The organism is Alteromonas sp. 5NS40-0096 (assembly GCF_057544385.1).
Genome location: NZ_BAAJLQ010000004.1, coordinates 403701 through 461371 on the forward strand (window position 1 = coordinate 403701; position 57671 = coordinate 461371).

58 protein-coding genes (2 of these 58 cut by a window edge) are annotated in these 57671 nt (G+C 46.2%); 35 read left to right on the forward strand and 23 right to left on the reverse strand.

Going from position 1 to position 57671, the window contains the following annotated elements:
• Positions 1-263, forward strand: partial view of a helix-turn-helix domain-containing protein gene (locus AC27G9_RS14455; protein WP_487075141.1) — the final stretch only. 3571 nt of this gene lie to the left of the window's left edge; only the last 263 of its 3834 coding nucleotides appear in the window; the start codon falls outside the window, past its left edge; the stop codon is at positions 261-263.
• Between the two features lie 103 nt (positions 264-366).
• A complete protein-coding gene (locus tag AC27G9_RS14460) occupies positions 367-633 on the forward strand; it encodes a hypothetical protein (protein ID WP_487075142.1) in 267 nt (88 codons plus the stop codon).
• 56 nt (positions 634-689) lie between these two features.
• Here the strand turns inward: AC27G9_RS14460 and AC27G9_RS14465 are convergent, their stop codons facing one another.
• From AC27G9_RS14465 to AC27G9_RS14490, 6 genes are all read right to left on the reverse strand, one after another.
• A complete protein-coding gene (locus tag AC27G9_RS14465) occupies positions 690-1271 on the reverse strand; it encodes an outer membrane beta-barrel protein (RefSeq protein ID WP_487075143.1) in 582 nt (193 codons plus the stop codon).
• 145 nt (positions 1272-1416) lie between these two features.
• Positions 1417-2793 carry a sensor histidine kinase gene (locus tag AC27G9_RS14470; protein ID WP_487075144.1) on the reverse strand — a complete coding sequence of 459 codons (1377 nt, stop codon included), beginning with the start codon at positions 2791-2793 and terminating at the stop codon, positions 1417-1419.
• A gap of 5 nt (positions 2794-2798) precedes the next feature.
• Positions 2799-4178: a sigma-54-dependent transcriptional regulator gene (locus tag AC27G9_RS14475; RefSeq protein ID WP_487075145.1), complete on the reverse strand. Its 1380-nt coding sequence runs from the start codon at positions 4176-4178 to the stop codon at positions 2799-2801.
• Between the two features lie 96 nt (positions 4179-4274).
• A complete protein-coding gene (locus AC27G9_RS14480; protein WP_487075146.1) occupies positions 4275-6758 on the reverse strand; it encodes an ABC transporter permease in 2484 nt (827 codons plus the stop codon).
• 21 nt (positions 6759-6779) lie between these two features.
• Positions 6780-7496, reverse strand: coding sequence for an ABC transporter ATP-binding protein (locus AC27G9_RS14485; protein ID WP_487075147.1), 717 nt, complete (start codon positions 7494-7496; stop codon positions 6780-6782).
• Between the two features lie 15 nt (positions 7497-7511).
• Complete coding sequence (locus AC27G9_RS14490; RefSeq protein ID WP_487075148.1) at positions 7512-8768, reverse strand: efflux RND transporter periplasmic adaptor subunit; 1257 nt, start codon at positions 8766-8768, stop codon at positions 7512-7514.
• 304 nt (positions 8769-9072) lie between these two features.
• On the opposite strand from AC27G9_RS14490, the gene AC27G9_RS14495 reads away from it, so the two are divergent.
• A complete protein-coding gene (locus AC27G9_RS14495; protein ID WP_487075149.1) occupies positions 9073-10239 on the forward strand; it encodes an AAA family ATPase in 1167 nt (388 codons plus the stop codon).
• A 126-nt stretch (positions 10240-10365) separates the two neighbouring features.
• The gene (locus tag AC27G9_RS14500) at positions 10366-10749 is read left to right on the forward strand and encodes a hypothetical protein (RefSeq protein ID WP_487075150.1); all 384 of its coding nucleotides are present in this window, start codon (positions 10366-10368) and stop codon (positions 10747-10749) included.
• Here AC27G9_RS14500 and AC27G9_RS14505 read toward each other — a convergent pair.
• Entirely contained in the window at positions 10746-12047 is a 1302-nt protein-coding gene (locus AC27G9_RS14505; RefSeq protein WP_487075151.1) for an aminotransferase class I/II-fold pyridoxal phosphate-dependent enzyme, read from the reverse strand. The two genes, AC27G9_RS14500 and AC27G9_RS14505, sit on opposite strands and share 4 nt — an antisense overlap.
• A 104-nt stretch (positions 12048-12151) precedes the next feature.
• Here AC27G9_RS14505 and AC27G9_RS14510 point away from each other — a divergent pair, with 104 nt between their 5' ends.
• Positions 12152-13045 (forward strand): dihydrodipicolinate synthase family protein, encoded by an 894-nt coding sequence (locus AC27G9_RS14510; protein ID WP_487075152.1) that lies wholly within the window; start codon positions 12152-12154, stop codon positions 13043-13045.
• A 31-nt stretch (positions 13046-13076) separates the two neighbouring features.
• Positions 13077-14273: an MFS transporter gene (locus tag AC27G9_RS14515; protein WP_487075153.1), complete on the forward strand. Its 1197-nt coding sequence runs from the start codon at positions 13077-13079 to the stop codon at positions 14271-14273.
• Here the strand turns inward: AC27G9_RS14515 and AC27G9_RS14520 are convergent.
• The 3 genes from AC27G9_RS14520 to AC27G9_RS14530 all read right to left on the reverse strand — a co-directional run bounded on the left by AC27G9_RS14520 (position 14250) and on the right by AC27G9_RS14530 (position 15925).
• Positions 14250-14387: a hypothetical protein gene (locus AC27G9_RS14520; protein WP_487075154.1), complete on the reverse strand. Its 138-nt coding sequence runs from the start codon at positions 14385-14387 to the stop codon at positions 14250-14252. The genes AC27G9_RS14515 and AC27G9_RS14520 overlap by 24 nt on opposite strands.
• Positions 14388-14568: 181 nt before the next feature.
• Positions 14569-15000, reverse strand: a complete 432-nt coding sequence (locus AC27G9_RS14525; protein ID WP_487075155.1) for a GAF domain-containing protein — start codon at positions 14998-15000, stop codon at positions 14569-14571.
• Positions 15001-15112: 112 nt separating this feature from the next.
• Positions 15113-15925: an MBL fold metallo-hydrolase gene (locus tag AC27G9_RS14530; RefSeq protein WP_487075156.1), complete on the reverse strand. Its 813-nt coding sequence runs from the start codon at positions 15923-15925 to the stop codon at positions 15113-15115.
• Between the two features lie 356 nt (positions 15926-16281).
• On the opposite strand from AC27G9_RS14530, the gene AC27G9_RS14535 reads away from it, so the two are divergent.
• Positions 16282-16464: a hypothetical protein gene (locus AC27G9_RS14535; RefSeq protein WP_487075157.1), complete on the forward strand. Its 183-nt coding sequence runs from the start codon at positions 16282-16284 to the stop codon at positions 16462-16464.
• Here the strand turns inward: AC27G9_RS14535 and AC27G9_RS14540 are convergent.
• Together AC27G9_RS14540 and AC27G9_RS14545 are read right to left on the reverse strand one after the other, a co-directional pair.
• Positions 16461-16880: a hypothetical protein gene (locus AC27G9_RS14540; RefSeq protein WP_487075158.1), complete on the reverse strand. Its 420-nt coding sequence runs from the start codon at positions 16878-16880 to the stop codon at positions 16461-16463. The two genes, AC27G9_RS14535 and AC27G9_RS14540, sit on opposite strands and share 4 nt — an antisense overlap.
• Positions 16871-17281 (reverse strand): hypothetical protein, encoded by a 411-nt coding sequence (locus AC27G9_RS14545; protein ID WP_487075159.1) that lies wholly within the window; start codon positions 17279-17281, stop codon positions 16871-16873. Before AC27G9_RS14545 ends, AC27G9_RS14540 begins: the two co-directional genes overlap by 10 nt.
• Before the next feature lie 122 nt (positions 17282-17403).
• Between AC27G9_RS14545 and AC27G9_RS14550 the strand changes: the two genes are divergently transcribed.
• Positions 17404-19611, forward strand: coding sequence for a fasciclin domain-containing protein (locus AC27G9_RS14550; protein ID WP_487075160.1), 2208 nt, complete (start codon positions 17404-17406; stop codon positions 19609-19611).
• Between the two features lie 46 nt (positions 19612-19657).
• Here the strand turns inward: AC27G9_RS14550 and AC27G9_RS14555 are convergent, their stop codons facing one another.
• Positions 19658-20149 (reverse strand): aspartyl protease family protein, encoded by a 492-nt coding sequence (locus tag AC27G9_RS14555; protein WP_487075161.1) that lies wholly within the window; start codon positions 20147-20149, stop codon positions 19658-19660.
• A 275-nt stretch (positions 20150-20424) separates the two neighbouring features.
• Between AC27G9_RS14555 and AC27G9_RS14560 the strand changes: the two genes are divergently transcribed.
• Positions 20425-20748, forward strand: a complete 324-nt coding sequence (locus AC27G9_RS14560; RefSeq protein ID WP_487075162.1) for a hypothetical protein — start codon at positions 20425-20427, stop codon at positions 20746-20748.
• 184 nt (positions 20749-20932) lie between these two features.
• Here AC27G9_RS14560 and AC27G9_RS14565 read toward each other — a convergent pair whose 3' ends face one another.
• On the reverse strand, positions 20933-22507 hold the full coding sequence (locus tag AC27G9_RS14565; protein WP_487075163.1) for a sensor domain-containing diguanylate cyclase: 1575 nt from the start codon (positions 22505-22507) through the stop codon (positions 20933-20935).
• The gene (locus AC27G9_RS14570) at positions 22437-24659 is read right to left on the reverse strand and encodes an ATPase, T2SS/T4P/T4SS family (RefSeq protein ID WP_487075164.1); all 2223 of its coding nucleotides are present in this window, start codon (positions 24657-24659) and stop codon (positions 22437-22439) included. The genes AC27G9_RS14565 and AC27G9_RS14570 overlap by 71 nt, the downstream gene beginning before the upstream one ends.
• Before the next feature lie 393 nt (positions 24660-25052).
• Here AC27G9_RS14570 and rpsJ point away from each other — a divergent pair, with 393 nt between their 5' ends.
• From rpsJ to AC27G9_RS14630, 12 genes are all read left to right on the forward strand, one after another.
• Positions 25053-25364 (forward strand): 30S ribosomal protein S10, encoded by a 312-nt coding sequence (rpsJ, locus tag AC27G9_RS14575; protein WP_010179497.1) that lies wholly within the window; start codon positions 25053-25055, stop codon positions 25362-25364.
• A gap of 18 nt (positions 25365-25382) precedes the next feature.
• Entirely contained in the window at positions 25383-26021 is a 639-nt protein-coding gene (rplC, locus tag AC27G9_RS14580; RefSeq protein ID WP_487075165.1) for a 50S ribosomal protein L3, read from the forward strand.
• An 18-nt stretch (positions 26022-26039) separates the two neighbouring features.
• Positions 26040-26645: a 50S ribosomal protein L4 gene (gene rplD, locus AC27G9_RS14585; RefSeq protein WP_487075166.1), complete on the forward strand. Its 606-nt coding sequence runs from the start codon at positions 26040-26042 to the stop codon at positions 26643-26645.
• Entirely contained in the window at positions 26642-26941 is a 300-nt protein-coding gene (gene rplW / locus AC27G9_RS14590) for a 50S ribosomal protein L23 (RefSeq protein ID WP_487075167.1), read from the forward strand. Before rplD ends, rplW begins: the two co-directional genes overlap by 4 nt.
• A gap of 11 nt (positions 26942-26952) precedes the next feature.
• Positions 26953-27777 (forward strand): 50S ribosomal protein L2, encoded by an 825-nt coding sequence (gene rplB, locus AC27G9_RS14595; protein WP_487075168.1) that lies wholly within the window; start codon positions 26953-26955, stop codon positions 27775-27777.
• Positions 27778-27792: 15 nt separating this feature from the next.
• Complete coding sequence (gene rpsS / locus AC27G9_RS14600) at positions 27793-28068, forward strand: 30S ribosomal protein S19 (protein ID WP_013785731.1); 276 nt, start codon at positions 27793-27795, stop codon at positions 28066-28068.
• 11 nt (positions 28069-28079) lie between these two features.
• Entirely contained in the window at positions 28080-28412 is a 333-nt protein-coding gene (rplV, locus tag AC27G9_RS14605) for a 50S ribosomal protein L22 (RefSeq protein WP_487075169.1), read from the forward strand.
• A 9-nt stretch (positions 28413-28421) separates the two neighbouring features.
• A complete protein-coding gene (gene rpsC / locus AC27G9_RS14610; RefSeq protein ID WP_487075170.1) occupies positions 28422-29123 on the forward strand; it encodes a 30S ribosomal protein S3 in 702 nt (233 codons plus the stop codon).
• A gap of 2 nt (positions 29124-29125) precedes the next feature.
• Positions 29126-29536, forward strand: a complete 411-nt coding sequence (gene rplP / locus AC27G9_RS14615; protein ID WP_487075171.1) for a 50S ribosomal protein L16 — start codon at positions 29126-29128, stop codon at positions 29534-29536.
• The gene (gene rpmC / locus AC27G9_RS14620; protein WP_487075172.1) at positions 29536-29727 is read left to right on the forward strand and encodes a 50S ribosomal protein L29; all 192 of its coding nucleotides are present in this window, start codon (positions 29536-29538) and stop codon (positions 29725-29727) included. The genes rplP and rpmC overlap by 1 nt, the downstream gene beginning before the upstream one ends.
• Positions 29727-29984: a 30S ribosomal protein S17 gene (gene rpsQ / locus AC27G9_RS14625; RefSeq protein ID WP_487075173.1), complete on the forward strand. Its 258-nt coding sequence runs from the start codon at positions 29727-29729 to the stop codon at positions 29982-29984. The genes rpmC and rpsQ overlap by 1 nt, the downstream gene beginning before the upstream one ends.
• A 176-nt stretch (positions 29985-30160) precedes the next feature.
• Positions 30161-31471 carry a 3-deoxy-D-manno-octulosonic acid transferase gene (locus AC27G9_RS14630; protein WP_487075174.1) on the forward strand — a complete coding sequence of 437 codons (1311 nt, stop codon included), beginning with the start codon at positions 30161-30163 and terminating at the stop codon, positions 31469-31471.
• A 278-nt stretch (positions 31472-31749) separates the two neighbouring features.
• On the opposite strand, the gene AC27G9_RS14635 is transcribed toward AC27G9_RS14630, so the two are convergent.
• A complete protein-coding gene (locus AC27G9_RS14635) occupies positions 31750-33537 on the reverse strand; it encodes a cation:proton antiporter (protein WP_487075175.1) in 1788 nt (595 codons plus the stop codon).
• A 228-nt stretch (positions 33538-33765) separates the two neighbouring features.
• On the opposite strand from AC27G9_RS14635, the gene AC27G9_RS14640 reads away from it, so the two are divergent.
• The 4 genes from AC27G9_RS14640 to AC27G9_RS14655 all read left to right on the forward strand — a co-directional run bounded on the left by AC27G9_RS14640 (position 33766) and on the right by AC27G9_RS14655 (position 36163).
• Positions 33766-34527: a hypothetical protein gene (locus AC27G9_RS14640; RefSeq protein ID WP_487075176.1), complete on the forward strand. Its 762-nt coding sequence runs from the start codon at positions 33766-33768 to the stop codon at positions 34525-34527.
• Between the two features lie 205 nt (positions 34528-34732).
• Entirely contained in the window at positions 34733-35311 is a 579-nt protein-coding gene (locus tag AC27G9_RS14645; RefSeq protein WP_487075177.1) for a hypothetical protein, read from the forward strand.
• Between the two features lie 33 nt (positions 35312-35344).
• Complete coding sequence (locus AC27G9_RS14650; RefSeq protein WP_487075178.1) at positions 35345-35533, forward strand: hypothetical protein; 189 nt, start codon at positions 35345-35347, stop codon at positions 35531-35533.
• Positions 35534-35668: 135 nt separating this feature from the next.
• Positions 35669-36163: a GNAT family N-acetyltransferase gene (locus tag AC27G9_RS14655; RefSeq protein WP_487075179.1), complete on the forward strand. Its 495-nt coding sequence runs from the start codon at positions 35669-35671 to the stop codon at positions 36161-36163.
• A gap of 25 nt (positions 36164-36188) precedes the next feature.
• Here the strand turns inward: AC27G9_RS14655 and AC27G9_RS14660 are convergent, their stop codons facing one another.
• From AC27G9_RS14660 to ubiD, 5 genes are all read right to left on the reverse strand, one after another.
• A complete protein-coding gene (locus AC27G9_RS14660) occupies positions 36189-37850 on the reverse strand; it encodes an ABC transporter ATP-binding protein (protein WP_487075180.1) in 1662 nt (553 codons plus the stop codon).
• Positions 37851-37895: 45 nt separating this feature from the next.
• The gene (locus tag AC27G9_RS14665) at positions 37896-38687 is read right to left on the reverse strand and encodes a substrate-binding periplasmic protein (RefSeq protein ID WP_487075181.1); all 792 of its coding nucleotides are present in this window, start codon (positions 38685-38687) and stop codon (positions 37896-37898) included.
• 126 nt (positions 38688-38813) lie between these two features.
• Positions 38814-40178, reverse strand: coding sequence for a M28 family metallopeptidase (locus tag AC27G9_RS14670; RefSeq protein ID WP_487075182.1), 1365 nt, complete (start codon positions 40176-40178; stop codon positions 38814-38816).
• Between the two features lie 15 nt (positions 40179-40193).
• Positions 40194-40889: an NAD(P)H-flavin reductase gene (fre, locus tag AC27G9_RS14675; protein ID WP_487075183.1), complete on the reverse strand. Its 696-nt coding sequence runs from the start codon at positions 40887-40889 to the stop codon at positions 40194-40196.
• Between the two features lie 64 nt (positions 40890-40953).
• Positions 40954-42423: a 4-hydroxy-3-polyprenylbenzoate decarboxylase gene (gene ubiD, locus AC27G9_RS14680; protein WP_487075184.1), complete on the reverse strand. Its 1470-nt coding sequence runs from the start codon at positions 42421-42423 to the stop codon at positions 40954-40956.
• 150 nt (positions 42424-42573) lie between these two features.
• Between ubiD and AC27G9_RS14685 the strand changes: the two genes are divergently transcribed.
• Both AC27G9_RS14685 and AC27G9_RS14690 read left to right on the forward strand, forming a co-directional pair.
• Positions 42574-42816: a TIGR02647 family protein gene (locus tag AC27G9_RS14685; protein ID WP_487075185.1), complete on the forward strand. Its 243-nt coding sequence runs from the start codon at positions 42574-42576 to the stop codon at positions 42814-42816.
• A gap of 78 nt (positions 42817-42894) precedes the next feature.
• A complete protein-coding gene (locus tag AC27G9_RS14690; RefSeq protein WP_487075186.1) occupies positions 42895-43521 on the forward strand; it encodes a tetratricopeptide repeat protein in 627 nt (208 codons plus the stop codon).
• A 111-nt stretch (positions 43522-43632) separates the two neighbouring features.
• Here the strand turns inward: AC27G9_RS14690 and AC27G9_RS14695 are convergent, their stop codons facing one another.
• A complete protein-coding gene (locus AC27G9_RS14695; RefSeq protein WP_487075187.1) occupies positions 43633-44664 on the reverse strand; it encodes an AraC family transcriptional regulator in 1032 nt (343 codons plus the stop codon).
• A 175-nt stretch (positions 44665-44839) separates the two neighbouring features.
• On the opposite strand from AC27G9_RS14695, the gene AC27G9_RS14700 reads away from it, so the two are divergent.
• A complete protein-coding gene (locus AC27G9_RS14700) occupies positions 44840-45112 on the forward strand; it encodes a 2Fe-2S iron-sulfur cluster-binding protein (protein ID WP_487075188.1) in 273 nt (90 codons plus the stop codon).
• 3 nt (positions 45113-45115) lie between these two features.
• Positions 45116-46246 carry an alkane 1-monooxygenase gene (locus tag AC27G9_RS14705; RefSeq protein ID WP_487075189.1) on the forward strand — a complete coding sequence of 377 codons (1131 nt, stop codon included), beginning with the start codon at positions 45116-45118 and terminating at the stop codon, positions 46244-46246.
• Here AC27G9_RS14705 and AC27G9_RS14710 read toward each other — a convergent pair.
• Positions 46243-47928 carry an alkaline phosphatase D family protein gene (locus AC27G9_RS14710; protein WP_487075190.1) on the reverse strand — a complete coding sequence of 562 codons (1686 nt, stop codon included), beginning with the start codon at positions 47926-47928 and terminating at the stop codon, positions 46243-46245. The genes AC27G9_RS14705 and AC27G9_RS14710 overlap by 4 nt on opposite strands.
• Positions 47929-48101: 173 nt before the next feature.
• Here AC27G9_RS14710 and rnr point away from each other — a divergent pair, with 173 nt between their 5' ends.
• The 6 genes from rnr to rplN form a co-directional block, all read left to right on the forward strand.
• Positions 48102-50468, forward strand: coding sequence for a ribonuclease R (gene rnr, locus AC27G9_RS14715; RefSeq protein WP_487075191.1), 2367 nt, complete (start codon positions 48102-48104; stop codon positions 50466-50468).
• On the forward strand, positions 50468-51208 hold the full coding sequence (gene rlmB / locus AC27G9_RS14720) for a 23S rRNA (guanosine(2251)-2'-O)-methyltransferase RlmB (protein ID WP_487075192.1): 741 nt from the start codon (positions 50468-50470) through the stop codon (positions 51206-51208). Before rnr ends, rlmB begins: the two co-directional genes overlap by 1 nt.
• A 292-nt stretch (positions 51209-51500) precedes the next feature.
• Positions 51501-53618 (forward strand): TonB-dependent receptor, encoded by a 2118-nt coding sequence (locus AC27G9_RS14725; protein WP_487075193.1) that lies wholly within the window; start codon positions 51501-51503, stop codon positions 53616-53618.
• A gap of 214 nt (positions 53619-53832) precedes the next feature.
• Entirely contained in the window at positions 53833-55188 is a 1356-nt protein-coding gene (locus tag AC27G9_RS14730; protein ID WP_487075194.1) for a DUF4397 domain-containing protein, read from the forward strand.
• A 192-nt stretch (positions 55189-55380) separates the two neighbouring features.
• The gene (locus tag AC27G9_RS14735) at positions 55381-57453 is read left to right on the forward strand and encodes a GAF domain-containing hybrid sensor histidine kinase/response regulator (protein WP_487075195.1); all 2073 of its coding nucleotides are present in this window, start codon (positions 55381-55383) and stop codon (positions 57451-57453) included.
• A 208-nt stretch (positions 57454-57661) separates the two neighbouring features.
• Positions 57662-57671, forward strand: partial view of a 50S ribosomal protein L14 gene (rplN, locus tag AC27G9_RS14740; protein WP_487075196.1) — the start only. It continues 359 nt past the right edge of the window; the window shows 10 of its 369 coding nt (coding positions 1-10); its start codon is at positions 57662-57664; its stop codon lies off the right edge, out of view.

Sequence of the window (57671 nt, forward strand, 5' to 3'; positions counted from 1 at the left end):
GAGCAGCTGAATTGTTGTACATCAGTGAAAGACAACTGAATAGGAAACTTAAATCGCTTGATGTGGAAAACTTCAGTGAATACTTAAAACGTTTTCGTCTAGAACAAGCCAAGCGACTACTGGTAAAAGGTAAGGGGGTGAGTGATGTGGCTTATACCGTTGGTTTTTCGACACCGTCATATTTTACCTCGTGTTTTAAGCAAAACGTAGGTAAAACACCCAGCCAATATAGAAACGAGCATTATGGCGTGGAGTCATTGTAGCGCCTGAATAATTGGCTATCGTTATGCCAATTTTGTATTGGAGGGCTGACGATAAATTGTGTTATTGTGAGCTTGAGTCGTCAGTTTTTAAATGGAGTTAATTGTGGCCACTAATCCTACTGTAGTTACCGATCCCAGTGACGTTTTTTTCACGCTTTTTTATGTAGGCTTCGTTATTGCTCTTGCGTTTATTCACATTAATGTTGCTGTGAATTTGTATAAATTTGGTCGCAAGTACTCCAAAAGTGCTGGGCATAATCTTTTGTTCGTTCACCCGGTTTTACTGGCAATTGTGGGGTTGATATTCGGCCTCTTTGCAGCGGGTTTTGTCAATATTATCTCGAGTTTAGACCGGGCGGGGGAACGCTAACCAAGCCCACAAAAAAACGCGGCCGAAGCCGCGTTTTGTCGTTTGCCTGTTAGTGCTTAAAAGCTGTAACGCACCGTTGCACTGAATAAATCAATGTCGTCAAGTTTACGGTAGTCTGCACCCACAGATAAATTATCGGTGAAGTAGTAATTGGCACCAGCACGTAAACTCAGGTCGCTGATATCAGCGTCATCGATGTCGGCGTAGCCCAATTCACCAAACAGTTCGACTTGCTCGGCAATACGGCTTTTCACACCAGCATGCACACTGTAGCCAGTATCAGAATCACCGCCGGCATTGGTATCAACCTTTAGATACTCTAGTGCGACTACACCGTACACATCGGTTGTGCTATTAACACCATGAATGTAACCCAAGCCCACTTCACCCCAGTCGGTATCAATGTCTACACCCGCGATACTCTCGTCGACTATGGTGTAACGCCCACGGGCGAAAAAGTCCTCGTTGAAACGGTACGAGCCACCAAAATTGAAGCCTTTTTGGTCATCCCTTAGACCATCGACATCCATTTGGGTGTAACCGCCTTCAACGAAGTTCCAATCTGGAGACGCCGCGAAAACACCAGCGGAAAGCGTACAACCTAGTGCTGCGGTAAGAATCATTTTTGTAAATTTCATATTGTGTGTCCTTTAGTTAAAAAACATTCCAGTTGACGGAAATGAGAATACGCCGTCAAAACTGAACATGGTATTAACGATAATGAATTCAATATGATAGGTTATTTTGTGTACAGGTTGGTTTGTAAGAAATTATGTAAATTGACTACTGTACTTGAGTGATGAGAGGTAAGTGAAGAGACGCTCTAGCACCGCCTGCTTTGTGGTTAGACAAGGTGAAATCGCCGCCGTGATTCAGCGCAATCTGTCGGCTGAGGATAAGGCCAATTCCGCTGCCTTGTTGCTTGGTTGTGTAAAAAGGCACAAACAAATTCTCTGGGTTATGAATACCCTGACCTTGGTCGGTAATATGGATAGTGATACTGTTACGACTTGTCACCCACTCTACGTCAATTTTTGATTCAGTACATTGAGCTGCGATGTTGGCTTCGTGTGCATTTTTAAACACGTTGATTAGCACCTGTTGCAATTGGTCGCGGTCGGCATAAATACTGAGTTCAGTTTCAGGTACGCTGATGCTACATCCCTCAAACAAATGGCAAATTTGCTGCACCAGTGTCCCGAGTTCAAAAACCGTTTTGGCAGGTGGCGGTAAGCGACTTAGCTGTTGATAATCCTGAATAAAATGATTCAATGCATGGGCGCGTTCAGAGATAACTGATAGGCCCTCTTGCATACTGACTTGCAGCTGCGAGGTATCTGCACCCTCTGATGACTCGCGGGTATCAACCAATTGATTTAAGGTCTCTGCAATCGAGGCAATGGGCGTTAAGGAATTATTAATTTCGTGGCTCAATACCCTCAACAAACGCTGCCAAGCAAGACGCTCTTCATCTCGCAAAATATGTTGGATATCGGTAATGAAAATCAGGTAATGAGGAATGCCTAATTCAAAATAAGTATCGGTACGCACGTACACTTTGCGCTTGTTTTCTCCAATCTCAAACTCGCTGACTTTATTTAAGTTTTCTTGTTGTGTAGCGTCGACTAAGTTTTGCAATCCTAACGACGCTATTGGCCAGCCCTGACGGTCTTCAAAACGCTGCTGGAACAGGCGTTCGGCAGCGGGATTCATCAGTGTAATGTGCCGATTGTCATCAACGGCAACGACGGCTACGTCAATTTGATCGGTGATCTTACTCAAGAGAATTTGTTTTTCTCGGGTAATCAAGCTTTGCTCAGACAATCGAGCGGCGAGTTGATTTAACAGATTGTTGAAATCCGCGAGCGCGCCTTTAATATTTTTATTGTTCGCTCGTAAGCTGTAATCACCTGAGGTCATGGCTTCGACTAGGTTGGTTGACGTTCTGAGCTGAAACGTCACTAGCTGCCTTACTGCTAGCAGCGTGAAGCTGACGCTCGCCAACATCAATATACTGAGTAGCCATTTAAAATATGCTGAGACATCGGCGTGATACAACAACACCAGCACGACAACAATGGGCAGTGTTAACCCTTTCAGCGTCAGCCGGACAAGTTTGTCTTCAAAGGCGATTTTGGTTTGTTGAAGTCTGGCGCGCATGAGCTCTAGTTAAGGTTGTATTTGTCTAGCCTACGATAATACGCACTGCGACTTAACCCAAGTGATTCCGCGGTTTTTTGTGGATTGTGATCAAACTGCGCCAAGCGTTGCTCAATGACGTGTTTCTCAAGCTCATCTAACGTTTGTGTCATCCAAGTGGGTTGAGATTCGGCTACAGAGGCTTGCCCATGTTCAAGGGCTAAGTCCGCCGCTTCAATATCCTCTTTAGTGCTCAAGAACATCGCACGTTCGATAGTGTGGCCTAATTCTCTGACGTTACCTGGCCAATGATAGGTTTTGAGCTTTTGCTGTGCACCTGCGCTCAAAATTTTTACGGGGAGGCGGTATTTCTGGGCAAAGTGGCCAATATATTGATTCGCTAACGGCAGTATATCATCGCTGCGTTCGCGCAAAGCCGGTACATGAATAACAATGGTATTCAGCCGATAAAGGAGGTCTTGGCGAAAACTGCCGGAGCCGACTAGTGAGTCTAAATCGGCATTAGTCGCGGAGATAAGCCTGACATCAATATTCTGCGTTTTACTACTGCCGACGCGCTCAAACTGCCTTTCTTCCAACACTCGCAGTAATTTGGCCTGTTGAGCCAGTTCGATGTTGGCAATTTCATCGAGAAATATGGTGCCAGACTGGGCCAGCTCAAAGCGGCCAATGCGATTAGTACTGGCATCCGTAAACGCGCCTTTCACATGACCGAACATTTCACTTTCAAACAGTGTGTCTGAGATCGCGCCCATGTTTACAGCGATAAAAACATTGTTCTTCCGAGCAGAGTGCTGGTGCACATACTCGGCCAATAAGCTTTTGCCCGTGCCATTCTCGCCAGTAAGCAATATGCTCATGTCGCTTTGCGCTAGTTTCTTCAGTTGGTCCAGAAGCGTTACCATGGATTCAGACTTCGCCACAATGCCCGTGCGCTCGTTGTCCATCTGCTGCTTGAGCAATGCATTTTCTTGCGCCAACTTGTCGCCTGCTTGGCGAACTTGATTCAATGTGATCTGCGTATTGAGGGTATGCAGTAGACGTTCATTAGACCAAGGCTTCTGGACAAAGTCTGCAGCTCCCAACTTCATCGCTTCCACGGCAATTTCAATGCTGCTATAGCCAGTCATCGCTATGATAGGAAGGTGTTCGTCACGCTTTCGGATTTGCTCGATCAGTGCCAGACCCTCTTGTCCCGAAGTAGTGTCTTTCTGATAGTTCAGGTCAATTAGTGCGGCGGTAAATTCTCGTTTAGCGAGTTGCTCGAGTAGCGCCTGTGGTGTTGTCACCGCCACTACCTCAAACCGATGGGTTTGAAGCAAGAGCTTCAGTGCTGCGATAACACTGGTATCGTCATCAGCAACCAGTATAGAGTGTCCGTTCATGCAAAGCTTAATTCAGTTGGAGAGTTGTTGTATCAACAAACGCTATAGTGACATAAAAAAAGCACGGCATCGAACTTGAGTCCGATGCCAGAGCGATTAATTGTGATGGAGTGCGTCGCTGGGTTCCATCTGGATAACTTTTTTCGTTGGAAGAAACGTCGCCAATAGGACCATCACACTGATGAGTATCGGCATGACGGCCATCCCCAATATATAACTCATACTGCTAAATATCATCGTTTGGGACATCAAGCTGAGTAGCCACAAGGCAATACCTACACCAAAAGCAATACCAATTAGCAGCTGCCAGCTTGCTTGGCCCATAAAGAGCCCAACGATGCCTTTATCTGTGCAACCGAGTGCGCGTCGTACGCCAATTTCTTGGGTGCGTTGTTGTACGCTGTTAGCGGCAACGGCATAAATACCGGATGCTGCAAGGAAAGCTGCAACCAAACCACACAGTAAGAAGATCTCGCTCACCGCTTCAATTAACAACAATGGTTTCTTGATTAACGCGTCATAGCTTTGTACGTGATACAAGCCGACATTGGGATTCACGGCGTTCACGGCATTGGCTAACGTTTCTCTCGCCCGACCTTCAGTGCCAGTGTAATGAATCGCTATTTGCATTCTAAAGGGGCCCCAGTTATCGATGGGGTGATAACTGTTATACGATGCACTGGAGAAATCCATATAGGTGCCGTGGTAGGTGTCAGAGACAACACCAACAATAGTCGACCACTGCGCATCTGGACGACCTGCTCGGCGCACGCGTTGACCAATAGGGCTTTCATTTGGGAAGAAGTCTCGGGCGATGGATTCATTAATGATCATGCTGTCCGCTTCTTCTGTGGCGTCTCGATAATCAAAATCTCGGCCTTCTATGATTTCCATCCCCAACGTTGACCAACCATTTTTCGTTGCACCTTCGTTATTGCTGTACGGGTTTTCGCTGACAACAGGATTTTCGCGACCCTCTATCTCAAAGAAACTGGTGCCACCGCCGGTTCCTGGCAATTGGGTCATTAACACGGTGCCGAGGACATTGGGCTGTGAACGAAGTTCTGCTTCTAAATCAAAATAGAACTGTGAGCGAGCGAGGCGGTCGGTATATTCAAATTCGGTGTCTTGGCGAATGGGGTAGTCAGAAGGCGAGATCTGGATGCGAGCCGTAAGCCTGTTCTCTGTGTCTACACCATAGTCAGCGACGCCTGCGCCATAGCTGGAAACCAATAAAACGGTCGCCATGATTAGCACGACACAAGATAACAAAATCTCAGAAATAACTAAGGCTTTAGTGGTGCGCGCTGCACCCTTGCCCAGTGCTCCTCGTGTACCATCGCGAAGGACGGCGTTAAAGTCGCCATTGAGTGAACGCCAAGCTGGAATAAAGCCGGTAATCACAATCATAGAGACGATGGCGACGATTAATACGGTAAGCGAGTCAGAATCCAGTGTGGCGTGCCACCAATATGGTTTGAGGTTATCTATTTCATAGGCGCCGTCAAAAACCGCATTGGTGACGTCAAGGCCCCAACCAGCCAGCAAGATAGCCAGAATGCCGCCGATGGAGCAAACAAAAATACTTTCCCATAACATCTGTAGAATGAGGCGCTTTTGCGGCACACCTAACGCGACTCGAATTGCCACTTCCTTCACGCGTTCATTTACACTGGCTAATAGCAAGTTGCCCACGTTGATACACGCTAGCATTAATATGAGGAACACCACGATGAGTAGCGCCATAAACATGCCGTAATACTGGGTCAAAGCCGCTTTCTTGAAAGGTTCGATAGACAGATATTTGTCGTTATCGCGAATCAACCAAGGAATGGTGTCGCCAATCTCTTCCTTGATTTCTAGGGTGCGAGCATCCAATTGTGAGCGGGCGGCTTCAAGTGTTACGCCATCGGCTAATTTTGCAAAAGCATAGACAAAATAAAACTCGCGTTCAGTTGGTTTTACGGCGTTAAACGGCAAGGGCTGCCAAACTTCTGCCATGCTCGGGAAGGCAAAACCTTCGGGCATCACACCTACAACGCGAGCGGGTTCTGCGCCATCGATAGGGACTATTTTATCAATAATGTTTGGGTCGCCGTTAAAATAGCCTTGCCAAATGTCGTAACCCAAAACAATGACGTCTTCAGCCCCTTCAAAGTGATCTGACTCTATTAATCCGCGTCCGAGTAAAGGGTTAACGCCAGTGAAGCCAAACATATTGTGAGTCACATAACTGGAATTGTATTTTCGCAAACCGGCGTCAGTGCCACCGACAAAGGTTGTACCTTCATCGTAGAATCCCATTTCAGAGAACAAGGATTTGTCTTGTTGCAGGTTGTACATGTCGATTGTCATCGCGGCTCGGCGGGACAAATGGGTATGGTCGTACAAGGCTTCAACCGCAAATACCTCTTTGCCATCGTCGAATTTAATAGGCGTAAACAATAGGCTGTTTAGCAGCGAAAACGCGTACAGCGTTAGGCCCAAACCCACCGCAACAATGCTAATAATCAGTGCCGTAAACTGGGGCTTTTTGGCGAGTAAACGCGCCGCATATTTGATATCGAGTGAGAGTGACATAATCCTTTCCTCTGTAACGATTTAAGCGGTGATCGCAGTGGGTTGATTCACCAACTGGTCGGAGACAATCTGTCCATCAAAGACTTCAATCGTACGTTGCGCACGCGCGGCTGAATTTGGATCATGGGTTACCATACATACTGTTGTTCCGCTTTTGTGCAGCTGGTCTATCAGTGCCATTACGACTTGCGCATTCTTGGAGTCCAAGTTACCTGTCGGTTCATCGGCTAGAATGATTGAAGGCTTACCCGATATCGCGCGCGCGACTGCAACTCGCTGTTGTTGTCCGCCAGATAGCTGCGATGGGTAATGGTTAGCTCTGTGAGACATGTCTACCTGAGCGAGGGCTTCATCCACCCAGTCTTTGCGCTGCTTAGCACTCAAGTCTTTGCGATACGTTAAAGGAAGCTCTACGTTTTCTGCGACCGTCATGTCACTTATGAGGTTAAAGGCCTGAAAGACAAAACCAATTTCTTTATTGCGAATGCGCGCACGCTCATCTTTATCGAGTGTTTCGACGTTGTGGCCAGCCAGTGAGTATTGGCCAGCTGATGCGACATCCAATAAGCCCAACAATGAGAGAAGGGTTGACTTACCACAACCCGAAGGGCCAGTGATAGAGATGTATTCACCTTGGTTAATCTTCAAATTGATATCGTTAAGTGCGTGGGTTTCGATATCGTCGGTGGCGAACACCTTTTTTACATTCGTTAAATTTACAAGTTCGTTTGCTGACATGAGTGCATCCTCATTTTAGTTAATATTGATTTGCTGATGTTGTTCGTAAGACGACACATCCGACACAATGATTTGCTGACCAGCGGTCAACCCGCTGATAACTTCTATATGACTGGCAGAGGATTTACCGAACTCCACTTGGTGCTTACTTGCGGCATTTCCTTCGCTATCCAGTAAATACACAAATCCCTTGTTGTGACTTTTGGCAAACATGGGACGTTTGACAAACAGAGAATCAGGCATTCGTGCGACTTCAATTGTGCCCTCAACGGTAAGTTCAGGGCGGGCTTCTTTGGGGGCTTGACCAATGAGGTCGATATCAACTTGCACCACGCCGTTTTCTACTGAAGGGTCAATGCGACGCACCACACCCTCTATTTCACTAGTGCGGGTATCGATAGCGACCGTTTGGCCGATAACGACGTCTTGAATTTGATTTTCAGGGATGCGAATTTCGGCAATAAAATCGTCGCGTTTCGCGAGACGGGCCAGGTTGTTGCCGGCACTGACTTGTTGGCCAAGTTCAATCGGCATCTCTTGCACTAGAGCGTCAATGCTGGCGGTAACGGTGAGACTCGCGACTTGTTCCATGACGCGATTTAGGGTTTTCTCCATTCGTTGAACACGGGCTTCATTTGCAATTAATTGAGCCGCAACGCGCTCTTTTTGTTTCGCTAATCGGCCTTGTTCTAGCTCCCAACGACGCTTGTTTTGCGCCATTTGAATCTTGATTGTTTCGTGATCGATTTGCGATACGGCATTAAAGCCTTGGCTTAATAACTTATCTTGCGCTTCGAAAGTGAGTTTCGTGCTTTCATAGTTTAGCTTTTCATTGATAACCGCCGATTCCTGATCCAAAAGTTCAGACTCCAATGCCACTTTCTCTGCTTGCATTTGTGCCTTGAGTTCGTCCAGTTCCCATCTTGTTTCTTCGAGCTGTTGTGCCAGTTCTGGGTTACTCAATTCCATGATAACGTCACCTTGCTTAACCAAGGCGCCCGGCTTAACTAAAATGCGATCGACTTTACCGGCGACATTGGTTGCTAGCCAACGAACATCCTTTGGCGCCAATACGCCCATTCCTCGAACGGTAATCACAAATTCGCCACGATTCACTTTTTCAGTCAGTAAGCGATCGCGATTAACACTGTGACTCGCGGTAGAAAGCGATGCCCATGCGTAGGTTAATGTGACCGACAGTAAAACAATCCCCAGCACCAGCCATTTGAGCTTTTGACTGACGCCAGACTTCTTATTGATGACAATATCCATAATTCACTCAATCTAACGTTTCAATAAATCGTGTTGCATAAAGTAGGGCAAAGTATGTGCCAGAAAATAAGTTTATATTTTTCAGTTGTTTATGGTTATTTTGGTTTTCTAGATATCGTAGTGTCGCGATAATGGGACACGCGTTTTCGGGATTTAGTCCCGTTATTGGGACAACTATGTCATTGCGTTCAGTTCTCTTTGTAGTTTGTTGCACGTATTGAGGTGACCATAGTAGAACTGAAAATTCGTGCTATGGTGAAGCAATATCGCCTCAATAATGACGAGTCAAATTAAGGACAGATCCGTGCTCAAAACCCTCGCAATCACCAACTATCGCTCACTTCAGGATCTCGTGATGCCCCTCGATAGATTGAACCTGGTGACGGGCCCAAATGGTAGCGGCAAGTCGAACATATACAAGGCACTTCGTTTGTTGGCTGAAACCGCGCGTGGGGGGGTAATCAATGCGTTGGCACGTGAAGGTGGCTTAGATTCGACGTTTTGGGCTGGCCCCAAGGCCATTTCTGGAGCGATGAGCCGTGGTGATGTAGCCGTGCAAGGGACGCATAACAATAGTCAAAAGCGTTTAAGACTTGGTTTTGCGGGTGAAGATTTTAGCTATGCCGTGTCGCTCGGCATAACGCCGCCAGTTCCTTATCCAAGTGCATTCAATCTCGACCCTGAAATCAAACGTGAGGCCATTTGGCAAGGCGAGATATATCGCGCTGCGGCCGCCTTGGTAGAGCGAAAAGAGACCATGGTAAAAGTACGAAAAGCGCGGCAATGGGAGGTGGTTAGCCAACATATGCCCATGTTTGAGAGTATGTTTACCCAAATTGCCGATCCCACAAAAGCCCCAGAAGTGCTCGCGTTGAGGGAATTCATCAAGAACTGGCGTTTTTATGACCACTTTAGAACTGATGCTAATGCGCCGGCTCGCTTACCACAGCTTGGTACGCGCACCATGGTGCTCAGCCATGACGGCAGTGATTTGGCAGCGGCATTGCAAACCATTATCGAGGTAGGTGATGAAGAGGGGTTGGCAGACGCCATTGATGAGGCATTTCCCGGCGCAACGTTAAAAATAAAAGTTTCACCCGACGGGCATTTTAGTTTGTCATTTCAACAGCATGGTTTACTGCGGCCTTTATCCGGTAAAGAACTGTCTGATGGAACCTTGCGATTTTTACTCTGGGTGGCGGCGCTACTCACACCACGGCCACCGTCATTAATGGTGATAAATGAACCTGAAACGAGTTTGCACCCTGAGTTGTTACCTGCATTGGCGAATTTGATCATAAAGGCGTCTCAGAATACTCAAGTGTGGGTAGTATCCCATGCTATTCCGTTAATTAAGGCATTGGAAAAAGCTGAGGGATGCAATGCCATTCATTTACACAAACACTTTGGGCAGACAACCATTAACGGGCAAGATGCGCTTACCATGCCCCCGTGGCAATGGCCCAGATAATAGGCAGCAACGCCTCACCACGCACAACGAGGAGTTATATCGGTTTTAATACCTATGCATAGACTCTAACTAGAATGACATATGCAAACTTGTTAATCTGATATGGATTACAAAGGATGTAAGAACATGTCTCGAATACTCGCTACCCTTGCTGCAGTGCTACTGCTTCCCAGTTTTTTTACCTGTATTGCCAATCTGATTGCTTGGTTTGCTCTGGGGCAAACATTAATCGTGTTCGACGGGCAGTATGATCCACAGTTAATCGGCGATGAAATTCGCAATGTGATCATGCGCCAGTTCACTGACGTGATTGCCTTAATTCCAGGTATTGGTGTTGCATCTCTTGCGACATTTAAATTTGGTGCGAATCAATATGCAGCCTACCGAACCTATTTGAAGTGGACGGGCATAGTGCTAGTGATAAACCTTCCCGTCTTCTCGTTGTTGGGTGTGTATCTGCTGTGGCTTAAACGTCAAAGTGCCTATGTACCAGTGAAAAGTGTGTTTTAAGCACTGAGAATCTCAGCGACGTCTTTTGCAAATTGTTCGGCCGTGTTGGGCTCTATTTTTTGCACGCTAACTCGAATTGCCGACGAACTGATATTGATATCAAAAGAGCTACCGGGGCGAACCAACCAGCCTTTTTGCGACAACGCGAACGCTGCGGCTTGGCTATCTTGTGCTACCGGTACCCAAACATTGAGCCCGTCATTGGTATAAGCAGGGAAGATACCTTGCGCACTTAACGCCGTTATTAGTGTGTTTCGACGGGTTTCACAGTGGCGTTTTGCCAATGTGAGATTGCTCTGCAGCGATGTATCAGTCAAACAAGTATAAACAAAGGCTTGCAGTACGCGACTCACCCAAGACATACCGGGCGCAAGGCGTGTATTAATACGCTTCACCGATTCAGGGTCCGCGGCTACAAACGCCATGCGTAAATCGGGTCCCAGTCCTTTTGATACTGAACGAAAGACTGCCCAATTGGTTGTATTACTCGGGATAACAGAGTGATGTGATGAAACTGCTAAGAGTGAGAAGTGGTCATCTTCCATGACCACAACATCAGGATAATGGCTTAGTACATGTTTCAACTCAAGGGCGCGCTCAGCAGTAATACTTGCACCAGTGGGGTTGTGAGCTCTTGGCGTGATCAATACTGCCTTGGCCCCTTTTTTTAACGCTGATTCTAATGCATTGGGACACATACCATGTTGATCGACAGCGGCCCCAACAACTTGCATCCCCGCTAAGCGAATAGCGTTGGCCGAGCTGATGTAACAGGGATCCTCAACCACTACCTTATCACCTGGTATCAGATGGGCAGCCATCATCCGCTCCAAAGTATCAATCGCGCCATTACACAGGGTTATTTCGAAATTGGCGGGGCAATCCCCTTTAAACCATTCACGGCCGTATTGCCGTATTTGGGGTAAAATCGTGGATTCACCATAGAGGTACTGATTTAGCTGAGTCTGACTGGCAACATAGTTGAGGTCAGGAAGCCATTCTTTTCGCGGGCTACCATCGGCTAAATCGAACAATTTGGTTTGTGTGGTACCTTCCTGTTCGCCCGGTGAAATATCTTGGCAAATACGTGTGCCAAGGCGCCCTTGGGTAACAGCGATGCCCGCTTTTGCTAACCGTTGGTATGCCGACGATACAGTATTGCGATTGACGCCAAGCTGTTCAGCCAGTTCCCTGACGGGCGGTAAATTGTCACCTGATTTGAGGGCTCCATTTTTAGTCAGTTGGCGTACTGATTCAAAAATTCTTTGTGCCGAATCGCCTGAAATCTTGACTTTCATTTTTGTCCTATGCCAATATTATTTTTGTCATGGGTTGATAGCTTGTGCCTAGTTATCCCATTTTTTCGAGCATTTTTCCATATTCTAAACAAAGAGGGATTCAAATGTTTACCGGTTTGTCTGCTTTTCCTATAACACCGTTTAAAAATGAACAGGTTGATTTGGTGTCGTTTGATCGACTTATCGGTAACCTTGTAGACGCGAATGTTGATTCCATTTGTGCCATGGGCTCTACAGGCCTGTATCCCTATTTGACCCGAGAGCAACTTTTTGATGTTGCCCAGGCAGCAGTCAATCAAGCTGGCAAGGTGCCGGTTATGGCTGGGGTGGGCTCGCTTCGTACCTACGACGTGTTGCGCAATATCGAAACTGTTCAAAAAGCAGGTGTGAGTGCGGTATTGCTCGCACCTGTTTCGTATCAGCCATTGAACGAAAACGAAGTGTATGGTCTCTACGAGGCGGCAAGTCGAGAGGTGTCGGTGCCGATATGCGTTTACGAAAATCCGCGAGTCACCAATTTCACTTTCAGTGATGTTCTGTACCGACGACTGGCTGGCTTACCCCACATTGGGGCAATAAAAATTCCCGGGATGCCGTTTGCCACAAATGAAGGGGCTTCGCGATTAGCGTCGTTACGTGAAATACTGCCGCCTAGTATGGCGGTGGGTGTCAGTGGCGACCAATTCGGGGCAGCGGGTATGGCGCAAGGTTGTGATTTATGGTTATCGGTTATCGGCGGAATCTTTCCGAAAACCGTACAAACCATTATTCAATATGCTACGTCTGAGCAAGCAAATGAAGCGCTAGCCCTTTCCGACTCACTAGCGGGACTATGGCAAATGTTTGCGAATAACGGCGGTGGTTTGCGCGTGGTCGCGGAAGCGGCGAAGATTTTGGGATACAGCGAAGGCAATAATTTACCCGCGCCTTTTTTGCCCATCAGTGACGACGATCGCGACACGCTATCGGCGCTAATTCAACAATTGTCTTTGGCGTAACGACCAACAGAGTGAACCGAGGAGAAAGTACATGCCACTAGCAAGGCTAACAGGACTTGCACGATATATGTTTGCTTCGATTCCCGCTCGCATTACGACGGGGGGCTCGGCGGTGGCTACGATTCTATTGGCACGTACTTACGGCATGGACGGAAAAACAGCTGGAGCAATGGCGGCCTGCTTGACCGCTCCCCATTTGTTTGGCCCTGTATATGGTCGATGGTTAGATGGAGCGGGCGACCCTCGTTTTATTATTTCAGGCACTTGCTTTTTGTTTGCTGTGTGTTTCCAGCTAGCAATATTGGGCTTTGAGTGGCAAATGACAGGGTTAAGTGTCTTGGCCTTGCTGGTTTGTGGTACTTGCAGCTCCTTCATGATGGGAGGCTTGAGCACACAAATTACCAAGTTAGTGGACGACAACCTCAGCGCACAGCGAAAGGCGCAAAGTTGGGACACAGTGACCTACGGAGTTGGACTGACGTTAGGGCCTATGCTGACAGCTGTTTTTACTGAGTTTTTCAGCACACAAGTCAGTGTCAGTGTTGTAATGGGATTGCCGCTTTTAGCGGGGCTATTTACGTTGTGTTTACCACCGTTAAGGTCTCCTCATGCCGATACAGCGGCACCAGTACCCGGGTTTAAGCACGTCATTGCAGTGATGCGCCAATCAGCACCATTAAAACGCACGCTGGTAATGACGTCTGGTGCGTCATTTGCCGTTGCGGCGCTTCCTGTACTTGCGGTTTATCTCAGTGAACACTGGCAACATACCCGCGAAAGCGGTGCGTACTTAGTAACGTTCTACGGTGTAGGGTGCTTGTGCGGTGCTATTTTACTTATGCTAAAACCCTTGCGCAGTGAAGCACTCGTATTGCTTCGAAATGTTGGGGCAATCTTGTTATTCACTCTGCTTCTTGTTGCTTTGAGCCAATCGTTTGTCGCAGGATTGATAGCCTATTGGTTGTGTGGCGTCGTCAATGCCATATTTTTTGCCGTCACCTTGGCCGCGCGCAGCGAATATGCACCAAAGCAAGGAGCCGCTCAGATATACATGTGGGTAGCCGCAGCGAAAATCAGTTTTGCATCTATGGGGGCGTTTGTCGCAGGCTTTCTTGTCGATTTTTCTATCAACTTACCTTTAATCAGCTCCCTATGTGTATTGGTGGTCACCTTGATCAGTTGTTTTGCGGCTCGAGGCGCAACACTAGTTGATATGCCCCGCCAATAGCACTCGTAGCCATCGAATATCTTCAGGGCCCAATTGGGCTGCCTGATGTTGTGACGGATCTTCAAGAATATCTTGGTAAACGTGATAGATTGCTTTTTCGAATAACTGCTTCATTTTTTGCTCAATGATGTGGGTGATAACGCAGTTTGTAGCTTTGTGTCGATGCATTGACGCATGTAACCAACACTCGCATTGCATGTCTGTTGGAGAAAGCAGTGGGACTGGCGCATATCAACTTCCTTTTAGTGCGATTCCTGCTAGTTTATCGAAAGCGTCTGTCTCAACCAAGTTTTCGTCAGTGAGATGGCGTACTCAACCAGCCTGCAAACGCCTCGATAAACTCAAACTCCTGTTGAGTGAAAGGGTCACGATGAGCGGCGGCTGAGAAGTTAACCGTACCCACGGTATTCTCTCCGTCAAATATTGGTGCACCTAGGTATGATTCCAAACCGAAATGTGTATAACAAGGATGCGTCGCAATGGCACTTTCTTTTGCATGATGAAAGCCCACTGCTCTATTGGCGAGTAAGGTATGGCAGCAGTATGTGTTGCCAACCGGAAACGTAGCACCAATCGCTATCATGTCTCCAGGGCTTTTGGCGTAATCAACAGTATAGGTGTCGCCATTCACACGGCTTACAATAGCAATTGCCAACCCCAAATAGTCCAATCCTTTGTCGAGTAAGTGAGAAATCTTCTGTGGTTTTGTCAGTCTCGTATCAGACACAACTTGATCCAGATGGCTTTTTATATCCACTGTTTTGCCTCTTTTCTGCGCACTTTAGAAATAAAGTCGATTTCTGGTAAGAGTGCAAATTAGACTTTAGTTGATACTGCGACTAAAAGTGTCGAGTCTCACCTGGACTAGAAAAGAAGTCTTCACCTGACTTTATTAACAGATTTGGGACCTTGACTGGCACGTGAACCCCGACAGAGTGCTCAACATGAATTACGTCTTTGAGTATGTAATTGCCTTCGGCACTTTGTAAAAACCAATATGGAGGAAAGCCAATATTGGTTGGCTTGAGATCCCAAAAGGCGTTGAATGGTAGATAGTGATCCGTATCGGGGTCGGCATCCCCCATATGCATAACCGTAGCGCCGTTTTCGAAAGTTAGTCGATACACCATATTTTGTACTTCTGCACGACCCGGCCAGCCAGCGTGGGGAATCCTAACCGCTTCAATATCAACATTCGCGACAGACAAGGCGGTTGGTTGTTGACCAAAATCTAATTGTACGGGATGAAAACGGCCTTCTACACCTTCGCTTGTATCGAGTGCCAATAACGCATCGATAGCTTGTTGGGGGGCGACTAGCTGCACCTCTTTTTTTGATTGCAAGTAACGCAACACATCGGTTGCGGAAAAATGGTCGTCATGGGCATGGCTAATGACTATTACATCGATATTGTCGTAGGGAGCTTCACCTTTGAAGATGGCTTTTCGAAATGCTGGTGGAACCTTCTGGTAGAAACCAAAATCCTTGTGGAAAAAAGGATCAAACAGGACTTTTTGCTCGTCGCTGATTATTAGCACAGCCTCATTTCCGAGGTAATGAGCAGTATTTGTGTTGCCATCCAATTGATGCGCAAAAAGGGCTGGAGAAACCAACCACGTTAGTATGGCTATAAAAACGAAAAGTCGGTGCATTGTCCATAAACCTGTTTTGTTTTGCGTTACAAATTACCACAGCTCATCTCAGCTGAATACTCACTTGTTCACACATGGCTGAGTTTGTGCATATCCTTCAATAGCGGCTCCCTGTATCAATGGCGCTTTGCGACGAAATCTTAATAAATAGTGGGGTTCAGCGTGGTTTACTCTCGTTTAAGTGAAGAACAGCGAGTCTAAAATGCTTATTGGTGGTGCGAGAATATGCATTAATTGGGCAAGTTGACCATTCATCTACCGACACATGTCATTGGTCTTATGTAATGAGAGTATGGCTTGAAGTGGGGGTCATATAACCATATGACTACTATATCGAAGCAATAAGGAGAAATTAAATGAGGTTAATCGGTACGGCTATCATTTTACTATTTAGTATCTTTGCTGGACTGACGTTATTTTCTGGCAGTGTTGAGTTTGCGTTACAAAAGACCCACCTCGTTTTCACTGGCACTGTAGCGACACTTATCGCTGGAACCTTTCTCTTTTATGCCGTTCGGGGTTTACTGACCGAGCGCTAATGTTGTTGTGCGTTAGTCGAACCTCCCCATAATTTTTGCCATACAATGGTAAGCCCATAAATGGTCACTACGCCTGCGAAGGCACTCGCACCTAAGGCGCCGCCAAGGTGACCATAGTATTGATATCCCCATTGCCACATGACAGTCATGATAACGGTAGCTGCAACGATATGTGGAATGCCTAGCATCGGTTTACTGGTCATGCCGACAAAGGTGGCAGCAAAAAACGTCGACAGATACAGATCGTGTTCGGTGGAGGAAATACCACTATTGATATTTATCAGCATCGCAAACAAAAGCGTTAATAGAGCTGAAATACGTATTCGCTGTGTGGGAAATCGCGAGGCCAGGTAAAATGTAGAGAGAGCACCAAGTAAACCGACAATCAATTGCATTAATACAACGCTTACCACCAACTGCCTTCTCCCCAAAACATCACTAAGCAAGCGATAAAAGCAATGCTACCCAGCTTTCCTCCCAATCCAGTAAACAACGATTTGCTCACAATTAACAGTGCGCCTGTGAGTAATCCAACTATGGCTATTTCGGCAGGTGTTATTACGACAACGGTTGAACACATACCGGCAAAAGAGCCGGTATAAATCGCACAATGAAGGTGCTCTTTGTCGATCAATTGAGTTGAAGGTAAGAGAGTGCCAACTAGCCCAACCGCGGCTGACACTATGACACTGTTGACCCCCATTCCATCAGCAATAACAAAGGTTAACAGGGTCGAAAAAAAGACGACAATAACCTCAGCTACATCTGAGAAAGCCAGAGAAAAGTGAAATAGTTGGAAGCTATTTTTTGAAGTCATCGACGTTTTGGGACGGCAAATTTATATGGGTAAATAAGTAACTGAGTTGTTATTGAATTGTGATCTTAGCCAAAAGTCGCCCCGTAAGAGTGGTTGCGAATCAAACAAACAGGAAAAAACTCATGACTAAGATCACGCAGTTGATTATAGCAGTGAGCGCGTTGGTATTTCTACAAGCGTGCAACGATGATGACGATGTAACTACACCCACCCCCACACCAGAACCTACACCGGCACCCGCTCCGACGACTATTGTTGATGTTGCTGTTGATGCGGGCAGCTTTACTACGCTGGTGGCAGCCTTACAGGCGACAGGCCTAGACGCCACCCTAGCAAATGCAGATGGTACTTTTACCGTGTTTGCACCAACAGACGACGCGTTCGCCTTGTTGGGCCAGGATACCATCGATGCCTTGTTGGCTGACACTGATACGTTATCAAGTATCCTCACTTACCATGTACTGGGGAGCGAAGTGAATGCGCAAGCTGCTATCGATGCTGCGGGTTCCACTGTTGAAACCGTAAACGGCGCTCGTGTCGGGTTGTCACTGAGTGGAGAATCGCTACTGGTTAACACGTCCACTGTTATTCAAACAGATGTGATGGCTGACAATGGGATAATTCATGTTATTGATGCCGTTCTGATGCCGCCTTCGATGAGCGACGAAGCGCCGACGATGAACATAGTTGAAACTGCTGTCGCGGATGGTCGTTTCACAACACTTGTTGCTGCGTTACAAGCTGCTGAATTAGATGCTGTAGTGGCAGACGATGCTGCTACTTTTACTGTTTTTGCGCCGACGGATGATGCTTTTGCTATGCTGGGCGAAGAAACCATAGCGACCTTGCTAGAGAATACCGACGTTTTAAGCGATATTTTGTTGCAGCATGTGGTGTCTGGTGCAGCAGTAGATTCCGTCACTGCTTTTTCTCTCAGCGGTACAGATGTGGAAACGGCCTCAGGGGCAATGATCCCTATCGCGATAAATCCTGAAACCGATACACTTACCGTCGGTGGGGCGAATGTTGTGATTGCAGATATCCCCACGTCTAATGGCGTTATTCACGTTATTGATATGGTTATCGTTGCCGATGTAGAGGTACCTTCTCCACCGGGCAACATTGTTGAGGTTGCGACCGAAGCGGGTGCATTTAACACACTAATTGCGGCGCTCGAAGCGACAAATCTGGATGATGTATTAGCTGACGCGGACGGCGAGTTCACTGTTTTTGCACCAACAGATGCCGCATTTGACTTACTTGGGCAAGACACCATTAACGCGCTGCTGGCTAACCCAGAACAGCTTTCTAACATTTTGCTCTACCACGTTATCTCCGGTGCGACAGTTTTACAAGACGGTGCGGTTACCGTTGCACAATCGAATATGAGCATGGTGGAGATGGCGAATGAGCAAAATGTGTCATTGTCACTGAGCGGATCAACACTATATGTCAACAAATCCAAGGTCTCGGTTGCAGACGTGATGGCTCAAAATGGGGTTATACATGTAGTAGACCAAGTGATATTGCCACCGGCAATGCGCACAGAAACAACTGATTCAATCGTGGACGTTGCCGTAGGCAACCCTAACTTTTCTACTCTAGTTACCGCCCTTACCGCTGCTGGGTTAGTGGATACCTTAGCCGACGAGACCGCAACCTTTACGGTGTTTGCACCAACCAATGCGGCCTTTGATAAAATTCCAGATACGGCACTGGCAGGCTTGCTAGGTGATGTTGATGCTTTAACGGGTGTTTTGCTGCAACATGTTGTAAGTGGTGAAGTCAATGCGCTTACGGCGTTTTCGGCCAATGGCAGTAGTGTGGATACACTGGCGAACAACGATGTCACTGTCGACATCGTCAACTTTACGGAAGCTGTCAACGACGCGTCCACTGAAGTGGCTTATGATTCAGAAAACCAAAGACTTGTCGGCGGGATGAACTCAGCCTTTCCAGGTTATTCAATTTACGTATCGAATGACGACCTTGGTTCAGGCGGTAGCGTGTGCAACGGTGGATGCGCGTTTTTCTGGCCTCCTGTACTCGTTACAGATGGTAGTGTCGCATCTATGCCAGGTTTAACGACGATTACTCGTGATGACGGTTCGCTACAAGCGGCTTACCAAGGGCGTCCATTGTATTTCTTCTCTGAAGACAATGCTGCAGGTGATACCAACGGCCAAGGTTTTAACAACGAATGGTGGCTAGTATCTCAAGAGCAAGTTTCTCTGCAAATACAAGGCTCGAATGTCACCACAACGGACATATACACAACGAATGGTGTGATTCACGTCATTGATACGGTGATTACCGAAACGCTTGAATAAGTAATACATAACACGTTAAAAAGCCCCTTTATTAGGGGCTTTTTGGTTACTGGCTTTGATTGATACTCGCAGTTAAAGCTTGTGAACATTGAGATAGCATGAGTGTTGGTGGATTGACGCTAACGGCAAAAGGCGCCGCTTTACTCAAGGCGCTCATACCTAATATGTTATTGCCTTTTTTCATTACTGCTACCTCTAAATCATTGATTTCACAATTATCTCCAATCCTTAATGTGCTAATAGAATACATTTTTACTTTCTGTAATTTGCCATTAGCCAAACGGGCAGCAGCGTCATGAGAATAGGTCACAGCATTCGCTTTTTTTAATTGAGAAAACGTTTTTTGATTTACGACAAGCATACCCGACCCTGTATCCAACAGGAACGAAGTCGTTACGGTGTTGCCAATAGTGGCACTGACGTAATTGGTGCCACCGGATTTTGATTCCATTTCGATACTATAAGAGAACGGCTCTTGCCCATGGGCAGAACATGCTAATCCCAACGAAAGTAACAAAATAAAGCGGCACTTCTTCATACGTTTCTCCAACAATCACTCAGAAGAACGCAAGTCGCAGGCCATTGTTTAGCAGCTGAAAAATCAAAGACTTGTAATCATTGCTAAGTATTTTTGCACAACTGTGGTGCGATAATGCCCTTATTTTGAATAAGGCTTATAAAATGTATGGTTAATAATTAGGTGGGGTGATAGTTAAAAGTTATCACGAGTTGATGTGAGATCGAGGCAACTTTTTTCTTCAAAATTCCGTATAATATTTTGTGTCAATTAGACTGAAGTATAGAGGAAAGGTTATGAAAAAAACGTTGCTATCTCTTTTGGCTTTGATGGCATCTTCGACACTGATGGCCGCTGAAACCGATACGGTAACTGTTCAGTCTGTAGAGTTTAAAGGTAAACCCCCTTTCAAGCGTTCAATGAAACAGCTGGCTGTCAGTGATGTTGCTCAAGTTGAACAGGACCAAGAAATGGTTGCTGTAAAGGTCGTGCAAATGGGGTCAAAGCCGCCTTACAAACGTCGTACTGTGTACCTACCAGTTACCGATGTTGCCCAGGTAGAGGAAGTCAGTGATACCAGCAAAACCGATTTCCGTGGTAAGCCTCCGTTTAAAAGGTAACGGATAATATAGGTTTATCAATACAGTGTTCAGAGTTGCGTTTCCCGTTTAACTCCGAAAGATAACGAACTACCCTCTCGTTATCGAATCCTTGCCCCTCGTTCCCAGGGGCCTTTTTCGTTTTTGGCGCTCAGCTATTGCGTGCCAAAAACGAAAACAAATCTCGTAGTGTATGCCTGCTTAACTACAGCGCTTTTGCCGCTTTTTCTTTGTACATAGCCACATCTGAACTATGCAGCAAAACACTGAGTTCGTTGTTTTCCGCCGTTGCGATTTGGAAGCCGATGCTCGCCGTCACTGGAATTTGCTTATCGTCAATATTGATGCGTAGCCTGTCTAGCCTGTCGTGTAATCGCTCGACTATCTTTTGTGCATGAGTTTGCGTTTTACATGGACTCATAATGACAAACTCATCGCCTCCCAATCGACCGATTACATCACTGGGGCGCGCTTGGTGTTTAATGATGTTGGCGAACGCGATCAACACCTTATCTCCACTTAAGTGACCAAAGACGTCATTAATCTGCTTAAATTTGTCGATATCAATAAAAATGACGACGAACTTATCTTCCGTACCTTTGAGAGCGTCCAGTCTAATCAACGCTTCTCGGCACCACCCTCGGCGATTGAGTACCGGACAAAGGTCATCAGTCGAAGCACTGGTTTGCGCCGCCTCTTTTTGTTCATTCAGCCGTTTCACTTTTTCAGACACAGCTATAGCAAGAATAAAAGCTTCCATGGAGAGCGCGATGATCAAACTGTATTGGGCTAAAAATGGGAAACTATCCGCAAGGTAAAGGCGCACGAACATCGAGCTTCCCAAAAGTACCTGTGCAGATAACACCATGGAGGCGACATGAACCCCTTTAACTATTGCCCAGATATTGGCGAGTAGAACGAAAACACTGATCACTGTGGTAACCATGCCCATGGCTTCGAGCATAAAATGGAGTTTTGGGGTCTGGAACAACGCTGGAATAGCAGCCAAAAAGACCATAGTGAAACTGAGTAGGGTCAGCCCAACATAAAGTGGCATCGGCAACAGGCGTTTGAAATCCAGCAATAGTGATAAGAATCGAGTGCCAGTAAATACGGTAAGGCCAGCCCAAAGTGAGAGCGAGTAGATATCGTGTATCAATGGCAAGCCAGGAATCACGATGTTGATGATTCTCTCTTGAATTAAAAAGAAGATGCAGGCACTGATGACATAGGCTGAATAGGCATAAAAAGCGTTTTCCCGCATCCCGCGACCCAGCATAGCGACATAGATGCAAAGTGCTAAACAGATACCGGCAAATGCTCCCATAGTGAGGGCATGACGGGTACTCCATTGATAAAACGCGTGCGGTGACGACAAGCGAAAATCGGCAGTCGTTTCTATTGTTGCAGATATGGTAAGCGTAATGCGTTGAGTCCCTGGCGAGAGCTCGTAAGCAAAGGGTGCACTATTGAACTCGGGGAGCGCTCGGTTTGCGCTAATGCCGTCAATGGCAACACTATCGAAAATTATAACCCTAGTCTGTTCTAGTTGGCATTCTAGGCTAAGTGTATTGATACCTGGGACCAGCTGAAAGCGAGTTGACGAGTCGCCTGAGGGATTGTCGATACGACAGTCTGCTAGCGCTGGGCTAGCAGACAACAAGAGTAAAATACAAAGCAGCAGTTTCGGAAAAAGCCGCAAAGAGTGGTTAGTCGCCGCCTCCCACAATTTGTACTTGAGCCAAGTCGGTATCGCCTTTGATAACTTTGTAAATTGCATCTTGTACCAATGTTCTCATGCCATCATTCATGGCTTGATCTTTCATTTCCGCGACGGATGCTTCCTTGTATACCAGCGACCTCAGTTCTGGCGTCATGCCGAGAAGCTCATGGACCCCTGTTCTGCCTTTATAACCTGTATCGCCGCATTCACTGCAGCCTTTAGCTCGGTATAGCTTTAAAGGTTGTTCAATACCAAGTTCGTCGAGGAAGTCTTCACCATATTGACGTTTGATGAAAGCCATTTCATCGTCACTTGGTATGTATTCTTCCTTACAGTTTTTACATAGTGTTCGGATCAGACGTTGTGCCAATATACCCACACAGGCATCTGAGAAGTTTACAGGGTCTAAACCTAAGTCTAGCAAACGCGTGATGGTTTCGGGCGCAGAATTCGTATGCAGTGTTGATAAAACCAAGTGCCCGGTCAGTGAAGCTTCAATACCCGCGTGCGCGGTCTCTTTGTCACGCATCTCACCGATGAGAATAATATCAGGGTCGGCACGGAGAAATGCCCTGAGTGCGTTGGCAAAAGTAAAGCCGATTTTGGGGCTAACTTGCACTTGCTGTAACCCTGCTTGAGTGATTTCTACCGGGTCTTCTGCGGTCCATATTTTCTTTTCTGGAGTGTTCAGATAGCCAAGTACCGCGTGAAGTGTGGTTGTTTTACCCGAACCCGTTGGGCCGACCACTAACAAGATACCGTGGGGCTTTTTGATCATTTCTTTCATGCGCGACATATTGGTCGGATGCAGATTCATCTTTTCTATTGGCATGGCGCCACCGGACGCCAGAATACGCATTACCACGCCTTCACCCGCAACCGTTGGGATGGTCGCTACACGAACCTCAACTAACTGCCCAGACATTCGAAATGCTAATTTACCATCCTGAGGCACTCGCTTTTCGGCGATGTTCAAGTTAGACATGATCTTAATACGCGCGATAACTGCACTGTGGTGAGATGCTGGCACCTGGTTCATATCCCGGCACACGCCATCGATACGCATTCTCACTCTTGTCGGGCCATTTTTCTCGGGGTCGATATGGATATCTGACGCATTCAGACGCTTGGCATCGTGTAGTATTCGGCTAACGAGTCTAACAACCGCCGGTGCATCGTCTGAAAGCTCGTCAACTTGCTCGTCGTTTTCATCGGAGGAGGTACCAATTTCATCGAGTATCTCACTCATTTCGCCTGGGGCTCCGCCGCCTGTGCCATCACCAAGATAGTTGAGGACTTGGTTGGGAAGGCCAACAGCGATATCGTAGCTGTCAACACCCAGAGCACTTTCGATTTCCATCAACAGAGCAGCATTATTGGGCTCGGCCATTAAAACTATGGGGCGGTCGTGAGCGTCTGCAATAACGGCGACATGGTTGCGCTTTAGGTATGAAAGATTAAGCTTACTTTCCCCTTGGAATAAGTGATATTTGTCGGGCAAAAAGGGAATATAGGGTACTTGGTAATGAATAGAGAGCGAATTACCAATATCTTCTTCTTTGATGCGTTGCTCTGAAATCAGCCTTTGCACAACGTGTTTGGTATCAGTTGATGAGTCTATCAGTTCCTTAAGCGCTTTAGGGTTAATGACGCCCTTGTGTAACAACAGGTCAAAAGGATTGTTCGTGCCACCGAGTTCGTAGCGAAATTTGGCACCCAATAATTCAGTCAGCTCTTTGGCTAATTGCAGGTCCGAGTCGGTGAACGAGCCGCTTTGTTTGTTGATAACCTGAATAACCCCTAATAACACGCCCGCATTTAAAATGGGCACACACAGAATATTGTTGGTGCGAAAGTCATTGTTTTTATCAAATTTATCAGCGAAGCGCAGGCGAGGATGAATACTTGCCAGCTCTTGACTGTCGTAGGGATCAGCAATCATGAGAGGTAATTGTGCCAGTGCTACATATCCCGCGATCGACAGCGGGCTAATAGGCACCTTTATTTCTAGTGTTTCTTTACCCGTTTTGAAGCGCGCAACTAAGTCTTGATGCTGGCGGCGGCGTTGAAAAATACTCATTCGCTTGGCACCAAACATAGTTAATATTATCGGCTCCAGCTGTTGGTAGGCATCGAGCAGAGACGAGTGTGCTGCCAGAATGGAATTTATCTGTTCAAGAGACTGCTGGTGAGGGCTTGTTGTTAGCATATTTTATTTACTGCGACCACGGCTGACGTATCGACGCAACCTTCATTCCTATAGGTATATCAAGCACTTTATACCCTAAATGGTCAGACAACAACGTTAGGCCCCCAATAACTAGACTAAAATAGTATATTAATTCCACATTAGGGGTTGCGAACTTAGTCAATAACTGTATAATTCGCGCCCACTGCCCAATTAGGGCATATTTTTTCAGCCGCAACTTCACTGTTTTTAGGGTTGTTGCCAAAGTCGATAAGTTTACTTAGAAGCGGGCGTGCTAGAAAAGAGAAACAGGGTTCCAATTGGGAACCAACGGTTAACGCGCATCTTTTCATCCCAAATTAGAAAGGGAGTGAAAAGGTGAATTTTTTTGTTCTTTCGATTGGAGCTTAATCGATGCCAAATCAAAGAATTCGTATTCGCTTGAAAGCGTTCGATCACAAGTTGATCGATCAGTCTACGGCTGAAATCGTCGAAACAGCGAAACGTACTGGTGCTCAGGTCAGCGGTCCGATTCCACTACCTACTCGCAAAGAACGCTACACAGTTCTGATTTCTCCGCACGTTAATAAAGACGCGCGTGATCAATATGAAATCCGTACTCACAAGCGTTTGGTAGACATCATCGAGCCAACTGATAAAACAGTTGACGCTTTGATGCGTTTGGACTTGGCTGCCGGCGTTGATGTTCAAATCAGCCTGGGCTAACAAGAGAGGGTTTTAACAATGGCGATTGGTCTAGTCGGTCGTAAAGTAGGTATGACTCGCATCTTCACTGAAGATGGCACGTCTATCCCTGTGACTGTTATTGAAGCGACCCCAAACCGTGTTACTCAGATTCGTACTGAGGAAACTGACGGTTATCGCGCTCTTCAAGTTACTACTGGAACTAAAAAGGCAAACCGCGTAAACAAAGCTGAAGCAGGTCAATTTGCTAAAGCTGGTGTTGATGCTGGTCGTGGTCTTTGGGAATTCCGTCTTGAAGACAACGAAGGTGCCGATATTGAAGTAGGCAGTGAAATCACTGTTGAAATCTTCAACGACACTAAGAAGATTGATGTAATTGGTACATCTAAAGGTAAAGGTTTCCAAGGCGCTATCAAGCGTTGGAACTTTAGCTCACAACGTATGACTCACGGTAACTCATTGTCTCACCGTGCGCCTGGTTCAATTGGTCAAAACCAATCACCTGGTAAAGTTTTCAAAGGCAAGAAAATGGCTGGTCAGCTTGGTAACAAGCAAGTGACTACTCAGTCTTTGGAAGTTGTACGTGTTGACGCTGAAAACAGCCTTATCCTTGTGAAAGGTGCTGTACCTGGCGCAGCTGGCAACGATGTTATCGTTCGTCCTGCTGTTAAAGCGTAAGGTCTGGGGAGTTAAGTGATGGAATTAACATTGAAAGATGCGCAAAGCGCTCTTGAAGTATCCGAAGCTACCTTTGGACGTGATTTCAACGAAGCTCTGGTACACCAGGTAGTCGTTGCTTACGCAGCTGGCAGCCGTCAAGGTACCAAAGCGCAGAAAACGCGTTCAGAAGTTAGAGGCGGTGGTAAGAAGCCTTGGCGTCAAAAGGGTACTGGTCGTGCCCGTGCTGGTACAATCCGCAGCCCAATCTGGGTTGGTGGTGGCCGTGCATTTGCTGCTAAGCCTCAGGATCACAGCCAAAAAGTTAACCGCAAAATGTACCGCGGTGCAGTTAAAAGCATTTTGTCTGAACTAGTTCGCCAAGACCGTTTGGTTGTGGTTGAGAAGTTCGGTGTTGATACACCTAAGACAAAAGCGCTAGTAGCCAAGTTGAATGAGCTGGAGCTTAACGATGTTCTTATCGTTACTGCAGACGTAGATGAGAACTTGTTCTTGTCAGCTCGCAACCTGTACAAAGTAGACGTACGTGACGTTGCAGGCCTTGACCCAGTCAGCTTGATTGCTTTTGAAAAAGTGTTGATGACTGCTGATGCAGTTAAACAACTTGAGGAGGCGTTAGCATGAGAGAAGAACGTCTACTGAAGGTGCTTCTAGCACCACATATTTCAGAGAAGTCAACTCTAGCTGCTGAAACAAACAACACAGTTGTTTTTAAAGTAGCAACAGACGCGAACAAAGCTGAAATCAAAGCTGCAGTTGAAAAACTGTTTGAAGTTGAGGTTGAAGGTGTTCGTACTGTGAACGTTAAAGGTAAAACTAAGCGTCACGGTATGTCTTTCGGCAAGCGCAGCGACTGGAAAAAGGCCTACGTGGTTCTTAAAGAAGGTCAGGACATCGACTTTGTCGGTGGTGCTGAGTAAGGGGATTAGAAATGCCATTATTGAAAGCTAAGCCAACTTCTGCCGGTCGTCGTCACGTCGTTCAGGTTGTTAACCCTGATCTACACAAAGGTGCACCACATGCTCCTTTGCTAGACAAGAACAGCAAGTCTGGCGGTCGTAACAACAACGGTCGTATTACTGTACGTCACATCGGTGGTGGTCATAAGCAACACTATCGTATCGTTGACTTCAAACGTAACAAAGACGGCATTCCAGCTAAAGTTGAGCGTTTGGAATATGATCCTAACCGTTCTGCAAACATCGCACTTGTGCTTTATGCAGATGGTGAGCGTCGTTACATCCTTGCACCTAAAGGTGCAAAAGCGGGTGACCAAGTACAGTCTGGTTCTGATGCGCCTATCAAAGCGGGTAACGCTTTGCCAATGCGTAACATCCCAGTAGGTACTACTGTTCACGCGATTGAAATGAAGCCTGGCAAAGGTGCACAAATTGCACGTTCTGCAGGTGCATACGCACAGATTCTAGCACGTGAAGGTAACTACGTTACTCTACGTCTACGTTCTGGCGAAATGCGTAAAGTATTGTCTGATTGCCGCGCCACTATCGGTGAAGTTGGTAATGCAGAACATATGTTGCGTTCACTAGGTAAAGCTGGTGCTAACCGCTGGCGCGGTGTTCGTCCGACAGTTCGTGGTGTTGCCATGAACCCGGTTGATCACCCACACGGTGGTGGTGAAGGTCGTACTTCTGGTGGTCGTCACCCAGTAACGCCTTGGGGTGTTCCTACTAAAGGTAAGAAAACCCGAAGCAACAAGCGTACAGATAAGCTTATCGTACGTCGTCGAAACAAGTAATAGCGAGGATTCACCATGCCACGTTCTCTCAAGAAAGGTCCTTTTATTGACCTTCACTTGCTGAAGAAGGTAGAGGCTGCAGTGGAAAAGAACGAACGTAAACCAATTAAAACTTGGTCTCGTCGTTCTATGATCATCCCAGATATGATTGGGTTGACCATTGCGGTCCATAACGGTCGCCAGCACGTTCCTGTAATTATCAGCGATGAAATGGTTGGCCATAAGTTGGGCGAATTTGCGCCAACGCGTACTTACCGCGGTCACGTCGCGGATAAGAAATCTAAACGATAAGGGGTAGAATAATGGAAGCATTAGCTAAACACCGTTTTGCCCGCACATCGGCACAGAAAGCACGCTTGGTAGCGGATCAAGTTCGCGGATTGCACGTTGAAAAAGCTCTAGAAGTTTTGACGTACAGCCCCAAGAAAGCTGCATCTCTAGTCAAAAAAGTACTAGAGTCAGCGATTGCTAACGCAGAGCACAACGAAGGCGCAGACATCGACGAATTAGTCGTTGCTAAAATCTTTGTTGATGAAGGTCCAACTATGAAGCGCATCAAGCCACGTGCCAAAGGCCGTGCTGATCGCATCTTCAAGCGTTCAAGCCACATTACTGTGGTTGTCGCGGACAAGTAGGAGTAGATAATGGGACAGAAGGTACATCCTAATGGCATACGCCTGGGTATCAGCAAACCATGGACTTCTACCTGGTATGCGAATACTGCAGACTATGCGGACAATTTGTACAATGACCATCAGGTTCGTCAGTACCTGACTAAGCAGCTTAAAAACGCTTCACTTTCTAAGATCGTGATCGAGCGTCCTGCTAAGAGCATTCGTGTAACTATTCACACTGCTCGTCCTGGTGTTGTTATTGGTAAGAAAGGCGAAGACGTCGAAAAACTGCGTAACTACGTTTCTAAGCTAGCCGGCGTGCCAGCTCAGATCAACATCGCAGAAGTACGTAAGCCAGAGCTAGACGCACAACTTGTTGCTGACAGCATCTCTAGCCAGCTAGAGCGTCGTGTAATGTTCCGTCGCGCTATGAAGCGTGCGGTACAAAACGCTATGCGTTTGGGTGCTAAAGGTATCAAAGTTGAAGTAAGCGGCCGTCTTGGCGGCGCTGAGATCGCGCGTTCAGAATGGTATCGTGAAGGTCGTGTACCACTACACACTTTCCGTGCTGATATCGATTACGCAACATCTGAAGCTTTGACTACTTACGGTATCATCGGCGTTAAAGTGTGGATCTTCAAAGGTGAAGTTCTAGGTGGATTGCCAGCTGCGAATGCAGAGCAACCTGCTGCACCTAAGAAGAAAGGCCGCAATGCTAAGCGTGAGGGCTAATTATGTTACAACCTAAACGTATGAAATTCCGTAAGATGCACAAAGGGCGCAACCGTGGTAATGCCAAGGGTAGCTCTGTAAGCTTCGGTTCTTACGGTCTTAAAGCGGTTGGCCGTGGTCGTATGACTGCGCGTCAAATCGAAGCAGCGCGTCGTGCCATGACTCGTCACGTTAAACGTCAAGGTAAAATTTGGATTCGAGTTTTCCCTGACAAGCCAATTACTGAGAAGCCTCTTGAGGTTCGTCAAGGTAAAGGTAAAGGTAACGTTGAGTACTGGGTATGTCAGATTCAACCAGGTCGCGTACTATACGAAATGGAAGGTGTTCCAGAAGAGTTAGCACGTGAAGCGTTTGAATTGGCTGCGGCAAAACTGCCATTTAAAACAACCTTTGTAACTCGGACGGTGATGTAATGAAAGCGACAGAACTGAATGAAAAGAGCGTAGAAGAATTGAACGCAGAGCTAATTAACTTGCTTCGCGAACAGTTCAACCTACGTATGCAGCATAGCACTGGCCAGCTTGAAAAAACTGACCAGCTTAAAAAAGTACGTCGTAACATCGCGCGTGTTAAAACCATTCTGACTCAAAAGGCTGATGCGTAATGTCTGAACAAAAAATTCGTACAGTACAAGGTCGTGTGGTTAGCAACAAGATGGATAAAACCATCACTGTTGTTGTAGAACGTAAAGTGAAACACCCTATCTACGGTAAGTTCATCAAGCGTACTACTAAGCTACACGCTCACGACGAGAACAACGTGTGTCAAGAAGGCGATACAGTCACTATTCGTGAGTGTGCACCTTTCTCTAAGTCTAAGACTTGGACACTAGTTGACGTTGTAACTAAAGCTGCTCTATAAGCTTTAGATATACAATCTAAGAAAAGCCGCCTTGACGCTGTCATGGCGGCTTTTTTGTTTTTAGGGTTTGTACAGCTAGTGGTGATGGTCTTAGGCCTGCCGTGTTAATATAAAGCGAAAAGTAGAAACCTGCGTGCCGTTTGGCCGGCTTTTTAAAAGGTGTGTTGTTAATCGTTATGTCGTTTGAATCGTCTGTGGTAAAAGAGAGTGTAGGGCAAACTCTTATTCGTTGGACCTACACGTTACTATTGTGCTTGTTGATTCCTTTGGCCTTTGTCCTTTGGAAACTGCGCTCCCGTTCGGTAAAAGCATCATACGAGCAAGCATTGTTCGGTCGCTTTGGTTTAGTTTACAGGCCGAAGCGTAAAGGCGGTTACCTGATACACTGCGTTTCTGTCGGTGAAGTCGTAAGTGCTTCAGTGCTGATAAAAACTCTGATGAAGCAAGACGCCTCTGCACATTTTACAATAACGACTACAACGGCTACCGGCGCGGCTAGGGTAAGAGATATCTTTGGTGACACAGTTCAGCATTGTTTTTTACCTTATGATTTACCGTTCGCCATGAATACCATGTTAAAACGACTAGCTCCCAAGGTCGTGTTGATCACCGAAGTAGAGCTTTGGCCTAACATGATTCATGCGTGTTGGAAGCGACACATCCCAACGGTTGTTATTAATGCAAGGCTCACTGAGCGTTCCGCACAGCGCTATGCCAAAATTTCCTATTTATTTGCGCCAATGTTGGCGAAAGTTAGCCATGTTTGCGCGCAAGGACAGCGTGATTTCGATCACTATTTGCAATTGGGTATTGATGCCCAAAAGCTGACCTTGACCAACAACATCAAATTCGATCAAGCTTCGACCCACTCGCCTTCAGCGGAGCGAGTGTATAAGGGGCTCACTCGGGGTGTGCGTCCTGTTATTGTGGCTGGCAGTACTCATGACCCAGAAGAGCAGTTTTTGCTCAATGCTTTTGAGATACTACGCAGACATTATCCAAACCTTTTACTGATACTCGTACCACGTCACCCAGAGCGCTTTGTAATAGTTGAAAAGATGCTATCGACAACAGCCTTAACTTGGTCTAAATCGACGGATACAAGCTCGATTTCTGATGATACGGATGTCTTGTTAATAAACGAAATGGGTAAACTCAATGATGCTTTTGGCATAGGCACCGTTGCTTTTGTAGGTGGCAGTATTGCAGATAGAGGGGGGCACAATGCATTGGAACCTGCGGCAATGTCTTTACCCATTATGATGGGACCACATATTTATAATAACCCAGTCATATGTGAATACCTGATGGAACAGGGTGCACTGCAGATTGTTAAATCTGACACGGATATCGTTGAGCTTTCAAAAGGATGGTTAAGCAACCCTGACTCGGCAATGCGTGATGGAAACGCCGGATTGTCTGTCATTGAAAAAAATAGCGGCGCTATGCTCAAAACCGTCGAATGTATCCGACAAACACTGGATTAACCCGTTTAGCAAAGTGATGGTTAAACTTTGCTCCCCAGTTTGGTGCGAAAACTGATTAGCTTAGGTGCAAGGTTAATACTATTTACTATATCAAAGGCATGTTATTTTTATAATGCTTTGTAATATAAAGATAAATTAATATTGGCACGTACAGTGCAAATACAATGCGACGGCGTATTTCAGGTAAAACACCAACAATAAATCTCTCGTTACAAGGGAACTTGAGGCGCTCGTTTTCCAGGGAGAGGCACCCTGTCACAGTGTGACAGGGTGCTGTTTCACTTCTCGTTTCGAATTAGACTGATCACTTTCCAATTTTCTTTTGGTTGCACAGGTTGTTGACTGGTGTCCACGTGAACGCGGCCATTAGGCTCGATGGCAATAAGCATAGTGCAGGCTTCGCCATAGTTCGCTTGATAGTCCTCAATTGTATAAGCTTCGGTTAATGTAGTGGTTTTGATTACGGCGTCTTTCGACAGATCGCTGGCAATTTTCCCGTAAGTCACGCTTTCATCAAATAAGTCAAAACTGTCATGATAGTCTTGGGTTTGCCTGTGACTGGGTCGGCTATTGCGTTCTTTTAACTTCAACCCTTTTACTTTGTCTTTCCCGAAAAGGTAACTGAAGTGCATTGCCACAACAGGATTTAATTGTTGGTAGGGCGATAAGATTAACATTTGCCCATACTGATTTAATTCCAAGTGACGCTCAGCATGTTCTGAAGCGGGGTTACCAAAATAGACCGTAATATCCGCCATTCTGGATTCGCGCACTAAGTCCCAATTGGTATCGGCGATACAAACAGCAACGTCATTTTTCTGTAACTCCGAAGCCAGCAACCGGCCAAATTTATTGCCTCCGAAAATTAATATGCCATTAGCATGAGGCATCCGGGCACCCAGTATCTTGGCAAGAGGCTTTGTCGTGATACTTTGCACCACGACAGTCGTGATAATGATGAAAAATACTAAGGGGACGAGTAGGTCCGCCTGAGGGAACCCTTTTTCTTGGAGTTTTAGTGCAAATAACGCTGATACTGCCGCTGCAATTATCCCCCGGGGAGCGATCCAACTTAGTAACAGCTTTTCTTTGAGCAATAGGTCGCTTTTGGCACTAGAAAGAAAAATAGCAAGTGGCCTAGCGATCAGCATCAGAGCAAGCAATACGAAAAATCCTTTTGTGCCGATTGCTGCGATAGACTCTAGGTCCAGTCGTGTTGCGAGTAAGATAAAAAGCCCTGAAATGAGCAGTACACTTAACGTCTCTTTGAATTCTAATATGTCGTCTACATCGACATTCTTCATATTCGCTAAAACAATACCTGCCAATGTCACGGTTAGCAGCCCTGACTCGTGGGCGAGATAATTTGATAAAGCAAATGTCCCAAGCATGGTAGTCAGCACGGCAGTATTTTTTAAATAGTGAGGTAGGATATTGTGTCGAATGCACAACCCTAGCAAAAAGCCCAGCGTTAAGCCTGTGATTGCCCCAGATGCGATTGAGGCTGCAAACGCACTCAAGGTATGGGTAATGGCTCCTTGAGTTGAAACGATAAACTCAAATACAAGCACTGCAAGCAATGCGCCTATTGGGTCTATGACGATACCTTCCCAACGTAAAATCATATCAACTTTGGCGCTGGGTCTGACAACTCTTAACATTGGCGCAATCACAGTAGGGCCGGTTACCGTTACAATTGCGCCAAAGAGAAATGCTAATGGCCAAGAGAATGCGAGCGCAAAGTGAGCTGCACATGCCGCTACAATCCATGTAATAACAGTGCCTATCGTGCATAGATTTCTCACCACACTACCATGACCAGATATATCCGAGAGTTTGAGTGTTAATGCACCTTCGAACAAAATAATGGCAACGGATAGAGACACGATGGGGAACAACAGTTCGCCGAGAAGGGCATCGGCGTCGATTAGCCCAAAGCCTGGGCCGACGGCGATACCCGCGACCAACAGTAGTAAAATCGCCGGCAACTTGATGGCATGGGCGACAAGCTGGCAGACAATAGATAATAAACCAATCACCACGAGGGCGATAAGCGGATCATTCATCCCAGAATCCTTTTCCTATTAAGCTGTTACCTCGTTACAGGAGTAAACAATAGCTTAGCGCAGTTGATTCGAACCTGTTATTGTTTTTACTATAGTTTTGAGTCAAAACTCAGCGCACAAGGCTTTGACACTTTGCTTTCACGATACCTATACATCAAGCTTGTAATACACATTGTATTTTGTTTCCTGTTTCTCTTTTCCGGCGAGGTGCTGTCGAGAGAAAAAGCGGTGTTCACACTGCAGTCTGCGATCAGTCTTCCCAATAGTTTAAAAGAAACGTCAGGCTTACATTGCGAAAAAAATAGTCTGTTATCTGTTAATGATTCGGGGAATGACCCCGTTGTGTACCGCATTTCTCTCGAAGGGGATGTGTTGTTCAGCCAGCGTTTGCCCATAGATAATCAAGATTGGGAAGCAATGACTGCAGATGAACAGTATTGGTACATAGGCGATATCGGTAACAACAGTGGCAGGCGAGAGACACTTTCGTTATTTAAAGTCAATCAGGGCGCACCGAATGAGATTACTGAACTGACGTTGACGTACGCTGGCGTCGATATGTCTGAACACGTTTATTTCGAACATGACTATGACGCTGAAGCTTTAGTCAATGTACAAGAACACCTATTCCTATTTTCTAAAAGCTGGTCAACAGAAGTCGGCTTGGTCTATAAAATCAATAAGGACGATAAGGTTCAATCGATTCGCCCGCTAGCTGAGATACAAGGATTGCCAGGCGTAATTACAGGAGCAGCATGGGATGCTCACAATGAGCAATTCTTATTGGCTGGGTATCAAACGTCGTTTTGGGGAATGATGTCGCCCTTCATTGCATCGCTGTCTCGTAGTTTCGAGATTCTGCACATACAAAAGCTCGAGGGCTTTAGTCAAGTTGAAGCTATTTGCATCGATAACAAACAGGCTATATGGCTCACGCAAGAAGGGAGTACGTTTAAATCGGCGAAGCTTATTAAGCTGGTTAGACGTTAATTGAGAGAAGGCTCCCCACGACTGTTTCGTTGTCATTGCGCAACGCTGTTTGCACAATTCCTCATCAATTGGTCTAAATTCACATACCCAATAGCCTCTATTTCTTATCTATAGTTTGTTCTCCATGTAAATATGGTGTAAACAGAATACAGGGGCTCACCCCTTTTCAGAAAAGTTACTCCATAAATTGTGGTAGGAGATGGCGATGCTGAGAGTTCAAAAATTTGCAATAGGTTGTACCTTGATATTGGTTTCATACCAAGGGAGTTGTGGCGTTAAATTATCTGACGACGCAAAGGCGTGGTTGAATTCTAAATTCACCGATAATCTTGCTGTCTCCTTTAGCAAAGACAAGATCGCCTTCAAAGGGTGCAAACAAAAGTCTTATCAACTCAACTTCACTCAAGCCCTAGATTCGGGTATGCGCCTTCAGGGATCCTTGATGTATGACAAGGGTGTAATGAGTCATGGCCATTTGAGTCAACGGGTATCGACGCATGCCATCCAGCTCGCCTCGTGGTGGGACTACGAGGACTTTTCATTCGGTTTGAGCGCAAAACAGCAATCTCGTCATGAAATTTCGATTCCGTTTAGTCAGCCTATCGACCTTCCTCGTAGTCAAACGCTCGGCTTACATTTTTTGATGCCGGGTATTCTTGAGTCGCACGAGTGGGAGATCGCCGCAATACACGATAAGTGGTCGGCAGAAGATAGCCAATTAACATTGCCGTGGGATAGCAGTTACAACAACCGAGTTGAACTGAGTTACAGTATTTCATTTTAAGTGCGGTTAAGCTGAATTGCCCAAGGAGCGGGTATGGAAGCACCTCTTTATCACTTCATGAGAAGTCGCCGTCAACACGCTAGACTCTTCATAACGATGGCAGTAGCTTGTCTATTTTACCTTGGCTTGTTCCATTTCTTTGGTATTGAGACCTCGTTAACAACTATTGATACCTTCATTATTCAAAGCCCCTGTAGTCTCGAATCCAGAGATACCATATAAAACCAAGACACGTTACAAAGTCGAAGGCATGGCAGCGCTCGAGTATCAGGACTAAATGTACCTGATTTTACTCGAATTTAATGGGTAATGACGGTAGAGTTAACTGTTACTAGGGCAGTTACAAGGAGATAAGTTATGGTGCGTTTGAGGGAGTTTATCGACTCCGATATCAAGGACTTAGTTCGCATTCTAAACACACCCGAAGTAACCTATTATTTGTCCAGCAAAATTCCCAATCAATACTCGCTTGATGATGCAAAGTGGTGGGTGACTACAGGAAGTAAGCAGGCCTTGGTGAGGGCAATTGAGTTTGATGGCACATTGGTAGGGTGTATTGGTATTAAACCAGGTGTTTTTGAGTACGCTCGATCAGGAGAGATAGGTTATTGGCTCGATAAAGCGTATTGGGGCAAAGGTATTGTTCCTTTGGCCGTTGACGCTATGTTAGAAGTAGCCCGAACCCAAACTGATTTAGTCCGAATATTCGCTACTATATTCTCCGGTAATTCCCAATCTGAACGTGTCGTTGCTAAGGCAGGTTTCGAACTTGAGGGCAGGTTTAAACAGGCTATTTTCAAGCACGAACGATTCTTTGATGCCGCCATTTATGCCAAGATTATCAGGCGATAGTGCCGAACAGACTAATTTTTAGGGATCATTTCACCGCCGGAGTCACACGTCCACTATCCAGTTCGATGACCGTATCAGTCGGTAATATTAACGCCTTATTGTGAGTGACCATGACGATACTGATGTCTTTCGCCATTTCGCGAATCAAGCCCATCAATTTGGCTTCATTGTCCTTATCTAATGCGGAAGTTGGCTCATCCATAATGAGCACCTTGGGTTTGCGAAGCAATGCCCTTGCTAAGGCAAATCGTTGCTTTTCTCCCCCAGATAGTTGTTGTAGCTGCTCGGTTAGCAGCGTATCAAGGTTGTTATCGAGTTTGTCACACCACTTTCCCAAGCCAACCTGGCCTAGGGCTGCGATGATAGTCGTGTCATCAGGTATCTCAACAAGCCCAAGGGTGAGATTGTCACGGATACTGGCACAGAAAAGTTTGGGTTCTTGGTCAAGCCAAGCCATGTGATGCCTGACCGACAACAGGTTATAATCTGACATGGGTAAGTCATTCACATAAATGGCATCTTGTGTTTGTTGGTAAAACCCCAGTAATTGCTGAATTAAGGTCGACTTACCACTGCCACTCATTCCCACGATTACAGTCATCCCAACGTCTGAAAAAGACACTGTCACATTGTTAAGAATCGTGTGTTCGTCAATGGAAAAAGAAAGACTATCTGTTCTTAAACTGCGAATGTCTTCGAGCGTCCTGTTACCAGTATTGGCTTCAATAGGAAATTGGCTGATTTCTTGTAAGCGCACCGAGGCGCCCATGGCTCTTTGCAATCGGCTAAAAAACATTCCCATCGCCATTAGTGGGAATGCGAGACCAAACAGATACATCAAAAATGCCGTTACCGTGCCTAAGGTTAATGATCCATTAGCAATCCAATAGGCAGAACAAGCCAAAATCGCTACCATGCTCATCATTAATACCAGATTGGATATCGGCCCAATCATAGCGAGCACTTTTGCCTGGCGCATTGCATGTTTGTAGCTATTGGCAAGCAGTACATCACCTTGCTTCAAAATATCGGTTGCACCATTGTGAGCTCGAACTAGTTTGCTGCTTCTGAACCAATCGGTAGTCTGGCTGATTAGATTAGCCTCGGCATTTTGAACTGCAAGACCAATGCCTTGCATAGAAAGTGCGAGCGGCGTGATAATGACAAACCCAACCAACACACAAGTGACGAGTACTAGAGTTAGACGCCAATCAAGGATAGACATCACGATGATGACACTAATTAAGGAAATAACACCGCTTAGTAGCCCAATTAAGTCCTCTGCCAATATTGACTTTATCGACATTGAGTCATTGGCAATGTGTGCACTTAGTTCGGCACTGTGCTGCTGATTCATGGTACTTTGCTGAGCGTTAAGTACGCGTCCAATGAGAGAATACCGCAAGCTCAAATTGACGTCTTCGCCTAATCTCGCACCATACCAACCGAGTATTCCTTCACTTACCGCAGCGATGAGCACGAGAGCAATAAGGCTTGCAATAATCCAATAATCAAGACCTGATGCACTAATACTATCCACCAGATGACTACTATAAAGTGGGATCACTAATTCAAAAGCCGTCGCGATCAAAACTAACAACGTCATCACGACAAATTGTTTGCGTTTGGGTTTATGATCAGCGAGCAACGTCCACAGCGTGCTTTTTTCAGTGTTTGGTTTGGCCATGGTGTTCTCTATGTCGGCGGATGATTATTGTAATTATTGAAGCGCTTACCAACGGTTTAACGTTCTTTGATACTGGCTTGGGTTGAGTAACGAAGATCTATTGGAATGGCCGTCTACTGTATCTAATATTTTATCGATTTCGCCCGACGCTCGCATTTCGGTGATGGCTTTATTGAATTGTTCTAACAACTGCGCGGCGTTGGGTGTAGTTCGATTTATTGATAGTACATAGCTAGATCTGACCAGCGGAACAGGAGACAGCGTGAGTAATTCTTGGTGTTGTGCCGACAGCAGTAAATTGAGCTCGTCGATAGTTAATTTGTCGAGTAAACCGAAATCAGTGCGCTTGTCACCGAGTTGTTTGAACAAGTCGGCAAGGGTTGGATTTCTTGACCATTTGACACCCGAATAGCTTCTTATCAAAGGATTAAAAGCATGGCGATTTAGGATACCAACCCGCGCGTCTTCCAGATCTGCGAAAGAGCTGATAGTGGTAGCTTTGGTGTCTTTGCTGACCAAAAACAGATTCAATTGTATGATAGGTGCAGAGTAAAGAAACTTATCGCTTTGTTCATCAAAACCTGCCATCGCAAAATGGCCGTCATATTTTCCGGAAATTAAGCCACTTCCAACAAACGCGCGACGCGCAATCGTAAATTCGGCTTCAATATCGCTGTGTGAAAATGCACGGGCAATAATCGATTGCAATCGCGCCTCGTCTGTACTATTAGACACGAGAGTCGGTATTGGCGTCGAGACGAATTTAAGCGTCGGTGAGTCCGCAGCATTGGCTGCTGGTAACAGAGTGATAAATAACGTTACTAAACTTATTAGCATGAACCTCAATGATAAATCCTTTATGTAAAGCATCGAGTTATCAGAAGCTTAGCAGAGAGTGCTCACAAACGCATTGCTTTGTCGCTTGTGAGCTCGTGTCTTTCATCCCAATACAGCGTTGGCGCCTTAGTCGCCGAAGCTACCAGCGGCCCCAGGGAATACAACTGGACTTTCGAAGCCTGCTTTGCTGACACTGGCAACACCAAAGAAGTAGTTGTCTATAACTACGTTGTCTAGCGTGAACTCTGTGACATCACCGACAAAGCGACTGAACTGCCATTGAGGGGCATCTGTGTAACGCCAATAGATTTTGTATCCCGCCAGGTTTGGGTTGGTCATCTCATCCGCTTTCGCCCATTTCAGCGTTGTGGAGGGTTGCACAGCGCCACTGATCTCCACCTTCGCTGGCGGATTAGGCGCCCAAGCCATTCCAGCCAAGCTCACAGCGTTCAAACCTGTCAACTTGGCAGCGTATTCGAAGTTAACACCGTCTATGGTATCGCCATACTCGATACCATTTTCTGTGCGTAGGTCTTGGTGTTGGCGATTATAGTTTTCGTTGGTTTCCATTATCCGGATACCTGGGAAGCCTAAATCATTGAACGGCCTGTGATGACCACCTCGACGGAAGCGGTCCAAGCGATAGATGACCATAGTATCCAAATTCTCGATATATCTATCGGCCATTAAATCAATATAACGGGCGAGGTTGCGGCTTGGTGAGTCAACTTCACCACCTGTAAACCTTCTGTACCTAGCTTCATCGGGCGTTTCTAATACTCTGGTTCCCTCAGCAAAAATACGGGCCGTGGTGTTATTGATGACACCATTTACCCCTTCTATATTACCGATCATATCGTTATTAAGTACTGCTTTGAGCCGCCAACCATCAGCTTTGGCTTGTTCGGCGAGTATTCTCCCACCAAATAGGCCTTGCTCTTCGCCAGATAGCGCTGCATAAACAATGCTGCCATTAAACTTGTACTTAGACAGTACTCTAGCGGCTTCAAGCGTGCCGGCAACACCTGACGCATTGTCATTAGCACCAGGAGAGTCAGAGGTAAAGTCCATTACGTCGGAGACGCGAGAATCAATATCCCCCGACATAATGACGTATCGATTGGGATCGCTCGTGCCTTTTTGTACTGCTATGACGTTTACCACTTCGGTGGCATTGGGAATACGCGCTTCACCCTCAAACGTTGCGCTTTGGAAGTACACTTCTAAGCACCCGCCACAGTCAGCTGATATGCGTTCGAACTCCTCGGCAATCCAGCGCCGTGCGGCACCGATGCCGCGAGTGTCGGATTGGGTTTCGGAAAGTGTGTGTCGAGTGCCAAAACTCACCAACTTTCTGATGTCTTTCTCGATATTTGCCGGTGATATGGCATCGGCAATATCGTGCAGTTGTTTTTGATCTTTGTATTCAAGATCAGCGGCTACAAAACACGGCAGTATGGAAGCAGCAATCAGAAAGGGTGACTTTTTCATGTTTATTCTCGATTTTTAGATGAAAGCGTAAGCATCTCCGAATAAATTTTCGAGCGCTAGGCCTTTCGCCGTAAAATCTGCTCTAGCCGTCTTAGCCATCTCAAATCGACCTGCAATATAGACCTGGACACTCGAAAAGTCGGCAACATCATCGAGCACGGCATGGTGAACCCAGCCCGTTTTTCCTTGCCAGTTTTCGTCCGCTTCTTCTACAACCGGAACAAAACTGAAATGCTTATGTTTTTGTGCTAATCCCGAAATCTCATCGAACAGATACAAATCGGCTTTTTGCTTGGCCCCCCAATAAAGTGTCACATTGGCATTGGGATCATTGTGAAGTGCTTGCAGTACGATTGAGTAGGCGTAAGAAAAACCTGTGCCTCCGGCAATAACAATTTTTGGCATCGCGCCATCGCGTAAATGCGCGTGGCCGTGTCCGCCGCTCAGAGTGACCTTGCCTTCGGACTTCATTTTGTCTAGCACTTCAGTAGCGTAAGTGTTGCTTTCATCAGCGCCGATATGGAGTTCTATACGTTTATTGTCGTAGGCTGCATTCGCAATCGAGAACGGGCGTTTATCGTTCTCTCCCATGTGCACCATGATGTATTGTCCCGCTTCAAACTCTATGGACTCAGCTGGTGCTAGCTCTACTTTGTATACCACTTCCGTTAGTGGTGATATATCGGTTACCTGACATTCAAATTGTGACATGCTTTATCTTCTTTAGTGTGCGTCTTACTTCTGATTCACAGATGCATTGTCTGCGAAACTTTGATTATTTCATGATACCAAGCTGGTCCCAGATGTCATCCACCCTGGATTTGACAGCGTCGTCCATGACTATGGGCTCGCCCCATTCTCGATCTGTCTCTCCTGGCATTTTATTGGTCGCATCCATCCCCATTTTTGAACCAAGACCGGATACCGGTGACGCGAAATCGAGATAATCGATGGGTGTGTTTTCGATCATTGTTGTGTCTCGCGCCGGGTCCATACGTGTTGTAATTGCCCATATCACGTCATTCCAATCTCTGGCATTGACATCGTCGTCACAAACAATCACAAACTTGGTATACATAAACTGGCGCAAGAATGACCATACCCCCATCATGACCCGCTTAGCGTGACCGGGATATTGCTTTTTCATTGTTACGATAGCCATCCTATACGAACACCCCTCGGGAGGGAGATAGAAGTCAACGATTTCGGGGAACTGCTTTTGCAGAATCGGCACGAAGACTTCGTTCAACGCAACGCCTAAAATTGCGGGTTCATCAGGCGGCCTACCCGTATAAGTACTGTGATAGATGGGGTCTTTGCGATGCGTAATATGAGTAACAGTGAAAACTGGAAACTCGTCGACTTCGTTGTAATACCCAGTGTGATCGCCGTACGGCCCTTCAGGTGCAGTTTCATCTTGGGCAATGTACCCTTCGAGTACGATCTCTGCACTTGCTGGCACTTGCAAATCATTGCTGACGGATTTGACGACTTCTGTCTTATCACCGCGAAGCAAGCCGGCGAAAGCGTACTCGGATAACGTATCTGGTACTGGTGTGACGGCGCCAAGAATAGTGGCAGGGTCAGCGCCTAGTGCTACCGAGACAGGGTAAGGCTCGCCGGGATGGGTTTGGCACCATTCTCTAAAATCGAGTGCGCCTCCACGATGGGATAACCAGCGCATGATAAGTTTGTTTTTGCCTAACACTTGCTGGCGATAAATACCGAGATTCTGGCGTTTCTTGTGCGGGCCTTTGGTAACAGTTAAGCCCCATGTGATAAGGGGGGCAGCATCACCCGGCCAACAGCGTTGCACCGGTAACTTAGTGAGGTCGACATCGTCTCCGGTTAAGACAACTTCTTGGCATGGCGCTTTGCGAACTTCTTTGGCCGGCATGTTCAGTACTTGTTTGAAAACCGGGATTTTCGACCAGAGGTCCTTCAACCCTTTTGGTGGCTCAGGCTCTTTGAGATACGCAAGTAGTTTGCCGACCTCTCGCAGTGCTTCTACTGAATCTTGACCCATGCCCATAGCGACGCGCTGAGGTGTACCAAATAAATTCGCTAATACAGGCATGTCACTGTTTTTGGGGTTTTCAAACAACAGTGCGGGGCCGCCTGCGCGCAGTGTACGGTCGGCGATCTCTGTCATCTCCAACTCAGTGTCGATGGGCATACTGATGCGTTTTAGTTCGCCTTTAGCTTCAAGCTGAGCGATGAAATCACGTAAATCTTTGTATTTCATTTGAATGAGTGAGGTCCACGGGCTAGTCTTTTGAGTAGAGTATACCAATTTCCCGCGATGTCCGATCAGTCGAAACGACTATTTTTCCTTCGGATGTGCTGATAAGGTTTATTTTCATAAAATAATGATAACTCATCCAAAGAGGGCAGTATGGCATTTAATCAGGACAAAACTGACGAACTGAATCTTCTTCTCAAATTCCCTACGCAAAGTCTTATGCAAGGATTAAAAATACACCACGACGCAAGCCAATCCATGGTATTAGCTGCTGAGCGGCTATACGAAAAGGGCTTAATTACCCAACCTGATGGCGGTTATCTTACTGATTTAGGAATCGATGTGGCGGATCACGCACGGCAAGTGGCATCGGCGCTGACGTCTAAGCTAAATTGAACATTTATCTTTTGTCTGTATTTGCCGATACTAACTACTAGAATTGATTTTTTTTAGTTTTCTAGAGAGATGATGGCGATGCTTCGACTTTTCTTCCCCGTATTTAGCCTACTGCTCGTGGGCTTCTCTAGCAGTGCTTTGAGCCAAGAGTTAAAAGCGGTACAGCTCTATACTCAAGACGAGTTGATTCGTCTCATCAATAAGAATGAACACTTAGACCGTGTCGTACTCGACCGCTGCCAGCTTGTACAAGACATAGAAGCGAGAGCGGAAGTGTTAAAAGTGCCGGCGTACCAATTTCTATGGGGTGATATGCTGGCCTGGGGCGTTTGTGTTGATGCTGAACCCGTTAGAGGCATCGATTTCATCGTGGAATCGGCTGAGCAAGGGTTCCCCGCAGCCCTTGAGCAGTTAGGGCGCTACTTTGCCAATGGCACGCTAGTGCAAACAGACAAGAAGCGTGCTGTGGTGTATCTACGAGAAGCGAGTGCATTGGGTAACCTGAAGGCACAGATACAGTTAGCTGAGCTATTTATCGACGGTTATGGCAGCCCTTATGATTATGAAGATGCCTATCATTGGTTGTACAACGCGATTACCGATGACAAAGCCACTCACGCCAAAATTGCGATGTGTCTTGATAAATTGGGTCAGCTTATGCATCCAAAAGCAGTGCGTAAAGCAAGGCGTCCTCTTAATAGTTAGGACGGGTTGTCAACCTAGGCGCCGGCGCTGAACAGACACGATACATTCGCGATTCTATGGTATCGAGTTCTCATATACCTATGGACAGTGAAGCTTAAACGGCAACTGGTATCAATCGGCGGCGTCGTTTGTTGCCGATTGCTTTTTATAGTGTGATGGAGAGCAACCTTGCCATTGGTGGAAGGCTCGCCGGAAGCTCGCGACGTCTTGATAGCCGAGTTGCAGGCTAACGCTCTCTATCTTTTGACCATTTTGAAGGCCTGTTTTGGCCTTTTGATGGCGAACTTGGCAAAGCAGCGTTTTGTACTGCGTTCCGAGTTTTTGCAATTGACGGTGCAGCGTACGAGGTGTCATGGATAACTCTCTCGCAATGTCTTCAAGAGTAGGAATATCGAAATTCGCTGCAAACAGTATCCCCTGTACTTTCTCAACCAGATTTACCGCTTTGTTGAGTTGTGCTTTTTCCATTTCACAGAATTGTTGAGCTGCCAAGAATCCTTGTGGGTCTCCTGACTTTAAGGGAGTATCAAGTTGCGAACGATGGAATCGAAGTCCTAATCGATCCTGCTGATACAAAAGACGACCTGAGAAAAATGAAGCGGCTTTGTCCTGATATTTCGGCGCTTGAAAAGGGAAAAATACGTCGATAGTAAACCGACTTTCACTGAGCTGCATTAATGCTTGGTAGGTACTTTTGACGATGATTTCACTGATCAACTTATTGGCGTCGTCTAAATCCATTTGAGGAAGCAAAGTCACATTCACTGCGTCATCAGAGATACCGTAGTCGAGCATAAAAAGTGGCGTTCGCGTGATGAGATAGCGGTGCATAACCGCTAGTGCTTCACGGAGGGTGAGGCAATTTTGCATGGCTAACCCCATTACACCATGATGCTGTAGCGTGAGTTGTTGGCCTATCACAAGGCCAATATGAGGCGTGTTGGACAAGGTGCTGGCAGCACTGACCAAATCGATAAAGCTCGACATTGAAATTTGTTTCTGATTGAGCATAACGTCGTTAAAGGTGAGTCCGGCTTTTGACAACCACTTATCACCGTCAACGCCCTTTTGCTGCAAAACCATATAGGCGATTTGTAAGTAGTGAAGTGGTGCGCGTATTTGCTTTGAACCTTGATATTGCATGCCATTCTCGATTTACGTGTTACACCATTCCGCACAGATAAATACCACTCCGATCTCTCTTTGGGCACTGGTTTCATTAACAAATGTCAATTAATGCTCCCTTTTTGTCAATCAGAAAACACTGCTGTTTACCTGCGACGCTTACACTGCCAATTAGGCTGCAAGGAGAATAAGTGTGACTAATCTAGTGAGCTTCGGTGATGAGACGTTTGATGTAGAAAAAGGCCAAACCATACTCGACGGCGCATTGAGTAATGGTATCGACATACCTTTTAGCTGTCAGGTAGGCAGTTGTCGTACGTGTCGTTGCAAATTGACGTCGGGAAACATTCGTCCACTGGTAGATTTCGATTATGTGCTTGACCCGGATGAACAAGCTCAAGGCGTAATCTTAACGTGCCAAAGTACGCCCATGTCTGATATCAGCATCGAAATGATGGAGGACTAGCGAGTGCTTCACTACCTCAAGTTTACCTTGTTTCATTGTTTTGCATTGGCGGCCATCAGCAGTGTATTTGTCGGCGGCATGGCAATTCCTATCACATTCGTTGTGACGTCCAGCATCATAGTGCTGGGCGATTTGTTTTTAGGTGACGATTTATCTGAGCCTAACTTTCATCACGAGAATATCTTAGTGTTTTTGCTGCACTGCGCGTTGCCGCTAACATTTTTATTGCTATGCGCGGGCCTGTGGCAGATTAGCCCGGACGACGTGTTTGGTATGGGAGCGGCACTGACAACGTTGACCGGTTTTGATTTTAATGTAGCAAAAGCCAATACCTCGCTATGGCAAAAGCTCGCTGCCATTCCTTATATCGGCTTAATGCTTTCGACATTGGGCACAGTCACTGGACATGAGCTGATCCATCGTACCTACGACAAGGCGTCACTGGTTATCGGGCGTTGGTTGTTAGCGTTTAGCTTTGACAGTAATTTCTCTATTGAGCATGTCTATAATCACCATCGCTGGGTGGCAACACCGAGCGATCCTGCCAGCGCACCCAGAGGAAGAAACGTATATCAACACATAGTATTGTCTACGATTGGTGGCAATATCAGTGCGTGGAACATTGAAAAAAAACGATTGGCAAAACGACAATTACCGATGTTTTCTGTAGCCAACGTGTGCCTTCGAGGGTATGCGATGAGTTTGGTTTTAGTCGTATGGTCTATTTGGATGGCGGGATTGTGGGGGGCAGTATTCTTTGTTGTCTGCGGTTTGTGGGCAAAAACAATGTTGGAAATCGTCAATTACATGGAACATTACGGATTAGTGAGAGATGCCAGTAAGCGCGTTGAACCAAGGCACTCTTGGAATACCAATCGGAGAATAAGCTCTTGGAGCATGTTTAACTTGTCGCGTCACTCTCACCATCATGCCCACGGACATGTGCCTTTCTATCAATTGACTGCGATGCCTGATTCACCAACCCTTCCTTCAGGGTACTTGGGTTGTATGTTAGTGACGCTGATCCCACCGTTGTGGTTTAAGTTAATGGCGCCGAGATTAGCGTGGTGGGATGCCCACCTTGCGACAGAGCAAGAGCGGGCATTAATCAAAGCGTCAGCTAGGCAAAATTAGCCTTGAAACGTGACCGTGTGCTCATCTGCGATGACAAAATCTTCCGACTTGATGGTATCAACATAGTACCAATGAGCTTGTGCCTCTTCTCGAGTGAATGTCACCGTTAGGTAACCACGTTGGTGGAGGTTACAATAGGTCAAATCTTTGATCAGCAGAGGCAGAGCCTGCGACAAATTTTTCGCGGTATCGTCACTCAGTTTAAGATAACTCTCGATACCTGGTGACGACACGCCGGCGGTTGCAAACTCAATACCTCTAATCTCACCGTTGTTATCAACCAAATCGCTACACCAACCATTGTGTGTATCGCCAGCGAATACGACCAGTTGCTTATTCGCTTGCTTTGCTGAGCCGTAAATCATCTCGCGCTCGACGGGGTATCCGTCCCAGGCGTCAAGATTGTATGGCATTGTCGTAGTGAGTCGTTTTGTTTCGACGTCAGACAGCGTCTCGCCTTTGAGTTGTTTTTGTTTAATACCGACAAGTTGTTCAATAGTTTGAGGGATCTTCTCACGATTTTGACCGGCAAAGATCTCAGCGGGATAGTGCATTTTACCCATCAATACTTGTTGACCAAGTACTTGCCAGTGGGAAGGGCTTTTCTTCACCTGATTGATGAGCCAATCACGTTGCTCTGAACCAAGCAAAGAGCGACTGGCGTCAGACATATCTCTAACAAACCCATCGGTATCAAATTCGCCGGTTTCAGTATTGCGGTAGTCCCCGTAGTTCAGCTGCTTGTCACGACCGATGACACGAGTATCTAACATATGTAGTGCGATCAAATCACCAAATTCAAACGTGCGATAAATGTGAGGCTGTGTGTCGCCCATTGGGGGACGAATTGGCAGCCATTCATAATAGGCTTGCACGGCGGCCGCTCTGCGCGCAAAGAAATCACCTTCGCCTTCATTGTGGTTTTCCGCGCCTTCGTTGTAGGTATCATTGGCAACTTCATGATCATCCCAGACAACGATGAAGGGTTTGGCTTGATGCAGCGCTTGCAAGCCTTTATCGGTGCGATATGTTGCGTAGCGTTTGCGGTAGTCATCAAGTGTAAACAGTTCTCCCTGATTGTCTTTGTCAAAAGTGCGACCAAGGCGTTGTGCATCTTCAGTGGCATAACCTGTACTTGAGTATTCGTAAATATAATCACCCAAGTGAAGCACGACATCAATCTCACTGTCTTGTGACGCTGCCATGTATGGATTGAAGAAGCCTGCCGGGTAGTTGGAGCAAGAGAAAATTCCCAGCTTCACTTGCTCTACAGTACTTTTGGGCAAAGTGCGGGTGGTGCCCGTAACACTGGAATTCTTCTGAGTAATAAATCGATAATAATACGCTTGATTTTCCTCGAGATCGCGTACATCGACTTTCACTGTGTAGTCTGTGACTTTTGAAGCTTGAGCGCTGCCTTCTCGGACAATTTGGGTAAAACTACTGTCCTTGGCTAATTGCCAAACCAGATGAACCTGCGTGTCTTGGCTATTTACGGGTGTCGCACGCGTCCACAAGACTATTGCCGATTGCGTTGGGTCACCACTCGCTACGCCGTGGTTAAATTCAACTTGGTTTTCTGGCAACACAAAGTGTTTGGATGAGCAACCATACATTTGTGTGCTGATTACAAGTCCCGTGCTCACTGCTGAGCTTAGTTTTAGAAATCGCCTTCTGTCCATCGCGGTTCACTTTTTCATTGAATATGTAATCAATATAAATCGTAAATATGACGTTTCAGTGATCGTTTCCCATAAAAACACGGGTAATTGACTGTGAAGTCGCGGTTTTTTTGGGCTCGTAGCTGTTATACTAAGCGCAGTTTAGATTCTCCTTTAATATTTTGGTACACCGAATGAAGAGTAAGGACCCGCATTATCAGCGTGAAAAGGAAAAGTATGAAAACCCGGTGGCTAGCCGTGAGTATTTGTTAGAGATACTCACTCAGCACGGGAAACCTTTGTCCTTTCTCGACATTTGCAACCTAGTCAATGCCTTTGATGAAGACAGTCGTATAGGTATTCAACGTCGTCTTCGCGCGATGGAGCGAGAAGGGCAAATACTGTTTAACAAACACAAAAAGTACGTCTTGGCCACTGGCAGCGAACCTGTCATTCGCGGGCGTGTGATTGGTCATCGTGATGGCTTTGGCTTCTTGCGCCCCGAAGATAATTCTGGCGATTTGTATATTGGCCAAGGTCAGATGCAAACTCTATTGCACGATGATATTGTCGAGGCAAGAATTGGTGCGACTGACCGCCGAGGTAGAAAAGAAGCGAACGTTATCGGAATCGTCACGCCAAGAACCGAACCTATCGTCGGTCGTTTCTTTATCGAACATGGGTTTGCGGTTGTTGTACCGGATGACAGTAGAATTAACCAAGAAATCGTCATTCCACCCGAACACACAATGGGCGCTAGGTTGGGTCATGTGGTCGTAGTGGAAATTACGCAGCGTCCGCGGCGCAGAGTGAACCCAGTGGGTAAAATTGTTGAAGTGCTCGGAGAGCACATGGCCCCTGGGATGGAAATTCAAATGGCCCTGCGGACTTTCGATATTCCTCATGAGTGGCCTCAAGGCGTGACACGTGCCGTTTCGCGTTTAAAGGAAGAGGTACCCGATCAAGCTAAAGAGGGCAGAATTGACCTGCGCCAGCTCCCTTTGGTCACCATTGATGGCGAAGATGCCAGAGATTTCGATGACGCCGTATTCTGTGAGCCCTTAGATGATGGTGGTTGGCAACTCTGGGTGGCCATCGCAGATGTAAGCTACTATGTTAGACCCGGTACCGCGCTAGATACAGAAGCATTGAACCGCGGCAACTCAGTGTATTTCCCAGACCAAGTTGTTCCTATGCTACCGGAATTACTGTCTAACGGGTTGTGTTCTCTCAACCCGGAAGTGGATCGCTTGTGCATGGTTTGTGAAATGACTATTTCTGCTTCGGGCAAATTGGAAGAATTTCAGTTTTACGAAGCGGTGATGAATAGTCACGCTAGGTTGACCTACACTAAAGTTTGGCAAATTCTGCAAGGTGACAAAGCACTTCACAAACGCTACGAAGAACACGTTCCTCATTTGCGTAATCTGTATGCATTGTATCGTTCACTGAAAAAAGCCAGATTGCAGCGTGGCGCTATAGAGTTTGAAACACAAGAGAGTAAGTTTGTGTTTAATGCTCAGCGTAAAATTGAAAATATCGTGCCTTTGGTGCGCAACGATGCACATAAGCTGATCGAAGAGTGCATGATCATGGCGAATGTCAGTGCCGCTAAAATGTTAGAAAAGCACCAAGCTTCTGCACTGTTCCGAATTCATGACCAGCCTGATGCTGACCGCTTGTCTGCTTTTATCGCTTATCTCGGTGAAATTGGTGTGCCTCATCGTATTACTGACGAAGCGACACCTGCCGACTTTACAGACGTGGTAAATAAAACCAATAACCGACCGGATTATGAACTGATTCAAACTATGTTGCTGCGTTCTATGAAGCAAGCAGTTTATGAGGGGGATAACATTGGGCACTTTGGTTTAGCGTTAGATGCATATGCCCATTTCACATCGCCGATTCGTCGTTACCCCGACTTAGTTGTTCATCGAGCAATAAAAGCAATACTGAAAAAACAAAAGCAAAAAACGACAGGTGGAAAAACATACACGGTGGAAGAAATCGAGCAGCTCGGTGAGCAATGTTCCACCACTGAGCGACGAGCAGATGATGCGACACGAGACGTAGCCGATTGGCTTAAGTGTGAGTTTATGCTTGATCGCGTCGGCGAGAGCTTTGAAGGTGTTGTCGCCTCGGTGACTAATTTTGGCCTGTTTGTGAGGTTAACTGAATATCATATCGATGGCCTGGTACACATCACGTCTTTGGATGACGACTATTATCATTACGACGATGTGAAGCAAGCTTTGATGGGAGAGTCTGGCCATAATAGCTTCCGCTTGGGCGACCAATTGACGGTAAAAGTGGTCGCGGTCAACCTTGATGAACGCAAAATTGATTTGGTGATCGATGGCGCGCTGTTAAAAGGAAAAAAAGGTAAAAAGGTCACGGTTCGTACTGTCAGTAAAAAAACGGCAAAAGGCAAAGGTGGCAGCAAAGGGCGCGAAGGAAGAACGGAGCGTCCAACAGATAAACGTAAATCTCGAGGGGCAAAAGACGATAGGTCTTCAAAAAAACGTCCCCCTAAATCTAAAAAAGGCAAGAAACGGTAATGGCACAGCAAGAGTGGCTGTATGGCTTGCACGCGATGCAAGCGGTATTGGAGCGCGAACCAGAACGCGTTATTGAAGTATTCGTATTAAAAGGTCGTAATGACGAGAGGCTGAGTACGATTGTTAATCAAGCGCGACGCTTCGGTATTAGTATCCAGTTTTGTCAGCGCAAAGTGCTAGACGACAAAGTCTCAGGTGAACAGCATCAAGGTGTAGTTGCTCGTGCAAAACCGGCAAAGCCTCTTGATGAAAACGATCTAGATGTCATTCTCGATAGTCAAAGCCAACCTTTCTTGTTGGTTTTGGATGGTGTGACTGACCCTCATAACCTAGGCGCATGCTTACGCACGGCTGACGCTGCAGGCGTGCACGCTGTAGTCGTACCAAAAGACAAATCTGCTGGGCTAACCGCGACAGCACGCAAAGTTGCTTGTGGTGCGGCGGAAACCACCCCACTGATCCAAGTGACTAATTTGTCGCGAACGCTGAAACACATGCAAGAACGAGGCGTTTGGGTAACGGGTACTGCGGGCGAAGCCACTCAGAGTTTGTACGAAGTCAAAATGACGGGGCCGTGTGCTTTGGTCATGGGCGCGGAAGGTAAAGGCATGCGTCGTTTAACTCGTGAACACTGTGATGACTTGGTAAAATTACCGATGGCGGGCAGTGTTTCTAGCCTGAATGTTTCTGTTGCGACTGGCATTTGTTTGTACGAAATTGTCCGTCAGCGTGCATTGTAGCGATCATAACTTTGTGAAGAGGTGGTGGTTTTTCCATCACTTTCTTTTCTCTTCTTAATCATAGATCCTTCTAAGCTATTTCTTTTTGTGCTTTTCTTTAGCCTCGAAAATACTCTCTTAATCAGTGTAACTGATTGTAATTAATTAGCTTTTTGTGTTTTTTTGACGCGTTTTTCTTTTGACGTAAATCAATTAATCTAAATTTTCTGAAAAATTAACTTAAAAAAGCAAATGAGAATCGTTAGTATTAGCGCCGAAATTTAAGAACACACAGAAAAACGAGGACACTCCCTTGAAAAAAACACTACTACACACGTCAATGCTATTAGCTTTGACAGGTGCAAGTGCTGTCGCACTGGCTGATGATGCAGCAGTAAGCTACGGCGAAGGTGATGTTGAGCGTATTACCATCCGCGGCGCATTCTTTGGCCAGCAAGTCGCTGATGCGATAAAAACGCCTACGCTACTACTTAACGTACCTCAGTCAGCTTCGATCATCAGTGCAGAGCAAATCTCTGATCAGGCATTGTTCAGTGTAGCTGATGTTATGCAATACACGCCTGGCGTAAGTATTGGCCAAGGTGAAGACCATCGTGACCAATTGACAATTCGCGGTCAAAACACGACAGCAGACTTTTTCGTAGACGGGTTGCGTGATGACGTTCAGTATTTCCGTCCACTTTACAACATTGAACGCATCGAAGTACTTCGTGGTGCGAATGCCTTGTTGTTCGGCCGTGGTGGCGGTGGCGGTATCGTCAACCGTGTGACGAAAACAGCTGACTTTTCAGGTGATTTCACAACACTAAATGCTGGCATCGATACTTTCTCCGCTAGCAGCATCGCAGTCGACACGAATAAAGTCATTGATAATAACAATGCAGTTAGATTGAATGCGGTTTTTGACACCATTGAAAATCACCGTGATTTTAAAGACGGCGAGCGTTTTGCTGTTAACCCAACCTACACATGGGCAATCAGCGATGACACTATGGTTAATGCGTCTTACGAGTATGTAAACGATGACCGTGTTGTTGACCGTGGTGTGCCTTCACTTAATGGTGCGCCTCTTGAAGGATTTGATGATACTTTCTTCGGTGCCCCAGGCTTCAACAACACTCAGTTAGAAGCTCACATTGCACGTGTACGTGTTGACCATCAGTTGAATTCTGAGTGGTCTATCAATGCTACTGCGCAGTACGCAGATTATGACAAAGAGTATCAAAACCTTTACCCAGTAGGCTTTGACGATACGACCAACATGGTAACTCTAGATGGCTATCGCGATACCACGCAGCGTGAAAACTTGCTACTTCAATTCAATGTAATTGGTCAGTTCGAAGCGGCTGGTTTTGAGCACACTGTACTTGTTGGTGCAGAATATGGCCAGCAAGATACAGAAAATGCACGCCTAGATAACTTCTTCACTGCTACTAGCGACGATCAACAATCATTCTTGTTCTCGGATCCATTAGTGATCCCAGAATTCACCTTGACTGCACCGGTTCGTGACCGTGCTTCTGACGTGACTTTCACATCGGCATTTGTACAAGATGAGATCAAACTAACTGACAACTGGATTTTGGTTGCAGGCTTGCGTTATGACAGCTTTGATATCGACGTAGTGGATACTATCGAAGTTAACGACGGCGCAGATGATGGTAACAATGGTTTCCTTAGCAGTGATGACACAGAAGTTTCTCCTCGTGTTGGTTTAATCTATAAGCCATCTGAAGATGTGTCTATCTATGCAAGCTACAGCAAATCATTCTTGCCACGCTCGGGTGACCAGTTCTTAACCCTGTCTCTAACGTCTCAAGCACTAGAAGCTGAAGAGTTTGAAAATAGAGAAGTCGGTGTTAAGTGGAACATCAGTGACGCATTAAGCCTGACTGCTGCTTATTTTGAAGTTGACCGCGAGAACGGCGCAGCGGTAAATCCAGATGATCCTGAAACTGCGGTACTAACAGGCACAGAAACAACCGGTTTTGAAGTACAGTTAGTGGGTAACATCACTGAAGCTTGGCAGATCACAGTCGGCTACAGCAACCTTGACGGTAACCAAACAAGAGTTTCTGGCAACGGCGGTTTCGATGGACAAGAGTTGGCGCAGCTACCAGAACATATGTATACCGTTTGGAGCAAGTACACGCTTAACGACGATTGGAGCGCTGGCCTAGGTTTCATCTATCAGTCTGAACAATATGCATCGCTGAGCAACAATGTTGAGTTGCCTGATTTTGCTCGCGTAGACGCTGCTGTTTATTACAACTACAGTGAAGACCTAACGATTCAGTTAAACGTTGAAAACCTGTTTGATGAAGATTACTTCCCTGCAGCACACAACGACAACAACATTACGACTGGTGAACCGCTAAACGCACGCATTAGTGCGCAATATCGTTTCTAAACCTTTTCGTGACTAGAAAAAGGGCCTCAGTGGCCCTTTTTTTGTGCCTCTATGTCTTGTTAAATACGCCTGTAAAGCCCGTAAATGTGCAAACAAATGTCAACTTTCGTCAGTGAATGTAAAGCTTTGTAAATACGACGTTTGATAAGGAACCTTACGTGATATTGATGACCTCAATTTCGCATTTCGATTAGTTTTTAAGGATTCCATACTCATGCAATGTTTATCTTTTCGCCTTACAACACTCGCACTCACCAGCGCAGTATTATTCGGCTGTGGTGGTAGTGATAGTGAAGATACAGACTATACCTCTGCCTATGTTCAGTTTTACAACGCGTCTCCCAATGGCGCGACCGTTACCATGCGCGAAGACGAAGGAGCCAACTTTGGTACGGCTCAGTTTGCAGACACTACGGCGTTGTATACGGTTACGAGTGATGACTACAGCTTTGAATTCATTCGCACTGATGCGGACGACCAAGAGGTGGTTGTCGATACGTTGACAACGACGTTGCGCGATGGCGAGAAAAACCTTGTCATACTGAGTGGCGATTTTGCCGATCCTCGAATCAACGAATACACCTTTGAGCGAGAAACATTGGTCGATCATTTCCGTTTGATGGCGATTACAGTGACGGCGAATGAAGCCCAGTATGACATCTACATGAGTGATTCTGGCGAACCTTTCGAAGCGGCAACCTTGTTAGGAACTGTAGAGCACGACACGTTAACCGAATATGACTATTGGGATGGTGATGAAGACAGCGATGATTTCGACGAAGGTGAGTACACCATTTATTTGACCTTACCAGGTGAGACAGACGTGGTGTTTGAATCACCAACAATCGATTTTCAGTTTGATACCGAATATGTACTTGCTATCCGCGACCTTGCTGGTGCGATTCAAACCGGAATTGCAGTAGACATAGTGTTAAATTCCTCAACTCCAACCTCCGTTACTGATGTCGATGCTTCTTCTCAGTATCGGGTATACAACAGTACGAATTTCGACAGTGGTATTCAGTTTGCCTTAGACGGTACCTCTGATAATGCTCCTGTAACGATTGCAGAAGGCACGTTGACTGATTTCATTGAAGTGGATTTCGGGGATTATCAACTCAACGCCGGATCGTCTGAAGCGGAGCAAGACCTAACCAACCAACTCGTCACATTAAATCAAGGAGAGAGTAAAGCGATTGTCGTTTACTACGATGGCTCACAGTTAAAAGCCGCTACGTTTATTGAGAGCGGTTTACCTCAGTCGTATGACAAAACGATTAACTTCGTCAATACGGTACCAGATTATGATGCTGTTGATTTTTACCTTGTGCGCAAAGACGAAACCATCGAGACCGCCGAGTATCGGGTTACCAATGTAGAATTTGGCGAGGCCGACGCTGAGACGCTGCCGGCTGATTATTACGAGATCATCGCTGTATACGAAGAAAATGAGGAAACTTTACTACTAGACCGAACCGATTTGATTGGCTTAACGGAAGACGCTAACTACATCATTTCCCTTGAACCAACCGAGACGGCTGACCAATTTGAGATAGTGATCAGCAAATAAACGCCGTCGACCAGGTCTGCCACCTCGTTTGTTTTTGGTTGGGCCTGGCTATTTTACCCCATCAATACCCAAGCTTACATTCACCGTCTACACTTACTTTATTGGCATACTGGCGCTTAATTACTAACAGATTAATTAGGGCTCCCAGTTATCAAAACCGTTCAATCACTGTATGGGGACGTAAGCTAGGTTATGAAATTGATCGCCGCGCTGAACGAGGTGACAAACAATATAGCCCTCTCGTTTGAAGAGAGAATCGTCAGGTTACTGGCGGTTGGCTGCGATGTGCTTGAACTCGATATTGGTATTGTCAGCAAGGTTGAGGGAAATGATTACCAAATCTTTCTGGCGGTCAGTCCCGATAACTCGGTTCAAAGGGGAACGAGTTTCCCTTTGAATGAAACTTATTGCCATCAGACATTGATGGCCAATAGCGTTGTCGCTGTGCATCGGGTCGAAGGCTCAGAATTTGCCCAACATCCTTGTTATCAAACAGTTGGCTTAAACGCTTATATCGGTATGGTATTGGTGGTTAATGGCGAGCGCTTTGGCACGGTAAACTTTTGTTCCAAAAAACCTTTAGGTTCCCCTTTTTCTGCTGAAGCCATTGCCTATGTAACATTACTCGCAGAATGGATTGGCGCAGAACTCAGCCGACAAAGCGCGATTGATGCGATCATCGACCAGCAGCTCATTATCCGCCGAAACCAAGCTTTGTTCGACCAAGCGTCTGATTTGGCGGGTGTGGGGACATGGGAGTTTATTCATGGCACAGAGCAATGCGTGTGGTCGCCCACCTTAAGAGATATGTTGGAAGTTGACGTAAACTTCGAGGCGACACCCACAAGTTTGAGTGAGTTTTTTGTCGACATTCGCGACAAGCACCGCTTTGAAGAAGCGCTCAGTGACGTGAACATTTCACAGTCTCCGTGGACATTGGAGACCGAAGTCATTACACAGAATGGCCGAAGTTTGTGTTTGCTCACTCGATTCACATCGATTACTGACATTGACGGCGTCGTTCATGTGCTGGGCGCCACTCAGGATATGACACAACGGGTTTTAATCAATAGAGAGCTCGAACGCCGCCGCGATGAAGCAGAAAAGGCATTGCAATCTAGAAGCCAATTTTTGGCCAATATGAGTCACGAGATTCGCACGCCGATGAATGGGATTATTGGCATGTTAGACATCATCTCAGCGCAAGCAGCGACGCCTGAAAAACGAGATTATGTTGCTCTGGCTAAATCAAGTGCAGGGCACTTATTGCGAATAATCAATGATATTCTCGATTTTTCAAAAATTGATAATGGCCATCTTGATTTAGAATCAGCGCCCGTCGACTTCAACCAATTGCTCCTCGCGCAAATTGAACTTTATCTTACCGACGCCAAAAAGAAAGCGCTGGAGTTGCGTTGGGATTTATCTGCAACCCACGGTGTACATGTACTGAGTGATGCGGTTCGTCTAGCTCAAATCGCCAGTAACTTACTTAACAACGCCATAAAGTTTACTAAAAAGGGCATAGTGTCCGTGTCGACAAAAGCCTTAAAACAAAGGGACAGCGGTGTGCTAATTCAACTCATTGTAGAAGACACGGGTGTTGGGATCGAACCGGGCCGGCAATCGAAAATTTTTTCGCCGTTTCAACAAGCAGACGAAGCAACCACGCGCCACTTTGGAGGGACTGGTTTAGGGTTGTCTATCGTGGCGCAAATCGCCGAACTAATGAATGGCGGCGTTAAATTGCATTCAATTCTCGGGGAAGGCTCAAAGTTTGTTGTGGCACTGCAATTACCCTTAGTCGATAGTGAAAGTGTGGCAAATAGCGGCGTCCTCAAAACCGAAGAAGATAGTGAATTGGAGAGCAGGCGTTTCGAGCGAAAAAAAGTGTTGGTCGTAGAGGACAACGAAATTAATCGTCTTGTCATTACACAACAACTCTCGCTATACGGTATTGAACCCCATATTGCATGCAATGGCTCAGAAAGTGTGGAAATGGTATTGGATGCAGTCACCCGCCACAAACCTTACGATTTAGTTATTATGGATTGCCAAATGCCTGTTATGGATGGATATCGAGCCACCGAAGCAATACGTAAACTCGGTGATACAGCGTATAAGATACCAATTGTGGCGTTAACCGCTAATGCGATGCAAGGAGAGCGTGAAAAGTGTATCATGGCTGGAATGAATGATTATCTGACAAAACCCATAGATAGTCTGCGATTACAGAAGGCGCTTAATCGCTTTTTACTCCCCTAAACATTGATTTTTAAACGTTTGCACCAACTTCTTAACCAGAAGGGCAGATTGTTCAAAATTAATTCATAAATTGCCTATCGTTTTAAAATCTTTTCTGTTATCATTTCGCGCCCTTTTTATCGGGGTATGGTTAAAAAATGGCTTATTTGTCGTTTTTAGCAGCAATTTAGTGGCTCGTGAGAGCCGTAATTAACAGCGGAGCACTAACATGATCCAAA

Bases quoted from the DNA above. Each gene is read 5' to 3' on its own strand.
- AC27G9_RS14520 (WP_487075154.1), bottom strand. From the start codon at position 14,387: ATGAAGCAGTTATTCGAAAAAGCAATCTATCACGTTTACCAAGATATT.
- AC27G9_RS14650 (WP_487075178.1), top strand. From the start codon at position 35,345: ATGGAAGCACCTCTTTATCACTTCATGAGAAGTCGCCGTCAACACGCT.
- rplV (WP_487075169.1), top strand. From the start codon at position 28,080: ATGGAAGCATTAGCTAAACACCGTTTTGCCCGCACATCGGCACAGAAA.
- AC27G9_RS14695 (WP_487075187.1), bottom strand. From the start codon at position 44,664: ATGCAATATCAAGGTTCAAAGCAAATACGCGCACCACTTCACTACTTA.
- AC27G9_RS14660 (WP_487075180.1), bottom strand. From the start codon at position 37,850: ATGGCCAAACCAAACACTGAAAAAAGCACGCTGTGGACGTTGCTCGCT.
- AC27G9_RS14655 (WP_487075179.1), top strand. From the start codon at position 35,669: ATGGTGCGTTTGAGGGAGTTTATCGACTCCGATATCAAGGACTTAGTT.
- rplD (WP_487075166.1), top strand. From the start codon at position 26,040: ATGGAATTAACATTGAAAGATGCGCAAAGCGCTCTTGAAGTATCCGAA.
- AC27G9_RS14710 (WP_487075190.1), bottom strand. From the start codon at position 47,928: ATGGACAGAAGGCGATTTCTAAAACTAAGCTCAGCAGTGAGCACGGGA.
- ubiD (WP_487075184.1), bottom strand. From the start codon at position 42,423: ATGAAATACAAAGATTTACGTGATTTCATCGCTCAGCTTGAAGCTAAA.
- AC27G9_RS14515 (WP_487075153.1), top strand. From the start codon at position 13,077: ATGCCACTAGCAAGGCTAACAGGACTTGCACGATATATGTTTGCTTCG.
- rplB (WP_487075168.1), top strand. From the start codon at position 26,953: ATGCCATTATTGAAAGCTAAGCCAACTTCTGCCGGTCGTCGTCACGTC.
- AC27G9_RS14535 (WP_487075157.1), top strand. From the start codon at position 16,282: ATGAGGTTAATCGGTACGGCTATCATTTTACTATTTAGTATCTTTGCT.
- AC27G9_RS14485 (WP_487075147.1), bottom strand. From the start codon at position 7,496: ATGTCAGCAAACGAACTTGTAAATTTAACGAATGTAAAAAAGGTGTTC.
- AC27G9_RS14480 (WP_487075146.1), bottom strand. From the start codon at position 6,758: ATGTCACTCTCACTCGATATCAAATATGCGGCGCGTTTACTCGCCAAA.
- AC27G9_RS14630 (WP_487075174.1), top strand. From the start codon at position 30,161: ATGTCGTTTGAATCGTCTGTGGTAAAAGAGAGTGTAGGGCAAACTCTT.
- rnr (WP_487075191.1), top strand. From the start codon at position 48,102: ATGAAGAGTAAGGACCCGCATTATCAGCGTGAAAAGGAAAAGTATGAA.
- AC27G9_RS14550 (WP_487075160.1), top strand. From the start codon at position 17,404: ATGACTAAGATCACGCAGTTGATTATAGCAGTGAGCGCGTTGGTATTT.
- AC27G9_RS14475 (WP_487075145.1), bottom strand. From the start codon at position 4,178: ATGAACGGACACTCTATACTGGTTGCTGATGACGATACCAGTGTTATC.
- rpsS (WP_013785731.1), top strand. From the start codon at position 27,793: ATGCCACGTTCTCTCAAGAAAGGTCCTTTTATTGACCTTCACTTGCTG.
- AC27G9_RS14560 (WP_487075162.1), top strand. From the start codon at position 20,425: ATGAAAAAAACGTTGCTATCTCTTTTGGCTTTGATGGCATCTTCGACA.
- AC27G9_RS14635 (WP_487075175.1), bottom strand. From the start codon at position 33,537: ATGAATGATCCGCTTATCGCCCTCGTGGTGATTGGTTTATTATCTATT.
- rpmC (WP_487075172.1), top strand. From the start codon at position 29,536: ATGAAAGCGACAGAACTGAATGAAAAGAGCGTAGAAGAATTGAACGCA.
- AC27G9_RS14505 (WP_487075151.1), bottom strand. From the start codon at position 12,047: ATGAAAGTCAAGATTTCAGGCGATTCGGCACAAAGAATTTTTGAATCA.
- AC27G9_RS14510 (WP_487075152.1), top strand. From the start codon at position 12,152: ATGTTTACCGGTTTGTCTGCTTTTCCTATAACACCGTTTAAAAATGAA.
- AC27G9_RS14685 (WP_487075185.1), top strand. From the start codon at position 42,574: ATGGCATTTAATCAGGACAAAACTGACGAACTGAATCTTCTTCTCAAA.
- AC27G9_RS14690 (WP_487075186.1), top strand. From the start codon at position 42,895: ATGCTTCGACTTTTCTTCCCCGTATTTAGCCTACTGCTCGTGGGCTTC.
- AC27G9_RS14555 (WP_487075161.1), bottom strand. From the start codon at position 20,149: ATGAAGAAGTGCCGCTTTATTTTGTTACTTTCGTTGGGATTAGCATGT.
- AC27G9_RS14500 (WP_487075150.1), top strand. From the start codon at position 10,366: ATGTCTCGAATACTCGCTACCCTTGCTGCAGTGCTACTGCTTCCCAGT.
- AC27G9_RS14565 (WP_487075163.1), bottom strand. From the start codon at position 22,507: ATGCAATTTACAAAGTTATCAAAGGCGATACCGACTTGGCTCAAGTAC.
- AC27G9_RS14545 (WP_487075159.1), bottom strand. From the start codon at position 17,281: ATGACTTCAAAAAATAGCTTCCAACTATTTCACTTTTCTCTGGCTTTC.
- AC27G9_RS14465 (WP_487075143.1), bottom strand. From the start codon at position 1,271: ATGAAATTTACAAAAATGATTCTTACCGCAGCACTAGGTTGTACGCTT.
- AC27G9_RS14670 (WP_487075182.1), bottom strand. From the start codon at position 40,178: ATGAAAAAGTCACCCTTTCTGATTGCTGCTTCCATACTGCCGTGTTTT.
- rlmB (WP_487075192.1), top strand. From the start codon at position 50,468: ATGGCACAGCAAGAGTGGCTGTATGGCTTGCACGCGATGCAAGCGGTA.
- AC27G9_RS14665 (WP_487075181.1), bottom strand. From the start codon at position 38,687: ATGCTAATAAGTTTAGTAACGTTATTTATCACTCTGTTACCAGCAGCC.
- AC27G9_RS14735 (WP_487075195.1), top strand. From the start codon at position 55,381: ATGAAATTGATCGCCGCGCTGAACGAGGTGACAAACAATATAGCCCTC.
- rplC (WP_487075165.1), top strand. From the start codon at position 25,383: ATGGCGATTGGTCTAGTCGGTCGTAAAGTAGGTATGACTCGCATCTTC.
- rpsQ (WP_487075173.1), top strand. From the start codon at position 29,727: ATGTCTGAACAAAAAATTCGTACAGTACAAGGTCGTGTGGTTAGCAAC.
- rplW (WP_487075167.1), top strand. From the start codon at position 26,642: ATGAGAGAAGAACGTCTACTGAAGGTGCTTCTAGCACCACATATTTCA.
- rpsJ (WP_010179497.1), top strand. From the start codon at position 25,053: ATGCCAAATCAAAGAATTCGTATTCGCTTGAAAGCGTTCGATCACAAG.
- AC27G9_RS14730 (WP_487075194.1), top strand. From the start codon at position 53,833: ATGCAATGTTTATCTTTTCGCCTTACAACACTCGCACTCACCAGCGCA.
- fre (WP_487075183.1), bottom strand. From the start codon at position 40,889: ATGTCACAATTTGAATGTCAGGTAACCGATATATCACCACTAACGGAA.
- rplP (WP_487075171.1), top strand. From the start codon at position 29,126: ATGTTACAACCTAAACGTATGAAATTCCGTAAGATGCACAAAGGGCGC.
- AC27G9_RS14470 (WP_487075144.1), bottom strand. From the start codon at position 2,793: ATGCGCGCCAGACTTCAACAAACCAAAATCGCCTTTGAAGACAAACTT.
- AC27G9_RS14570 (WP_487075164.1), bottom strand. From the start codon at position 24,659: ATGCTAACAACAAGCCCTCACCAGCAGTCTCTTGAACAGATAAATTCC.
- AC27G9_RS14490 (WP_487075148.1), bottom strand. From the start codon at position 8,768: ATGGATATTGTCATCAATAAGAAGTCTGGCGTCAGTCAAAAGCTCAAA.
- rpsC (WP_487075170.1), top strand. From the start codon at position 28,422: ATGGGACAGAAGGTACATCCTAATGGCATACGCCTGGGTATCAGCAAA.
- AC27G9_RS14645 (WP_487075177.1), top strand. From the start codon at position 34,733: ATGCTGAGAGTTCAAAAATTTGCAATAGGTTGTACCTTGATATTGGTT.
- AC27G9_RS14530 (WP_487075156.1), bottom strand. From the start codon at position 15,925: ATGCACCGACTTTTCGTTTTTATAGCCATACTAACGTGGTTGGTTTCT.